The sequence below is a fragment of the Microbacterium alkaliflavum genome (assembly GCF_044325405.1).
GTDB classification, from domain to species: domain Bacteria; phylum Actinomycetota; class Actinomycetes; order Actinomycetales; family Microbacteriaceae; genus Microbacterium; species Microbacterium alkaliflavum.
Map to the genome: position 1 here is coordinate 1 of NZ_JBIQWL010000016.1, position 55955 is coordinate 55955.

General features: G+C 66.9%; 51 protein-coding genes and 1 tRNA gene. 12 read left to right on the plus strand and 40 right to left on the minus strand.

Annotated elements, in window-relative coordinates; all coding sequences use genetic code 11:
- On the plus strand, nt 1–598 hold a 598-nt coding region (locus ACH3VR_RS22205), incomplete at its 5' end, for a glycoside hydrolase family 68 protein (RefSeq protein WP_397558524.1).
- Between the two features lie 82 nt (nt 599–680).
- Here ACH3VR_RS22205 and ACH3VR_RS22210 read toward each other — a convergent pair.
- Both ACH3VR_RS22210 and ACH3VR_RS22215 read right to left on the minus strand, forming a co-directional pair.
- The gene (locus ACH3VR_RS22210; RefSeq protein WP_397558525.1) at nt 681–1730 is read right to left on the minus strand and encodes a LacI family DNA-binding transcriptional regulator; all 1050 of its coding nucleotides are present in this window, start codon (nt 1728–1730) and stop codon (nt 681–683) included.
- 88 nt (nt 1731–1818) lie between these two features.
- Complete coding sequence (locus ACH3VR_RS22215) at nt 1819–2814, minus strand: LacI family DNA-binding transcriptional regulator (RefSeq protein ID WP_397558526.1); 996 nt, start codon at nt 2812–2814, stop codon at nt 1819–1821.
- A 179-nt stretch (nt 2815–2993) separates the two neighbouring features.
- Between ACH3VR_RS22215 and ACH3VR_RS22220 the strand changes: the two genes are divergently transcribed.
- Nucleotides 2994–3530, plus strand: a complete 537-nt coding sequence (locus tag ACH3VR_RS22220; protein WP_397558527.1) for a putative quinol monooxygenase — start codon at nt 2994–2996, stop codon at nt 3528–3530.
- On the opposite strand, the gene ACH3VR_RS22225 is transcribed toward ACH3VR_RS22220, so the two are convergent.
- The 20 genes from ACH3VR_RS22225 to ACH3VR_RS22320 form a co-directional block, all read right to left on the minus strand.
- Nucleotides 3515–4477 (minus strand): carbohydrate kinase family protein, encoded by a 963-nt coding sequence (locus ACH3VR_RS22225; RefSeq protein WP_397558528.1) that lies wholly within the window; start codon nt 4475–4477, stop codon nt 3515–3517. The genes ACH3VR_RS22220 and ACH3VR_RS22225 overlap by 16 nt on opposite strands.
- A gap of 148 nt (nt 4478–4625) precedes the next feature.
- Nucleotides 4626–5672, minus strand: coding sequence for a LacI family DNA-binding transcriptional regulator (locus ACH3VR_RS22230; protein WP_397558529.1), 1047 nt, complete (start codon nt 5670–5672; stop codon nt 4626–4628).
- A gap of 2 nt (nt 5673–5674) precedes the next feature.
- On the minus strand, nt 5675–6592 hold the full coding sequence (locus ACH3VR_RS22235; protein ID WP_397558530.1) for a carbohydrate ABC transporter permease: 918 nt from the start codon (nt 6590–6592) through the stop codon (nt 5675–5677).
- Nucleotides 6589–7470: a carbohydrate ABC transporter permease gene (locus ACH3VR_RS22240; protein ID WP_397558531.1), complete on the minus strand. Its 882-nt coding sequence runs from the start codon at nt 7468–7470 to the stop codon at nt 6589–6591. The genes ACH3VR_RS22235 and ACH3VR_RS22240 overlap by 4 nt, the downstream gene beginning before the upstream one ends.
- Nucleotides 7471–7540: 70 nt before the next feature.
- Nucleotides 7541–8878: an ABC transporter substrate-binding protein gene (locus ACH3VR_RS22245; protein ID WP_397558532.1), complete on the minus strand. Its 1338-nt coding sequence runs from the start codon at nt 8876–8878 to the stop codon at nt 7541–7543.
- Between the two features lie 52 nt (nt 8879–8930).
- Nucleotides 8931–10406 carry a family 43 glycosylhydrolase gene (locus ACH3VR_RS22250; RefSeq protein ID WP_397558571.1) on the minus strand — a complete coding sequence of 492 codons (1476 nt, stop codon included), beginning with the start codon at nt 10404–10406 and terminating at the stop codon, nt 8931–8933.
- A 137-nt stretch (nt 10407–10543) separates the two neighbouring features.
- Entirely contained in the window at nt 10544–11794 is a 1251-nt protein-coding gene (locus tag ACH3VR_RS22255; RefSeq protein WP_397558533.1) for a glycoside hydrolase family 32 protein, read from the minus strand.
- 119 nt (nt 11795–11913) lie between these two features.
- A complete protein-coding gene (locus tag ACH3VR_RS22260; protein WP_397558534.1) occupies nt 11914–12972 on the minus strand; it encodes a LacI family DNA-binding transcriptional regulator in 1059 nt (352 codons plus the stop codon).
- 21 nt (nt 12973–12993) lie between these two features.
- On the minus strand, nt 12994–14394 hold the full coding sequence (locus tag ACH3VR_RS22265; protein WP_397558535.1) for a NosD domain-containing protein: 1401 nt from the start codon (nt 14392–14394) through the stop codon (nt 12994–12996).
- 26 nt (nt 14395–14420) lie between these two features.
- Nucleotides 14421–15257, minus strand: coding sequence for a carbohydrate ABC transporter permease (locus ACH3VR_RS22270; protein WP_397558536.1), 837 nt, complete (start codon nt 15255–15257; stop codon nt 14421–14423).
- The gene (locus tag ACH3VR_RS22275; protein ID WP_397558572.1) at nt 15254–16108 is read right to left on the minus strand and encodes a carbohydrate ABC transporter permease; all 855 of its coding nucleotides are present in this window, start codon (nt 16106–16108) and stop codon (nt 15254–15256) included. The genes ACH3VR_RS22270 and ACH3VR_RS22275 overlap by 4 nt, the downstream gene beginning before the upstream one ends.
- Before the next feature lie 156 nt (nt 16109–16264).
- Entirely contained in the window at nt 16265–17584 is a 1320-nt protein-coding gene (locus ACH3VR_RS22280; RefSeq protein WP_397558537.1) for an ABC transporter substrate-binding protein, read from the minus strand.
- Between the two features lie 127 nt (nt 17585–17711).
- The gene (locus ACH3VR_RS22285) at nt 17712–18719 is read right to left on the minus strand and encodes a glycoside hydrolase family protein (protein ID WP_397558538.1); all 1008 of its coding nucleotides are present in this window, start codon (nt 18717–18719) and stop codon (nt 17712–17714) included.
- A 1-nt stretch (nt 18720) separates the two neighbouring features.
- Nucleotides 18721–21012 carry a GH32 C-terminal domain-containing protein gene (locus ACH3VR_RS22290; protein ID WP_397558573.1) on the minus strand — a complete coding sequence of 764 codons (2292 nt, stop codon included), beginning with the start codon at nt 21010–21012 and terminating at the stop codon, nt 18721–18723.
- Entirely contained in the window at nt 20916–22538 is a 1623-nt protein-coding gene (locus ACH3VR_RS22295; RefSeq protein ID WP_397558539.1) for an ABC transporter substrate-binding protein, read from the minus strand. Before ACH3VR_RS22295 ends, ACH3VR_RS22290 begins: the two co-directional genes overlap by 97 nt.
- Nucleotides 22539–22676: 138 nt before the next feature.
- Entirely contained in the window at nt 22677–23618 is a 942-nt protein-coding gene (locus tag ACH3VR_RS22300; protein WP_397558540.1) for a carbohydrate ABC transporter permease, read from the minus strand.
- Nucleotides 23619–23626: 8 nt separating this feature from the next.
- A complete protein-coding gene (locus ACH3VR_RS22305) occupies nt 23627–24511 on the minus strand; it encodes an ABC transporter permease (RefSeq protein ID WP_397558541.1) in 885 nt (294 codons plus the stop codon).
- A 116-nt stretch (nt 24512–24627) separates the two neighbouring features.
- Nucleotides 24628–25671 (minus strand): LacI family DNA-binding transcriptional regulator, encoded by a 1044-nt coding sequence (locus tag ACH3VR_RS22310; RefSeq protein WP_397558542.1) that lies wholly within the window; start codon nt 25669–25671, stop codon nt 24628–24630.
- Between the two features lie 141 nt (nt 25672–25812).
- Complete coding sequence (locus ACH3VR_RS22315; RefSeq protein ID WP_397558543.1) at nt 25813–27060, minus strand: glycoside hydrolase family 32 protein; 1248 nt, start codon at nt 27058–27060, stop codon at nt 25813–25815.
- On the minus strand, nt 27060–28418 hold the full coding sequence (locus ACH3VR_RS22320; protein ID WP_397558544.1) for a glycoside hydrolase family 172 protein: 1359 nt from the start codon (nt 28416–28418) through the stop codon (nt 27060–27062). The genes ACH3VR_RS22315 and ACH3VR_RS22320 overlap by 1 nt, the downstream gene beginning before the upstream one ends.
- Before the next feature lie 185 nt (nt 28419–28603).
- Here ACH3VR_RS22320 and ACH3VR_RS22325 point away from each other — a divergent pair, with 185 nt between their 5' ends.
- The 5 genes from ACH3VR_RS22325 to ACH3VR_RS22345 all read left to right on the plus strand — a co-directional run bounded on the left by ACH3VR_RS22325 (nt 28604) and on the right by ACH3VR_RS22345 (nt 34572).
- A complete protein-coding gene (locus ACH3VR_RS22325; protein WP_397558545.1) occupies nt 28604–29620 on the plus strand; it encodes a LacI family DNA-binding transcriptional regulator in 1017 nt (338 codons plus the stop codon).
- 102 nt (nt 29621–29722) lie between these two features.
- On the plus strand, nt 29723–31042 hold the full coding sequence (locus ACH3VR_RS22330) for an ABC transporter substrate-binding protein (RefSeq protein ID WP_397558546.1): 1320 nt from the start codon (nt 29723–29725) through the stop codon (nt 31040–31042).
- 60 nt (nt 31043–31102) lie between these two features.
- On the plus strand, nt 31103–31975 hold the full coding sequence (locus ACH3VR_RS22335; RefSeq protein ID WP_397558547.1) for a carbohydrate ABC transporter permease: 873 nt from the start codon (nt 31103–31105) through the stop codon (nt 31973–31975).
- Nucleotides 31972–32883, plus strand: a complete 912-nt coding sequence (locus ACH3VR_RS22340; protein ID WP_397558548.1) for a carbohydrate ABC transporter permease — start codon at nt 31972–31974, stop codon at nt 32881–32883. The genes ACH3VR_RS22335 and ACH3VR_RS22340 overlap by 4 nt, the downstream gene beginning before the upstream one ends.
- 351 nt (nt 32884–33234) lie before the next feature.
- On the plus strand, nt 33235–34572 hold the full coding sequence (locus tag ACH3VR_RS22345; RefSeq protein WP_397558549.1) for a hypothetical protein: 1338 nt from the start codon (nt 33235–33237) through the stop codon (nt 34570–34572).
- Between the two features lie 24 nt (nt 34573–34596).
- Here the strand turns inward: ACH3VR_RS22345 and ACH3VR_RS22350 are convergent, their stop codons facing one another.
- From ACH3VR_RS22350 to ACH3VR_RS22370, 5 genes are all read right to left on the minus strand, one after another.
- Nucleotides 34597–35352 carry a class I SAM-dependent methyltransferase gene (locus ACH3VR_RS22350; protein ID WP_397558550.1) on the minus strand — a complete coding sequence of 252 codons (756 nt, stop codon included), beginning with the start codon at nt 35350–35352 and terminating at the stop codon, nt 34597–34599.
- A 242-nt stretch (nt 35353–35594) separates the two neighbouring features.
- Entirely contained in the window at nt 35595–36650 is a 1056-nt protein-coding gene (locus ACH3VR_RS22355) for an ABC transporter permease (protein WP_397558551.1), read from the minus strand.
- A complete protein-coding gene (locus ACH3VR_RS22360; RefSeq protein WP_397558552.1) occupies nt 36650–37390 on the minus strand; it encodes a CDP-alcohol phosphatidyltransferase family protein in 741 nt (246 codons plus the stop codon). Before ACH3VR_RS22360 ends, ACH3VR_RS22355 begins: the two co-directional genes overlap by 1 nt.
- A gap of 11 nt (nt 37391–37401) precedes the next feature.
- Nucleotides 37402–38004, minus strand: coding sequence for a phosphatidylserine decarboxylase (locus tag ACH3VR_RS22365; protein WP_397558553.1), 603 nt, complete (start codon nt 38002–38004; stop codon nt 37402–37404).
- On the minus strand, nt 38004–38669 hold the full coding sequence (locus ACH3VR_RS22370) for an ABC transporter ATP-binding protein (protein WP_397558554.1): 666 nt from the start codon (nt 38667–38669) through the stop codon (nt 38004–38006). Before ACH3VR_RS22370 ends, ACH3VR_RS22365 begins: the two co-directional genes overlap by 1 nt.
- A gap of 110 nt (nt 38670–38779) precedes the next feature.
- Between ACH3VR_RS22370 and ACH3VR_RS22375 the strand changes: the two genes are divergently transcribed.
- Together ACH3VR_RS22375 and ACH3VR_RS22380 are read left to right on the plus strand one after the other, a co-directional pair.
- On the plus strand, nt 38780–40090 hold the full coding sequence (locus ACH3VR_RS22375) for a cytochrome P450 (RefSeq protein WP_397558555.1): 1311 nt from the start codon (nt 38780–38782) through the stop codon (nt 40088–40090).
- On the plus strand, nt 40087–40749 hold the full coding sequence (locus ACH3VR_RS22380) for a GAP family protein (RefSeq protein WP_397558556.1): 663 nt from the start codon (nt 40087–40089) through the stop codon (nt 40747–40749). Before ACH3VR_RS22375 ends, ACH3VR_RS22380 begins: the two co-directional genes overlap by 4 nt.
- Nucleotides 40750–40883: 134 nt before the next feature.
- Here ACH3VR_RS22380 and ACH3VR_RS22385 read toward each other — a convergent pair.
- The 3 genes from ACH3VR_RS22385 to ACH3VR_RS22395 form a co-directional block, all read right to left on the minus strand.
- Nucleotides 40884–40977 (minus strand) — tRNA-Ser (locus tag ACH3VR_RS22385).
- A 184-nt stretch (nt 40978–41161) separates the two neighbouring features.
- The gene (locus ACH3VR_RS22390; RefSeq protein ID WP_397558574.1) at nt 41162–42019 is read right to left on the minus strand and encodes a cation diffusion facilitator family transporter; all 858 of its coding nucleotides are present in this window, start codon (nt 42017–42019) and stop codon (nt 41162–41164) included.
- Between the two features lie 194 nt (nt 42020–42213).
- Nucleotides 42214–42582 carry an ArsR/SmtB family transcription factor gene (locus ACH3VR_RS22395; protein ID WP_397558557.1) on the minus strand — a complete coding sequence of 123 codons (369 nt, stop codon included), beginning with the start codon at nt 42580–42582 and terminating at the stop codon, nt 42214–42216.
- 215 nt (nt 42583–42797) lie between these two features.
- Between ACH3VR_RS22395 and ACH3VR_RS22400 the strand changes: the two genes are divergently transcribed.
- Both ACH3VR_RS22400 and ACH3VR_RS22405 read left to right on the plus strand, forming a co-directional pair.
- The gene (locus tag ACH3VR_RS22400; protein WP_397558558.1) at nt 42798–43352 is read left to right on the plus strand and encodes a hypothetical protein; all 555 of its coding nucleotides are present in this window, start codon (nt 42798–42800) and stop codon (nt 43350–43352) included.
- 158 nt (nt 43353–43510) lie between these two features.
- Nucleotides 43511–44059, plus strand: a complete 549-nt coding sequence (locus ACH3VR_RS22405; protein ID WP_397558559.1) for an SRPBCC family protein — start codon at nt 43511–43513, stop codon at nt 44057–44059.
- Between the two features lie 7 nt (nt 44060–44066).
- Here the strand turns inward: ACH3VR_RS22405 and ACH3VR_RS22410 are convergent, their stop codons facing one another.
- The 9 genes from ACH3VR_RS22410 to ACH3VR_RS22450 all read right to left on the minus strand — a co-directional run bounded on the left by ACH3VR_RS22410 (nt 44067) and on the right by ACH3VR_RS22450 (nt 52883).
- Nucleotides 44067–44759, minus strand: a complete 693-nt coding sequence (locus tag ACH3VR_RS22410; protein WP_397558560.1) for a hypothetical protein — start codon at nt 44757–44759, stop codon at nt 44067–44069.
- Nucleotides 44756–45322, minus strand: a complete 567-nt coding sequence (locus ACH3VR_RS22415) for an RNA polymerase sigma factor (protein ID WP_397558561.1) — start codon at nt 45320–45322, stop codon at nt 44756–44758. The genes ACH3VR_RS22410 and ACH3VR_RS22415 overlap by 4 nt, the downstream gene beginning before the upstream one ends.
- Before the next feature lie 195 nt (nt 45323–45517).
- Nucleotides 45518–48247: a heavy metal translocating P-type ATPase gene (locus ACH3VR_RS22420; protein WP_397558562.1), complete on the minus strand. Its 2730-nt coding sequence runs from the start codon at nt 48245–48247 to the stop codon at nt 45518–45520.
- A gap of 178 nt (nt 48248–48425) precedes the next feature.
- Nucleotides 48426–49025, minus strand: a complete 600-nt coding sequence (locus ACH3VR_RS22425; RefSeq protein ID WP_397558563.1) for a DUF305 domain-containing protein — start codon at nt 49023–49025, stop codon at nt 48426–48428.
- 95 nt (nt 49026–49120) lie between these two features.
- On the minus strand, nt 49121–49564 hold the full coding sequence (locus tag ACH3VR_RS22430) for a DUF6153 family protein (RefSeq protein ID WP_397558564.1): 444 nt from the start codon (nt 49562–49564) through the stop codon (nt 49121–49123).
- Between the two features lie 58 nt (nt 49565–49622).
- Complete coding sequence (locus tag ACH3VR_RS22435) at nt 49623–49937, minus strand: hypothetical protein (RefSeq protein ID WP_397558565.1); 315 nt, start codon at nt 49935–49937, stop codon at nt 49623–49625.
- Nucleotides 49938–49950: 13 nt separating this feature from the next.
- On the minus strand, nt 49951–52215 hold the full coding sequence (locus tag ACH3VR_RS22440; protein ID WP_397558566.1) for a heavy metal translocating P-type ATPase: 2265 nt from the start codon (nt 52213–52215) through the stop codon (nt 49951–49953).
- Complete coding sequence (locus ACH3VR_RS22445; protein ID WP_397558567.1) at nt 52212–52562, minus strand: heavy-metal-associated domain-containing protein; 351 nt, start codon at nt 52560–52562, stop codon at nt 52212–52214. The genes ACH3VR_RS22440 and ACH3VR_RS22445 overlap by 4 nt, the downstream gene beginning before the upstream one ends.
- A gap of 33 nt (nt 52563–52595) precedes the next feature.
- Nucleotides 52596–52883 (minus strand): metal-sensitive transcriptional regulator, encoded by a 288-nt coding sequence (locus tag ACH3VR_RS22450; RefSeq protein ID WP_397558568.1) that lies wholly within the window; start codon nt 52881–52883, stop codon nt 52596–52598.
- Between the two features lie 378 nt (nt 52884–53261).
- On the opposite strand from ACH3VR_RS22450, the gene ACH3VR_RS22455 reads away from it, so the two are divergent.
- Entirely contained in the window at nt 53262–54455 is a 1194-nt protein-coding gene (locus tag ACH3VR_RS22455; protein ID WP_397558569.1) for an alpha/beta fold hydrolase, read from the plus strand.
- A 52-nt stretch (nt 54456–54507) separates the two neighbouring features.
- On the opposite strand, the gene ACH3VR_RS22460 is transcribed toward ACH3VR_RS22455, so the two are convergent.
- Nucleotides 54508–55680 (minus strand): helix-turn-helix domain-containing protein, encoded by a 1173-nt coding sequence (locus ACH3VR_RS22460; protein WP_397558570.1) that lies wholly within the window; start codon nt 55678–55680, stop codon nt 54508–54510.
- Nucleotides 55681–55955: the final 275 nt, after the last annotated feature.

A 55955-nucleotide genomic window follows, 5' to 3' on the forward strand; every position in this document is an offset into this window, starting at 1 on the left:
CAAGGACGGCAAGTACTACCTGTTCACCATCAGCCACCGCAGCACCTTCGCGGCAGGCCTGGACGGACCCGAGGGCGTGTACGGCTTCGTCGGAAACGGCATCCGCAGCGACTTCCAACCGCTCAACAGCGGCTCCGGCCTGGCCCTGGGCAACCCCACGAACCTGAACTTCTGGGGCGGCCAGCCGTTCGCACCCGACTACAACCAGCACCCCGGGCACTTCCAGGCATACTCCCACTACGTCATGCCCGGCGGCCTCGTGCAGTCCTTCATCGACACCATCGGCACCCACGACAACTTCATCCGCGGCGGCACCCTCGCCCCCACCGTGAAGATGAACATCGGCGTGGGCGGCGACCCCGCCTCCACCGCCGTGGACTACACCTACGGCAACGGCGGCCTCGGCGGCTGGGCCGACATCCCCGCCAACCGCGCCCTGTTCACCACCGGCAAATACGGCGCGAGCGTGTCAAACGACGCAGCGCAGAAGGTCCGCGCGGCCGTCGGCACCAAACTCGACGACTACCTCGCCGGCAACCCCGTGCCGGCTGCCACCAAGGCACTCATCGAGAAACTGCTCGCCCAATACGGCGGCTGACCCTCACCAGGATGCCCCGGGCCCGTCAGGCCCGGGGCATCCTGTCGTTGGCGTGGGCGGCAGCACCGGGGCTCCGGTGGTGTCAGCGGGACGGCGGTGCGATCGATTCCCGCTCGACCAGCATTCCCGGCATGAGCTGCAACTTGCCGCTGGCGGCGAGCATCGTCTTGTCGATGCGGTCGAGCAGCCGCGTCATGCCCCAGCTGCCCATCTCGATATGGGGCAACGCGACGGTCGTCAGTCCAGGATCGAGCGCGTCGGCGACAGTGGGCAGATCATCGACGCCGATCACGGACAGATCGCGGGGGACGCTCATTCCGCGGCGAGACGCAGCCTGCATGACACCCATCGCGATCTGGTCGTTGAAGCAGATCACGGCGGTCGGCGGGTGAGGGTCGTCGAGGATCTGTGCGCCGGCTGCGCGACCGCCCAGCGCGTCGGACGTCACGAATGCCGTCCGATTCTTGGGCAGATTGAGGTCGGCCAGCCCGAGCGCGGCCCGCACCCCGATCAAGCGGGCGCGCGCGGCACGGGAGACGTCACTCGTGCCTACGTACGCGATTTCTCGATGCCCTTCCCAGAGCAGGCGTTCGCAGGCGATCCGGGTGATCTGTGCCTCATCGGGCACGACCCCGTCGACCCGCCAGCCCGACTCGGGCGCAGCGTTGACCAGGACGATGGGGAAGTCGTCCGGCACGTCGGGGCGCGCGACGCGCTGGTGGTACATCCGAGCGATCAGCAAACCGTCCACGCGTTGTGCGAGCAGCCGATCGATGAACCTCTGCTCGGCGGCTGCGTCTCCACCCGACTCGGCCACGAGGAGGAGCGCATCGCGCTCGAGACCGGCCTCACGGGCTCCCGCGATGAGCTTTCCCGCGAACGGAGTGGTCGCGACGAAGTCGCCGACGAATCCGACGAGCCCGGTGCGCTTTCGGCGCAGCCCGCTGGCAACCCGATCAGGCGCATATCCGAGTTCTGCGGCCACGTGAAGAATTCGGTCGCGAGTCTCGGCATTGACGGTTCTCGCCCCACTGAGGGCATGAGAGACGGTCGTGATCGAGACGCCTGCCGCGGCGGCGACATCGGTGATTCGAGCCCGGGTGGGGCGCGAGTTCCAGGCCGACTGCCGCATGTCTTCCAGTATGACGGTCCCGTCCAGTGGGACCCTCAAACGACGTGCGAAAGGGCTCGCTGGATCACGCTTCCCGTCGCACGAGATCCTACGAGGGACCGAGCTCGCCGCTGCCTCGCTCAATGAGCCGCGTCGGCACCAGAACCCGCTCGGGTTCCACGACTTCGCCGGACAACCGCCGGAAGATGCGCTCCGACGCCAGCCTGCCGATCCGATACGGGTCTTGGGCCACGACGGTCACCCCGGGATCGAGCAGCCCGGCGAGCGGGAAGTCATCGAATCCGACGACAGCGACGGAGCGCTCACGGCCGGCCGCACGCAGCGCCCTGAGAACCCCGATGGTGATGAGGTTCTGTGCGCTGAAGATGGCCGTCGGCGGCTCTGGCGATGCCAGGAGTCCGGCAAGCGCAGCCTCGGAACCGTCCGCATCGTAGAGATCGGTCACGACCTGCACCTCGGACGCGGGAATGCCGGCAGCGCCGAGAGCATCGAAGAAGCCTCGCTGACGTTCGGCGGCGGTCTGGATTCTGAGCCGATCCGTCAACAGCGCGATTCTGCGATGACCGTGACGGATGAGGTGGGCTGTCGCCGTTGCGGCGCCGGCCCGATTGTCGCTGACGACGGAATCGACTGCGGTCGACGCAGGTTCGCGGTCGACGAACACCACGGGCATCCCCCTGCCGGCCGTCGACGACAGGTAGTTCTGAGCCGGCGACGCCGTCGTCAGGATGAGCCCATCGACGCGTCGCCGGAGGAATGCGGCGACCGCCTTGTCCTCGCGCTCGGGGTCGTCGTCCAGGCTCGAGGCGAAGACGGCCACTCCGTGCTCCAGTGCCGAGTCTTCGACTGCCCTGTGGATCGTGCTCGCAAACGGGTTGTCCACGCTGCTCACGAGCAGCCCGAGCGTGTGGGTGCGGCCACCCGCCCTGCGGAGGCTGCCCGCCTGCATGTCGAGGTGATAGTCCAGTGCGCGGATCGCCTCCCAGACGCGTGCAGCCGTATCGGGTGCGACATTCGGCTCTTCGTTGATGACCCTCGACACGGTCTTGATCCCCACGCCCGCCAGCGCCGCAACGTGTTTCATCGTCACGTTCGTTCTTCGGCCTGTTGCCTGAACTGTCGTAGACATCGATGTCACATTCTCGTTCGGTTGGGACTTGATGGCTTGACTATACCTGCCGGAATCGGTTAGAACTCATTCTGACATCGTTGTCAAGCGAAGGGCAACGTGCACGGAAAGGGCTTCGATGACGAATCACATCCATGACCTCGTACGCTACGCGGTCCCGCCGGCCGCGCTCACCTGCACAGCATGACCGATGCGGTCGCGATCATGACCGGGGCCGCGACGGCCTGACCCGACGGGCGCCGCGCGGAACCGGGGTCACGGTCCGCGCGGCGCCGCTCCCCCATCCTCAGGAGCCAGCAATGACGCAAGAGATCCCCGTGGTGCTGTACGCCCGGTTCACCGCCCAGGACGGATGCGCCGACGAAGTCGAAAACCTGCTTCGCGACCTCGTCGCCAACGTTCGCAACGAGCCCGGGAACATCGTCTTCGACGCCTACCGCGAAAAGGACCACGATCACCGGTTCTTCGTCTTCGAGGTCTACCGAGACCTCGAATCGTTCGAAGCCCACCTGACCGCCCCCTACGGCGGACCCTTCAACCGAGCACTGCGCAACCTGATCGTCGAGCATGGCTCACGCCTGACGTTCCTCAATCGCACCGCGGACGGTGTGAGGAGGCGGCCTCGAGCCGGCATTCCGGGTCACGCACCCACGCTTCACGCCATGGGTTGAAGCTCCCGGGTCCAGGGCAGGTCTGCACCGGCGCGCCCCACCGTGATCGAGGCCGCATCGACTGCCCGCTCCCCCAACCGGCTGAGAACGATCTCCGACAGTTCGCCGGGGTGGAGCGCCGAGTAGCCGGCTATCAACGAGGCCATGAAGGTGTCGCCGGCACCGATCGTGTCCACCACGGGGACCGCTCGCCCGGGCACGTGGACGATGTGTTCGTCCGCGGAGAGCACGGCGCCTTTCGCCCCGCGCGTCACGGCGACGAGGCGTGGGCCGAGCCGGCTGATCGCATCCAGCACGACGGTAAGGTCGACCTGCGGATACAGGTACTCGGCGTCCTCGTCGGAGAGCTTCACCACCGTCGCCCGACGTGCGAAGTCTTCGAACCTCGAGCGAACCCGATCAGGCTCCCCGATGAGAGCAGGACGGATATTGGGGTCGAAGGTCACGATCTCGGGGTTCAGCCGGTCGAGATGAGCGAGCACGAGCGCGCTCCCGGGCCCCATGAATGCAGCGAGCGAGCCCGTGTGGACCGTCCGCGGCCGCACATGGAGGCTCCTCGAAGTGGCCGCCCACCGCACGTCGAACTCGTATGAGGCGGAGCCGTCGTCGGCGATCCTCGCCAGGGCGGTCGACGTCGGATCGGCCACGTAGGACTCGGCCAGCACCCAGACGCCGGAGTGCTCGAGGTGACGCGTGATCGTGCTTCCACGGGAATCACGGCCGAGATTCGTCAGGAGCGCGACATCGACGCCGCGACGCCCCAAGCCGAGCGCGACGTTCGCCGGCCCGCCCCCGGGCATCTCGCTCATCCCTCCGGCGTGGGAGGTGATGTCCATGAGCGCTTCGCCGATGACGAGCACATCGACGGGCGTCTGCGGTACGCGCGAAGCACCCGCCAGGACGGGAGCGCCCTCTTCGCCGTCAGGCTCGTGGATTGCTTCAAGCATTGTGGGTCCTCCGTTAGTCGCATGCACCTGCACGCTGCTGCGGGTTGACATCGATGTCAACGCACCGCCGATCGTAGAGGTACGGAGCCTGCCGAGCAAGCGCGACCTGGCCGGAAGAACCGCAGTCCGGTTCCCATCCCACGACCGGTCAGGATGGCTCGGCTGCCGACGCCTCGAGCGTGTGGACCGAATCGCGCCGAATGAGCGGGCACGCGACGGGGCGCACTCCCCCGGCGGGCACGGGTTCGAGACCGATCAGGACGCGCACAGCGACCGCCCCGAGCTCGTAGTGGGGCAGCGCGACCGTCGAGAGGGGCGGGCGCAGGTGTGCGGCGATCACGTCCTGGTTGTCGAATCCCATGACGGCGATGTCGTCCGGGACGCGAAGCCCGTTGTCACGGAGACCGTCGTAGAGGCCCATCGCGACGCGGTCGTTGTGGCAGAACACCGCGGTTGCGCCGGACGCGACGATCTCGGGGGTCGCGGCGTATCCGCCCTCCTGGTCTGGCGCGGCGGGGATCACCAGCGAGTGGTCGAAGGTGATGCCTGCAGCCTCGATCGCGGCTCGATAGCCGGCGAGGCGGCCGACCTGGGCGGGAGAGGGCGTCGTCGTGTTGACGAACGCGATACGTCGATGTCCCGCGGAGAGCAGCTCCTCGGTCGCGGTACGTCCCCCCTGCTCCTCGTCGGGAACGACCGTGGGCAGTCCGCTGCCCGGGGCGTAGCAGTCCACGAGCACCGTGTCGGTGTGGTCGAGCGCCTGGGGAACGACGATCTCGTGGTGGAACCAGCTCGAGTAGAGGACACCGTGCACTTGATGCTCGAGCATCATGGCGATGGCGTCGTCCTCGGCGGCACGGTTGCCATCCGCGTCGACCACGAGCAGGACGTAGCCGTGCTTCCACGCCTCGTCCTGCGCGCCGCGGATGATCTGACCTGCGAAGGGCGTCGTCGCGATGGCATCCGACACGAGCCCGATGAACCGCGAGCTTCCCTGCGAGAGCGTCTTCGCCAGCGCGTTGGGCCGATATCCGAGCTCGACGACGGCCTCCTGGACACGGCGGCGTGCATCGTCGCCGATCCGTGCGCCCTCCTTGTTGTTCACGACATGCGACACCGTGGCCACCGACACACCGGCGGCCTTGGCGACGTCGCGCATCGTGACGGCGGGCCCGTTCCTGCCGTGCTCGGACATCCTCATCCCTTCGTCGCCCCACTCTCCAGTCCGTAGATCATGGCCTTGTTCAGCACCAGGAACACGAGCAGCAGGGGTGTCACCGTCACGCAGACGGCCGCGAAGGTCGCCGTCCAGTCAGTGTTGCCCATGGCTCCGATGTAGTTCTGCAGGCCGAGCGGGATCGTCTTCAATCCGTCGGAGAGCACGAAGGTGTTCGCGAAGATGAAGTCGTTCCAGATGAAGATGCTGTTGACGAGCACGACGGTGACGATGGTGTTCACAGACAGCGGCAACGTGATGCGGGCGAAGATCCGGTACGGGCCGGCGCCGTCGAGGGACGCCGCTTCGTACGTCTCCCGCGGGATGTACTTGTAGAACGACGAGAACAGGTACACCGCCATGGGCAGCGAGAACGCGGCGAGCGGAATGATCATCGACAGGTGCGTGTCGAGGAGCCCGACCTGCGAGTAGTCGATGAAGAGGGGCACGAGAGCGATCTGCACGGGCACGATGATGCCGAGCAGCAGGATGGCCTTGACCGCGCCGCTGAACCGGAATCCGAGCACCTCGAGGGCGTACGCGGCCATCATCCCAGCGATGACGATGAGCGCGCTCGCGCCGAGCGTGACGATGAGGCTGTTGAGGATGTTGATCCAGAGGTTGCCCGTGCCGAACGCGCGCGCGTAGTTGTCCAGGGTGAACGATCCGGGCAGCGCGAACGGATTGCCGGCGGCGAAGTCCGCCGCCGTCCGGAAGCTCGTGAGGAAGAGCCAGACGAGGGGGTAGACCTGCACGATGACGATCAGCACGATCGTGACAGTCAGCAGGGTGCGCTGCGCGCGCAGTCGCGGGGATCGGGAGGGCAGGCGGCGCATCGCGGGCGGTGGCGGCGTCCCGCGGTCCGGCGGTGCCGGCGCCGTGAGCACGGAGGAGGTCATGAGTCGTCCCTTCTGCGAAGGAGCAGGAAGATGATGCCGACGGCGACGAGGCACTCGACGACGATGAACACCGAGATGGCGCTCGCGTATCCGTAGTCGGTGTGCACGAAGGCGGTCTTGTACATGTAGGTCGTGAGCAGCTCGGATGCCTGCCCCGGCCCGCCGTTGGTGAGCAGGTACGGGATGTCGAACCCGCGCAGTGCGAACGTCGTCGCCATGATCGTCGTCGTGATCCACACAGGCCGGATATACGGGAACCGGATCCGCCAGAACACCTGCCACCAATTGGCGCCGTCGAGGCGCGCCGCCTCTTCGAGCTCTTGAGGCACGGCGATGAGCGCCGCGTAGATGATGAGCATGTAGAGCCCCGTGAACCGCCAGCCTTCGGGAATCGAGACCGCCGCGAGCACCGTCTGCACGTCGGAGAGCCACGCGGTCTGCAGGTGCCCGAGGCCGACCCATTCCAGCACCTGGTTGAGCAGTCCGACCGGCTCGAGCGAGTAGATCCGCTGGAAGAGGAATGCGATCGCAACCGTCGAGATGATGGCCGGGAGCAGGTACGTCGTCTTGACGAGCTCACGCGCCTTGGGCAGGGCGGTCAGCAGGCTCGCGACGATGAGCGCGCCGCCGAGCTGAAGGATCAGACAGATCGCGAGGTAGCCCAGCGCGTTCCCGAACGCGATCCAGAAGACGTCGTCGCGCGTGAGCATTTTGACGTAGTTGTCGAGTCCGACGAACACCATGTCGGTGATCCCGTCCCACCGGAAGACGCTCAGGAACAGCGACTGGACGATGGGGAGCAGCACGGCGATGCCGTAGAGCACCAGCGGCGGGACGAGGAAGACGATCACCGACAACGCCGATCGTCGCGGGAGCATCGAAGCGCCGGCGGGACGCGGCCGCCGGGGCGGGCGCAACACTGTCGCGCCCACCCCGGTGGTGAGGGATTCAGCCATTGCCGTTCTCCGCGAGAGCGGCATCCATCGTCTGGATGAAGTCGTCGGGGGTGATGTCGCCCTGGACGAGCAGTGTGAGCTCCTGCTGGAGCCGCGTGTTCGTCGCCGGGTCGAGCTGCGTGTCCCACGGCATCGCGATCCGCGGGCCGACGCCGTCGGCCTGGGAGATCGCGCGCGCGTACAGCGGGGTGGCGTTGCCGGGGATGGTGGTCTGGGCCGTCGTGGTCGGCGACAGCGCGCCCGTGGCCGCGTAGACCTCGGGGTAGCGCTCGAGCGCGTACGCGAGGAAGTCGCGCACGAGCGGATCGTACGTCTTCGCATTGACGGCCATCCCGATACCCGACGGCGTGACGTACTCGTTGTCGTCGGTGACGGCATCCTTGATCGTCGGCAAGGTGAAGTAGTCGACCGAGTCACGCACGGCGGGGTCGAGCTTGTCGGTCGCGAGGTTGCTCAGCTCCCACGTGCCGATGTTGTAGACCGCGGCCTTGCCGGAGGTGAACAGCGCTTGAGCGTCGGCGTACCCCGTCGAGGAGAAGCCGTCCTGGAAGCAGCCGGCCTTGCCCAGCGACGAGAGCCACTCCGCCGCCGCTCGGCCTGCGGGATCGCTGAACTTCGCGTCGCCGTTCTTGAGTTTCTGCACGTACTCGGGCCCGGCCATACGGAACGGGTAGTAGGCCATGTAGCGCTCGAGCGGCCACTGGTCCTGCCCGTCGAGGGCGATGGGCGTGATGCCCTTCGCGCGGAGCGCCTCGCACATCGCCGGGAAGTCGTCGAGCGTCGCAGGCACCTCGACGCCGGCCTCCTTCAAGAGTGCCGAGTTGTACCAGAAGTACTCGAGCTGGAACTCGAACGGCACCATGTACAGCGATCCGTCATCGAAGCGCTGATAGTTGAGGGCGGCCTCGCGATAGTCGTCAGCGAGACCGAGGTCGTCGAGAAGCGCGCTGACATCGATCATCTGCCCCTTCTCGGCGAGCTTCTGGGCGAACGGTGTCGCGTCGGTGTCGAAGAGCTCGGGCAGCTTGTTCGCTGCGGCGAGGGTCTCGTACTTCTGGATGTAGGACGGCCGGTCCGGCGTCGTGACGAGATTGAGCGAGAACCCGGGATGCTTCTTCGCATACTCGTCGGCGATCTGCTTCATGGCCGTGATGACGCCGCCGTCTGCGGGCCGTGACAGGAGCCACGAGATCTCCCGGGGCACGACTTCGCCCTTCGGGTCGACGTCGGTCGGGCTCGTCCCGCCCGCGGCCCCGGTGCAGGCGGTGAGAGCGAGGGCCGTGACGGCGACAGCGGCGAGGAATGCCGTCCTGCGCGTGGAGGTGTTCATGGTCGGAATCTCCTTTGATCTGATTTTCGGGTGTGATGGTGCGGGATGGGTGTCACGTCAAGGCTGCGAGCAGGTCGTCTCCCGGAACGAGCTCGTCGGTGTCGGTGTCACCGCGTGAGAACACGGCGAAGTCGCTGATCGTGATCGCGCCCTCACCGACGAATGCCCCGATCCGCCCGTTCGGGCGGTCGTAGAGGCGCGTGCTGAGGACCGTCGCGTCGTCGACGGTCGCGATGCAGAGGTCGCCGTCGACGATGACATCGAGGATGTGCTCGCCCGGGGTCAGCAGACAGGGTCGCTCGAGCTCGATGGCGAAAGGCACGTCGCCGGAGATCTGCCACTGCTCGCTGCCGGTCTTCCGACGCGGCCATCGGTCGAAGACCAGGCGCCCCCGCTTCGGTTCGAGGCGGAGCACGTACCCCTCGTCGCCGTCCGCGCTTGCGCGAAGCAGCAGACCGAATTCGGTCGTTCCCTCGGCCATCTCGAAGCGAGCGATCAGCCGGAAGGAGGATCCCGCGTCCATCGGCGTGAGCATCGCCGCATAGCCGTCAGGGGCGTCGAGCCTTGTGCCGCATTCGATCGCCCCAGCCTGGCGCGCGAACGTGTCGCGAAGCTCGTGGGCGGGATGGAAGGCCAGTGTGCCGTCGCCACGCTGCTCGGCCTCGATCACCGACATCGTCCCTGCCCACTGCCAGGCCCCGTCGTCGACCGCCCCTTCGCGCGACGCGATCCAGCCGAAGAAGAATCGCCGGCCATCGCGCGCAGCGGACTTCGCCGCGTAGTACGCGCGCCCGTCGATCGTGTCGTGCTGGGGAGCGATCCACGGTCCCGCCAAGCTGCGGGCCATCCGGTACCTGGTCGTGAACGATTCGCTGAACTCGGAGTAGACGAGGTACCACCAATCGCCCCACTGGAACACCTCCGGACATTCGTGGGCGATGTAGCGCCGAGGATCCCAGAACGGTTCGGCGGGCTCCCACGTGACGAGATCGGTCGACGTGCACTGGGCGATCACTCCCCGACGCCGGACCGGCCCCTCGGCGTGGCGCGCGGTGATGAGCATGCGCCACAATCCGGCGTCCTCATCGCGGAAGACGAACGGGTCGCGCCAATCAGCGGTCTCATATCCGGCGGTCGCGCCGAAGGTGTGAGCCGGATGCCGCTGCCAGGTGCGCATGCCGTCATCGCTCGTGGCATGCATGACCAACTGGACCGGCAGTCCGTCGGCACCGACGGACGTGGGATTCTGCCCCGTGTAGAAGACGTGGTGGACGCCATCTGCGGCGCGGACGATGCTCCCGGTGTAGATGTTGAAGTCGTCGGCCGTCCGACCGCCCGACGCGATCGACTCACCCGCCTCGGAGAAGTCGACGAGATCATCGGTGACGACCCGATGCCACGGCATCCCATCCTTGGGCGTGCGTCGAGTCTCGTGCAGGTAGAACAGGTGGAACACCCCGTCCTGCTCCCACGGGATCACGTCTCCGACCCACGCGCCCTCCGGCTGGTAGAACCCACGCTGGCTCATCTTCACCCCATCTGGTTAATCGGTTACGCATCACGATAACTCAGATGTTGGGCGTTGGTCAATCGGTTAATCAAACTCTTCTCGACATGGCGAGCGCGATGGCCGTCAGCCGCGCACGACCGTTTGGTGCGGGCGGATCAGCTCAGCGCGTGGACCTGCAGCGCGCCTCGAGTGGCGCCGATGCGAAGCGGTGTCACGAATGGAGCGGTGGGTACGCCGAGCAGACCCGCGGCCGACGAAACCTCCAGGACCGGGCCGTCGACCACGACCCGCACCGCGCCCTCCACGGGCACACGCACGGCGGGAGCGTCCGGCGCGCTCGACGCGCACCGAACCACGAGTGCTCCGGCGTCCCACCGCAGGACGACCGTCTCGTCATCGGACGCGATGGTGAGTTCGCCGCCGAGTCCGTCGGACCAGGCGATGTCCGCGGCCTCACCGTCCACCTCCCCCTTCGGCGCTACTCCGGCGCGGTGGGCCTCCAGATCAGGATGCACACGCGCGACCAGCCGGTCGCCGTCGAGCGAGAGGAGGTACGGCACGCTGTGCGCCCCCGCCCATCCCGCTGCCTCGTCGCGGATGCCTCGCATCCAGAAGAGCAGACACGGGCGGTCGTCGGCGTCGAGGAACAGTGAAGGCGCATAGTAGCTGTCGCCGTAAGTGAGTCGACCCCACGCCTCCGCGTGGAAGACGCCGTCGGTGTAGCTTCCCAAGGCGTATCCGGCGTAATGCAGCACGTCGTCGTCCCAGACCGACGAGACCATGACGGCGCGGTCCCCGATCGCGAAGACCTGGGGGCACTCCCACAGCGCGCCCATCCAGACCGGGTCGGTCTCGGCAGTCGATCGTTGAAGCGCGACGCCGGCATAGTGCCAGCTGTCGAGGTCGTCGGAGGTGTAGGTCAGCGCCGCGGCGGTTCCATCCCGCATGGCGGTACCCACGAACATCCGCCAGCCGTCGCGCTCTTTTCTGATGAACGGGTCGCGATAGGCGATGAGGTCGAGGCCCTCGGGCGCATCGACGACGACGTCACCCTTGTTCCAGTCGAGCCAGTCGGGGCCGGTGGGAGTGGCCACCCGCACCCGACCCAGCCCGAAGTCAGGCGTCGTGATCGAGGTGTAGAAGATCCGGGCCCGACGGTCGTGGTCGGTCACGAGGCATCCCGTCCAGATGCCGTCGTCGCCGTCGCCTGGCGCGATCGCGACCGGCAGCTCCGTGAGGCTCAGCAGATCCGGCCCGACCGCGTGTCCCCAGTGGCAATTCGGGCCCCACCGGGTCTGCCCTGGGACGTACTGGAAGAACACGTGATATCGGCCGTCGCGGTAGGTGATCCCGTGCGGATCGTTGATCCACCCCTCACGCGGGGTGAAATGCAGGGCGGGTCGCATCGGATGCCTTCTTTCCGGATGGGGCGAAGGGGCCCGAGGCGCGGAGTCTGCGGCGCAGCCCGAGCCCCTTCGGTCGTTCGGCGCTGTCGCCGTCGGTGTCCTCTAAACGAGAGGAGTGGTCAGTGGGAGCGGGTCGACGGTGACGCGACCGAGTCCCGCTCGATGATGGGGCAGGACAGGACCGTCGGATGCCCGGCCAGCAGCCCGGCTTCCGCCCGCCCGTCGATGAGTGCCGACAGAGTGGCGACAGCCCACGCTCCCATTTCGTAATGAGGGAGGACGACGGTCGTCAAGGTGGGAAACAGACTGTCGGGGATGGGTGCCTGATCGTCGAATCCCACGACAGAGAGATCCGTCGGGATCGTGAGTCCGCGCTGGCCCGCAGCCCGGTAGGCGCCCATCGCCATGCGGTCGTTGTAGCAGAACACCGCCGTCGGAGCGTGATCGAGCAGGTCGAGCGTTGCGGCATAGCCGCCGCGCGCGTCTGCCGCGGCCGGCACGACGAGATTCTCCGTCGAAAGGCCCGCGGCCTGCATCCCGTCGAGATATCCCTGCAAGCGTCCGCGCGTCGCCGGCACGTCCTCGGCGCTCGCGGCGAACGCGATCCTTCGGTGGCCCATTCGGACCAGCATCTCGACGACGGATGCGGAACCCGCACGTTCGTCGGGGAGGACCGACGGAATGACCCCCGCCGCGTCGCGGGCACCGATCAGCACGGCGGGGCGGGTGCTGATGTTCTCGGGCGCGATGATCTCGTCGTGATAGACGGTCGCGTAGATGATCCCGTCGGCCTGACGATCCAGGAACGCCTGGATGGGGGCCGCGTCCACTTCGGGATCGAGGTGGAGTTCGGAGTTGATGATCGCGAGGGTGAGGTTGCGTCGGCTGGCCTCCTGCTGGGCTCCCAGGATGATGCGACCGGCGTGCGGCGTGGTGGCGATCTCTTCCGTGAGCAGGCCGATCATGTCCGACGCGTGCGTGCGAAGGCCTCGAGCCAGGCGGTTGGGTCGATAGCCGAGCTCCTCGGCGGCGGCTCGGACCCGCGCCGCCGTGTCTTCTTTGACCCGGGTGTGGGGGGTCGAATTGAGAACGTGGGACACGGTCGTCTGGGAGACGCCTGCGCGCGCAGCCACGTCTCGGATACCGACTGTCCTGTCTGCCATCCGTCCTCCGGTCATCCTCGAACCCTTACCTTCGTATCATTCCGCGCCCCGGAGTACGGAGAGCACCAGCGGGCTGTCGGACGAGGCGTCTGCCCGCATGGAGGGGATCGCGGGCGTCGCGCGGACCGCGTTGTCCCGCCTGTCGGCCACGACTTGGTCCTCGCTTCCCGAATCGAGGATCGTGGTGCGAAGCGCTCCGGCGTCGACCTGGACCGTGGTGATGACGAGATCGTGGGAGTCGTCGGTCGCCAGCAGCGCGTCCACCTGCCCTTCGAAGCACGAGTCGTTCGACCGGGAGGCGACGTCCATCGCGACGACATGGTTGGTCGCGATGTAGTTGTCCCGACCGGAATCCACCCTGATGACCACGGGGGTGGCGCCTGCGGGACGGATACCGGCCGAGTCGACCACCTCGGAGAAGTGGTTGCCGATGACCGAGTTGTGGCTGCCGCTGATGCGAACGAGACCGTGCAGGTCGTCCAGACCGTTGTCGACGGCGAGGAAGGGCGTCCAGGGCTCGTTGTCACGCAGGAAGTGGTTGGAGGCGAGCAGGTTCTCCGAGCTGTCGTCTGCGAGTACGACCATGCCCGGATAGAAGGAGTGCAGTCGGTTGTTGCTCACGCTCGAGCGAGTGACACCCGAGAGGAATACGCTGCTCGCACCTCGGGGGAACACGTTGTTGGCGGTGATCAGGAGGCCCCCGTGATTCTCCGCGTAGATCGAGTAGCCCCGGAAGCCGGCGCCGATCAGGTTGTCGGTGATCTTCGATGCCTGGCCCCAGCCCCGCAGCTCGAGGCAGCTGCCGCATTCCGCGATGAAGTTGTCGTGGATCGAGAGTGCATCGGCGTAGTAGATGGTCAACGCGTGCTCGAGGTACACGAACCCCATGCCGGTGATCCTCAGCGAGTCGTTCGCATCGGCGACGTAGATGCCCGTCTTTCCGTTCACATAGGAGTTCTCGGGGTTGCCCCCTGGGCCATCGCCGGTGAAGTGCAGCCCGTCGATGCAGAAGTCGGAGAACTCGACGGAGCTGATCCTCGGCATCCCGGATCGCGCAATGCGAAAAGCAGCGGTCGCGGACTCGGGCTGCGACTGCGTCGACGGAATGTCGACGAGGATGCGGCTGCCTCCGGGCCAGAGCTCGTGCAGGCCGGGTCGCTCTCCTTCGGGAACGTTGAACCGGATGCTCGACGATGTGAAGCCATGGCCGGATCCCTCGATCCTGAGGAAGCTGACATCGATCAACACCTGCGTTCGCAGGCGATAGTCGCCCGGCGGGATGTAGATGACAGCACCAGGCTTACCGCCGTCGTTGCGATCGGGTTCGGTCTGGCGGGCTTTGACGTCCGCGATGATGCTGTTGATCACCTCGCCGATGTCGTCATGGGGGTTGCCGAGCGGCCAGTCGGTGACGTCGTAGCGATTGCTGCCTGACAAGGGTTCTCCGTTCATGTCGCGGCGACTCAGCCCTTGACTGCGCCGAGGGTGAGGCCGGCGACGATGTGTCGCTGGAGGAAGAGGGTGAGGAGGATGACGGGAACGGAGTAGACGGCGGCGAGCGCCGTCATCCCTCCCCAGTCCAGACCGAACTGACTCTGGAAGTTCGCGATCATGACCGGAGTGGTCTGCGCGCGCACCGAGGTCAGCAGGAGGGCGAAGAGGAACTCGTTCCACGAGGCCAGGAAGGCGAAGATGGCGGTCACGGCCAGGCCGCCCGAGACGACGGGCAGCACGACCCGCCACATCGCCTGGAGCCGGTTGCAGCCGTCCATCTCGGCCGCCTCTCCGAGTTCATCGGGCACGGCTTCGAAGAAGCTCGCCATGAGCCAGATCGACAGGGGCAGCGAGATCGTCGTGTGGGCGAGCGCCAGCCCGAACGAGGTGTCGGTGAGGCCGATGCTGCGCATGACCTGGACGAGCGGCGCACCGACAGCGATGGTCGGCACCATCCGCGTGACGAGGGCCGCGACGATGAACACGCGCCCACTCGGCGTACGGAACCGCGTGATCGCATAGGCCGCGGGAACCGCGAGCACCAGCGAGAGCACGGTCGAGATCGATGCGGTGACGACGCTGTTGATCAGGGCGGCCGGGACCCCTTCACGGGTGAGCGCTGATACGTAGTTGGCGAGCGTCCACGTCTTGGGCCACACACTGGGCGGCACAGCGATGGCCTCGAGCGGAGGCTTGAACGACGTGAGCAGCAGGTAGAAGAACGGGAAGCCGTACAGCACGATCGCGGCGACGAGCAGCGACCAGAGCAGGATGCGGCTGCGCCCGCGAGTCTCGAGAGGATTCATCGTGCACTGCTCCCTGGACGCCAGATCAGCATGATCGCCGTGATCGCGACGGCGAGCATGACGACGAGGTAGACGGTGCCCATCGCGCTGGCGAGCCCCGGGTCTCCGAAGCGCGTCATGGTGCGATAGATGAGAAGGCTGAGCGTCGTGGTGCTGCCCTGCGGGCCGCCATCGGTCTGGATGATGATGACGTCGAACGCTCGCGCCGCGTCGATGCCGCGCACGATGAGGGCGACGGCGATGACGGGCCGGAGGAGGGGGATGATGATGCTGAACAGGATGCGGGGGTAGCGCGCGCCGTCGATGCGCGCGGCTTCGATCACATCGCCGGGGATGTTCTGCAGACCCGCGAAGAGCACGAGTGTGATGAACGACGTGGTCAGCCAGATGTCGGGGAGGGCGACGGAGAACAGCGCGATGTCCGGGTTGCTCAGCCACTGGATCTGATCAGGGCTCGACAGGATGTGCGCCTCGTAGAGGAGCTGGTTGACGATGCCGAAGTTGTCGATGAGCAGGAATCGCCACAGGAGGCCCGCCACCACCGGTGCGATCATGAGCGGGTACATGAAGACGGTGCGGAACACCGCCGACCGAGCGCCGAGCGCCGTGAAGAGGAGGGCGACGGCGAGTCCCAGGGCGAACTCCATCGCCACGACGAAGACCGTGTAGACCACCGTGCGGACGGACGCCGCCTGGAACGCGTCCGACGTGAACGCCGTCACGTAATTGGCGAAGCCGACGAAAGTCTGCGGGGCACCCGCAAAGGGCGAGATCTCGAAGAAGCTGTCGTACACGAAGCGGACGAGCGGCCAGAGGACGAATCCCCCGAGGAAGAGCGCGGCCGGCGCCATCAGCAGGAGCGCGAACCGGCGGTCGCCTTGTTCCTTGCTGCGCCGGCGTCGGCGTGGGCGGCGGGGCTCGGCCGGAGCCGGGACGACGGCTGTCGTCCCGACCCCGGTCTGTGGAGAGAGGGTTACCACGTGTGATGCCTTGTCTTCCGGATCGTCCTACTTGACGATCTCTTCGATCTGGGACTTGGCGTCGGACAGCAGGGCCGCCGTGTCTGCACCCGGCTCCACGGCCTTCTGCAGCATCGGCACGAGCACGGAGTCGACGATCTCCTGCCAGTTCGCGGTGGCCGGGCGCGGCAGGGACTGTGGCGCTTCCAGCGTGTCGACGAGCGCCGGGTAGTTCTCGTAACCGGCTTCGCCGTCCTTGCTCTCGAAGGCGCTCTTGCGAGCGACGAGGCCGAGAGACGTGTCGGCCGAAAGGTCGTTGTGCTTGTAGGCGAACTCGATGAACTTCTTGGCGGCGTCCTGGTTCTTCCCCGTCGAAGGGACCGACAGGTACCAGGCCCCGGGAACGCCCGCGACACCGCCGGGGCCTCCGATCATGGGGGCGACGCCGATCTTGCCCTTGATGGGCGAGTCATCCGGAGTCTGGCGGTACGCGTGGCCCCAGAACCGCATCATCGCGAGCTGCCCCTGATAGAAGAGGTTCTGCGCTCCGGCCCAGTCCAGCTGCGGGGCGCCGGAAGGCGCGTAGGGAAGCAGGCTGATGTAGTAGTCGAGCGCCTCCTTGTGAGCGGCGTCATCGATGGTGACCTTGTTCGTCGAGGGGTTGAGGACCATGTTCTTCTCGCCCGCCTGCGACACCGTCGCCAGCCACTCGGTCTCGACCGCGCCCTTGACGTCTGTGCCGTACAGGTCGATCTTGCCGTCGCCGTCGGTGTCGCGAGTGAAGAATTCCGCGACGTCCTTGTACTGTTCCCACGTGGTCGGCGTCGCGAGCGGGTAGCCGTACTTCGCCTCGAAATCGGACTTGTTCTTCTGATCCTCGAACAGGTCTGTGCGGTAGAAGAGGATCTCCGAGTTGGTCCAGACGGGCATGCCCACGAAGTGGCCATCGACCTGCGCTTCCGTGACAAGGCCGCCGAAGAGGTCGGACTTCACGTCATCGGTGAAGAGGTCGTCGATGGGTGCAAGCCCGGGGGCGAACGCCGTCAACCAGATCGCGTCGAGCGCAGCGACATCGAATGACGGGCTCCCGGCCTTGAGCTCGGAGGAGATGCGGTCGTAAAGGCCGGCGTACGGGAGCTCGACGAGGGAGACTTCGGTTCCGGTCTCCTTCTTGTAGAGGTCGGCGATCGGCTGCAGCTCCGCCTTCCCCCCGCCCTCCACGACGACGGTGAGGGTGTTGCTCCCCGACGCGCCTGCGTCACCTCCGCCGGCGCCGCAGCCGCTGAGCGCGAGGGCAGCCGCTGCTGCCGCGGAGATTGCGATCAGGGTCCGCCGACGGCGGCCCGATCCCTGCTTGCGAAGCTTCATCACTTCGACTCCATTCGTTGATGTGTGTGAGGTGCAGACTCAGGTGCCAAGACGATTTGCCAAATCGTCTTGGCATGAGAATACCGCCGTTCTCACGCAACGTCAAACGGAATCGAGGATGTCCGTGCTATCCGCTCCGCGTTGCCGCGAGCTCGTCCGGAACGGTGGCGCGCCACGACGGATCAGGCTCGATCGTGAGTCGGCCGCGGTCATCCACGTGAATCGGGAAAGGGTCGCTGAGGCCGCCGACAAACGGCCCTCCGTCGACGAACTGAAGGAAAGCGAGGAAGACGGGGTCCCCGCTCGCCGCTCGGGCGATGCGGCCGGCGTACAGCTCCCCGCGTGGGTCACCCGCGAAGAATTCCGCGGAATCGAGCCGGAATGGCCCCGTCGACGCGTCCCCTACCAAGTAGTGCGTGCCGCTGACCGCGAGGCCCCGCTGGGTGCGATCGGCGCTGTGCGCCCACTCGTACGCGGAGAAGATGAGATACCAGCGATCGCCGATCTGCTCCAGCTGCGGCACCTCCATGTGCCCGAACTCGCCGGGGCTCGCAATGGGGGGCAGCACTTCCCACGACTCGAGGTCGGCGGATCGTGCGAGTCCGATCACCCCCCGCGCGTCGGCGGCGCCGGCGTTCGCGCGTGCCGTGATCAGCATCCGGTATTCACCCACGGAGTCGTCGTAGTAGACCCACGGGTCGCGCCATGTGAGATCGAACCACACGCTCACATCGAGTTCCTCGTACCAGCGCGGATCCATCTCGACCATGAACGCGTCATCCTTCGTCCAGGTGTGCAGATCCCGGCTTCTGGCGCGTCCGATTCGCTGAACCAGGCCGTCCTCCTTCGTGCTCGCACCCGTGTAGTACATGTGCCAGCCGTCCTCAGTGGGGATGACGCTCCCCGTCCAGGTTGCGAAGTCGTCCCAGGCACCCGGCTCTCCTGGGCGCAGCACCTCCCCGAGGAACTCCCACTCCCGGAGGTCGGTCGATGTCGCGTGACCGATGCGAGCATTCTGGTGACGCAGATCGGGATCGCCGAGGGCGGTGGGTGCCATGAGGAAGAAGAGGTGGTGAACTCCGCGGGCTTCTGTCGTCCAGAAGTCCCAGGTCCAGAGGTCGGGGAGGATGAGCACGTCAGTCGGCTCCTTTCGGTCGGTAGGCGGCGTGGAGTTCGTATGCCTCGAAGCGAAGAAGTGTCGCGTCCGCGGCTGGCGTCAATCGGATGCACTGAGGGTCATCGGTCGTGGGGTACGCGCGCGACGTGACTGAGATTCGGTCGTCGATGTACATCTCGACCATGGATCCGTCGATGACGACGCGAGCGCGGATGTGCGGGGAATCAGGGCGGTGGATGCCGCGCACTGCTTCGCTGTGCGAGAGATCGAGGCTGCTCCGGCTCCGGTCGATCCAGGCCCACTGCCGATCGACCCCGAGTCGGGTGACCTCAGTACCGTCGCGCGAGTGCAGCAGTTCGAGCACGAAGCCTGTGCCGTTGATCTCGAATTGGAGTTCGAGGTTGTTCCCGCGGACAGCCGAAAGGTCGGGCGGACCGGCGGATGGCGCATCCCACCGCGCGAGCAGGCATTCGCGAAGAGCACGGATCTCATCAACGGGCCGCACGCGCAGCTCCCCGTCGGGATGAAGGCCGATCTCGAGCGGCAGTCCGGCGTTGTGCGCCCAGCCGCTCTCCTCGAACTCGGCAAGGCTGCGCTTGTCCTGAGCGATCGTCCAGAGGATCGAGCGACCATCGGAGGTGACGGTGCCGCTCGGCCCCGTCAGGTGTCCGCCGCCGTCGAACTCCCGAGGACGCTCCGTATCGGGAGTGAAGCGCCGGGTTGCGGCATCCCATACTCCGATCCAGTGCCAGACGTGTTGAAGATGGTGCATGCTCTCGTCCGCCCACCACGGGGCGACGAAGAGCGCATGACGGCGGCGCCCGTCGGCGCCGAGGCCGAGCGGCAACAGGACAGGAAGTTCCCACATGACTCCGGTGGCGGGATGCGCAGCGACATCGCCCACGTGCAGTGGCGCCTCCTGTTGCCAGGCCCTCCCGTCGCGAGAGTGGAAGAGAAGCGCCGCGCCTCCTGCGCCTGCCAGCCCGGCGCCGACGAGGAGGAACCACTCGCCACCCTCTCGCCACACGAAAGGATCCCGGAACTGTCCAGGGATCAGCGCTTCGGCTCGCCCGGGGACCGTCATGGGCATCTCGAGGACGGGTCGCTCGTCGAGGATCCACCGATCGCCGCGTGGACGGGCGACGGCAATGGATTGGTCGGGCACGTGACTCATGTCACCGGCCGTGACGTACAGCAGGTGTTCGCCTTGCGATCCGAGGACAGAGCTCCCGCTCCAGATGCCGTCCGGTGCAAGACCCCCGTCCGACGGGGCGATGGCGATCGGCGCATCGGTCCAGTGGACGAGATCCTGGCTCACCGCGTGGCCCCAGGCGATGCGTCCCCAATAGGGGCCACCCGGGTTGTGCTGATAGAAGAGGTGGTGCTCACCGGCGATGTCGAGAGGAGCATGGGGTTCGTTCATCCACCCCTGCGGTGCAGAAACGTGCGCGATCGGACGATGACGGTCTGCCACGTACCGTGCGCGGTCCGGCAGTGCGTCACGCACATCCGGATCCGAAGGCACACGGTGCTCGCTGGGCTCGTCGTCGAGGCGAATCTTCACCGGGCCCAGGAGCCCGACGGCCAGGGTTTGTAAGAACAGCCCCTCCAATCGATGCCCGTTGTTCAGCCCTCCCAAGGTGATCCGGTCGGAAAGCGGTATCGCCCCCGCCCCGACCGGCCACTCACCGATCACCCGACCGTCGACGGCCACACTGGCGAGCCCGCCATGGATGGTGAGCGTGAGCTGCTGCCACCGGTCGCGTTCGAGGCGGTGATCGAAGACGGATGTGCGGTCCGAGACCCGAGCCGCGACGCGTCCATCCCGGTCATGGCCGAGAGCGATTCCTGTCGCCCGGCCCGTCGCGTCCACCAGGGCGGTGAATCCGGCACCGTCTCCGCAGGGGAACGCACGCGGGGCGAACCAGACCTCGACGGTGATCGATTCGACGGCCCGGGGCGCGACACTCACTTCGGCCCACGTCGTCCATCCGTCGAGGAAGAGCGCATCTCGCCGGCCGAACGGACCTGGGCGTGCTCTCAGCAGTGCGGCGCCCTGGGCGGCGCCGGCTGTGCTGACTACGCGGGCATGGCTTCCCGCTCCCCCGCACGACAAGCAGGGAAGTTCGGAGAATTGGACATCGACCAGTGTGCGGGCGCGGCCTCGAAAGGGCCCGGGCGCCGCCGCGTCGGCGGCACCCGAGCGTGTCGTCGTCACTTGGCGGCTGCGAAGCGGTCGTACCCCGACTGGTAGATGTCGAGGAGCTTGGGAAGGCCCATCGAGTCGAGCTGCTTCACGTAGGCATCCCACTCCTCGTCGACGGAGCCGTCGACGATCCACTGCGCGCGCTTCTGTTCGACGAGCGCCTTGATGTCGGGTTCGATCGATCCGAGTTCCTCAAGGTCGCTGTTCGAGAAGAAGACGGCGGGATAGCTCTCCGGTTCGGCGTAGGGGAGGTAGTGATCCTCGAGGTCTTGAAGGCGCTTGAGCGCGCGCGGCTCAGGCAGGACGACGTTCGTGAAGTCGTCCCTCGTGAGCACATGAGGAGCACCGGCGCCGGGGGCGACCTTCTGGCGCTGCTCGCCGGCGTTGACTCCCTCGGGAAGCGGCGCCTGAACGAGGACGCCGTCCTCGTTCTTGACGAGGGTCTCGCCGATGGGGCCGTAGGACACCTGCGCGGACTCGACGGGCTCGTAGAGGCGGTCCACCCATCGCATCGTCGCTGCGGGGTACTTGTCGGCGCGAGTGATGGCGAAAGCGCTCCGCCCGAAGTCATTGAGGTTCGAGCGGCCGACGAGCTTGCCGTCCACGCCATCGAGAACGGGAAGCAGCACGTAGTCATCGGCGCGATCGCTGCCTACGACCTCTTCGGTCTCCCACCAGACATACGATCCGAGCACCTCGCTGTCCGATTTGCCCTTGGCGAGGTAGGTCTTGTCGTCCTGCGTGAACGATTCGGGATCGATGAGGCCCTCCTCGTACCACGTGTGGAGCGTTTCGATGGCGGTTCGGTAGCGGTCGTCGGCCGGGGTGTAGATCACCTTGCCGCCACGGACGATGCGGTGGTCGGCATTGTCGGCGATTCCACCGAGCGCCGCGAAGAGATCACCGATGTCAGCACACCACCAGTTGTTGATGAAGCTGAGCGGGATCTCGTCGGCCTTCCCGTTCCCATTCGGGTCGCGTGTCTTGAACGCCACGAGCGCGTCGTGATACTCCTCGACGGTCGTCGGGACGGGGAGGCCGAGCTTGTCGAGCCACGACTTGTTGATCGACCAGAAGAACGGCACGGTCGCCAAGCCGAGCTCCTCCGCGTTCGGAAGCGCATAGATATGCCCGTCGGACGCAGTCACCGCGGCTTTCAGTTCAGGACGCGCCTTGAAGACAGCCTGGAGGTTCGGCGCGTACTTCTCGATGAGCCCTTCGAGGGGGATGAGGGTGCCGTCTGTGCCGTACTTCGCCAATTCCTGGTCGGTGAACTTCGAGTTGAAGAACGCGTCCGGAAGCTCGTTGGAGGCGAGGAGCAGGTTCCGCTTGTCGGTGTACACCTCCGGGGCGAGCATGTTCCAGTCGACGGTGATGTTGGTGTCCTTCTGCCATTGCTGGACGAGGGCCATGTCGTTGTAGTCGGGGGCGAGCGAAGCCTTCTCGCCGGCGATCTTGAGGGTCAGCGGCTTGTCCACGACGGGGAGACCCGTCTCGTTGAAGCCGTATCGACTCGACTGGTCTTCCTGAGCCGCATCGCCTCCCGAAGTGCAGGCGCACAGGGCGACGACGAGGGTCGCACCGAGTGCGAAGGCGGCGCCTGCGCGGATGCGAGAGGTTGAGTGGGTCATGTGACGCTTCCTTTTCTGCTTTCCCGATTCGCTCCGCTGCGGTCGGGCCGGGTGTATGACGGTCAGCTGGTTTCGTGTCGAGTGCGGATGTGTCGGCGGGATGGGGTGATGAGTGGGCCAGCGGGGATGAGAAGTCGGTCAGTTCTTCACCGCGCCGATGAGCGCCCCCTGCGTGAAGAAGCGCTGGAGGAACGGCACCATGAGCAGAAGCGGCACGCTCGCGAACACGATCGCCGCATACTTGAGCAGTTCCGCCAAGCGCTGGGCGGCTTCGTAGCTGCCGAGATCGCCGCTCATGTTCGCGCTGCCGGAGAGGTCGGACTGGACCAGCAGATTGCGCAGCACGAGTTGAAGCGGGTACAGGTCGGGGTTGTTGAGATAGATCAGGGCGTCGAAGAAGCCGTTCCAGTTCCACACGAGGTGGATCACGATCATCAGCGCAATGAGCGGCTTCGACAGCGGCACCGCGATCCGGAAGAAGAAGCGGAAGTCGCTCGCCCCGTCCATCTGTGCCGCCTCCCGCAGCTCGTCGGGCAGATTCGTCTCGAAGAACGCCCGTGCGATGATCACGTTCCAGACGGCGACAGCGCCCGGCAGGATCATGGCACCGACCGTGTCGAGCAATCCCAGGTCACGGACGACGAGGAATTTCGGGATGAAGCCCCCATCGAAGAAGAGCGTGACGACGAGCAGGAAGGTGATCGTCCGCCGCCCGGGCAGGTCCTTGCGCGAGAGCACGTAGCCCGACGAGATGACGAGGAAGACGCTGAGCGCCGTCGCCAGACCTGTGTAGAGGATGGAGTTCGCGAGACCCCGCCAGACAGTGGGGTCACCGAGCAGCCGAGCATAGCCGTCGAGCGTGAATCCGACGGGCCACAGCCAGACCTGCCCGTCGTAGACGCGCGACGGCTCGGAGACTGAGGCGATCACGATGAAGTAGATCGGATAGATCACCGCCACGATGGCGGTCAGGAGAATCGCCATGGTGAGGGCATTGAAGAGGGGATCTGCGAGTCGGCGCCGGACCGAGCGCGCGGTCGTTCCGACGGGCAGGCGCGTGCTCGCGAATTGGGTGGTCATGAGGGCTCCTACCAGAGGCTCGATTGACGTGCCCGCCGCGCGACCCAGTTGAACGTGAGGAGCAAGGCGAGGTTGAGGAGCGAGTTGAACAGGCCGATGGCGGCCGCGTAGCTGAAGTCCGCATGTTGGAGGCCGACGTCGTAGACATAGGTCTGGACGATCTGAGACGTCGCGACATTGAGGTCCGTCTGCATGAGGAGTGCCTTCTCGAACCCCAGGTTGAGCAGGTTGCCGACGGCGAGGACGAACAGCACCGAGATGACGGGGGCGATCCCCGGGATGTCGATATGCCAGATGCGCCGGAGGCGGCTCGCGCCATCCATCTTCGCGGCGTCGTGGAGCGCGGGGTCGATGCCGGCGAGGGCTGCGAGGTAGACGACCATATTGAAGCCGGCCTCCTGCCAGACGGAGCTGGCGACGTAGATCGGCCGGAACCACTCTGCCGACCCCATGAAGAAGATCGGGTGCCCGCCCAGCATCACGATGGCGTTGTTGACGAGTCCTGCACGCGGTGAGAGAAGGATGAAGACGATTCCGACGACGACGACGGTGGAGATGAACGTCGGGGCGTACAGGACGTTCTGAACGAATCGGCGGAACCGCCCTTGAGCGAGCTGGTGGACGAGGAGCGCGAGAACGATCGGGATCGGGAACACGAACGCGAGGTTGACCAGGGCGAGCAGGAGCGTGTTCGTGACGACGGTTCCGAACTGGTACGACGCGAAGAAGCGGGTGAACTGCTCGAACCCGACCCACGGGCTGTTCGTGAACCCTCCCGCCGGCGTGTAGTCGCGGAACGCGATCTGCACGCCGTACATGGGCCAGTACTTGAAGACGAGGAAGTAGAGGAGCGTCGGAGCCAGTAGTACGTATAACTGCCAAGCGCGAAGCACGCGACGCAGACGTGACCGGCGAGCGGCCCGCTTGACCGCACCTACGCTCGACCGCTGTCGCCTCACCGGTTCTGAGGGCATCCGAGTGGAGACCGGCCTCCGCACTTCGGTGGCAGTCATCCGGCAGTCCGGTTCGGGCGCGCGACGGACTCTCTCACGACGAGGGGGCACGACACCTGCTCGGGCCCGTCGGGCTGCGCACTGTCGTTCAGCAAGGTGTCGACGGCGCGCCACCCCATGGTCACGAAAGGCAGTTCAAGGGTGGTCAGGCCTGGACGCAGGAAGGGCGCGAGGGTCTCCTGATTGTCGAAGCCGATGATCGAGACATCCTCAGGAACCGCCAGACCAAGAGTCTCCAGCGCCTGATACGCGCCCCAGGCCGTACGGTCGTTGGCGCAGAAGATGGCGGTGGGCGGGGCTTCCAGGGCCATGAGTGCGAGGGTGCCGTCGAATCCCGCCTGGGGGTTTCCGTCACCGTCCCAGACGAGGCGAGGGTCGACGTCGAGGCCTGCCGCATCGAGTGCCTCGCGATACCCCTGCGCCCTCCCGACGGCCGCGGGCAGGCCCGATGACGGCGACTCGATGTTGATCAATCCGATGCGCCGGTGCCCAGCGTCCAGCAGGGCCTGGGTGGCCGCGAGCCCGCCGCCGACCTCATCGGGCACGATAGACCGCGCGAGACCGGCAGCATCCTCGGAATTGAGCACCACCGTGGGCACGTCGATGAGCGAATCGGGGATGGTCAGCTTTCGGTGGTACATCGAGGCGTACACGATTCCCGCAACCTGGTGGGAGAGCAGCGCCTCGATCGCGGCATCCTCGATTCCAGCGTCGCCGCCCGTGTTGACCGTGAGGAGCAGGAGTCCGTCCTCCCACGCGCGCGCCTGTGCGCCTTCCACGATGCGACCCGCGAACGGCGAGCTCGCGACGACGTCACCTACGAATCCGATCAGCCCCGCCGTGCCGTCTCGGAGGGTACGAGCGGCGGCGTTGGGGCGGTAGCCCAACGTGCGGGCAGCATCCAAGACACGGAGCCTCGTCGACTCCGCGACCCGAGAACCTCCCGTGTTGTTCAGGACGAGCGAAACCGTCGCCTGCGACACGCCCGCGGCTGCGGCAACCTGGTGCATGGTTGCCGTGCTCGACCGTCGTCCAGTCATTTACTCTCCATCGAGCTAGTTATACGTATAACGCGAACCCAGATCCAGAATATCCGGGGCCCGCTGGGCGCGCAACCATCGGTCGATCTCACACCGAAGAGGCAGGTGGGTGAGAAGTGGCCATGCGGTTCGCCCCCACCGTCATTCGATGACAGGTAGAAGGGGAAAGATCTCAACCCCGCCGGCCGAGGTCGAGACCTGGATGCCGTCGTGTCGAGGTGCGATCGGCGCCCCGAAGAGGCCGCCGGCAGAGCTCACCTCGAGAACCGGCCCGTCGACGATCACGCGGATATCTCCGAGCACGGGCACGTCGTGCACCTGCCCGTCCGCCTCGATGCTCAGTCGGCCTCCTTCGAGATGCAGCACCGCCGTCGACGTTTCCCCGGAGTCGATGGTCAGCGTCGCGTCCGCGCGCGGGCTCCACTGGATTTCGGCCGCCAGTCCTCGGACGATGCCGTCGGCCGATGGCTCATCACGATGAGCGGCGATGTCGGTGTGCGGCTCCGCGATCAGCTGCTCGCCATCCAACCGGAGAATGTAGGGGAGGCTGTGCGCGCTCCCCCACCCCTCGTCCACATCCGCGATGCCCCGCATCCAGAACGACAGGCAGGCGCGGCCCTCCGCATCGCGGAAGAGCGATGGAGCATAGAGGCTGTCGCCGAAGGTGAGCCGCCCCCACGATGTCGCGGTGAACACGCCGCCGGCGTAGTCCCCGACCGCGTAGCCGGCATAGTGGAGCACATCGTCGTCCCACACCGAGGACACCATCACGGCACGCCCGTCGAGATCAAAGATCTGCGGGCACTCCCAAAGGGCGCCCATCCAGACCGGATCCCGTTCGTCGGTCGAGCGCCGCAGAGCGACGCCCTCGTACGTCCAGGTCTCCAGATCGTCCGAGACGTAGGACAGCGCCATGGCCGTGCCGTCGCGCAGGCCCGCGCCGACGAACATCCGCCATCCGTCGCTCTCGCGGCGGATGAAGGGGTCCCGGTAGGCGATGATGTCGAGTCCTGGCGGGGCATCGGCGACGAACGCACCCTTCACCCACGTCACCCAACCCGGGTCGGCGGGAGTCGCGATGCGAATCCGGCCGATGCCGATGTTCGGCTCGGACGTCGAGGTATAGAGAATGCGAGTGTCCTCGCCGTTCTGCACGAGTGACCCCGTCCAGATCCCCCCATCTCCATCCCCAGGAGCGATCGCGACGGGAAGCTCCGTCAGCGAGAGGAGGTCGGGCCCCACGGCGTGACCCCAGTGACAGTTCGGCGCCCAGGCCGTGGTCCCGGGCACGTACTGGAAGAACGCGTGGTAGACACCGTCGCGGAACGTGATCCCGTGCGGATCGTTGATCCAGCCGTTCTTCGCGGTGAAATGCAGCAGCGGACGCATCAGCGATCTCCTTCGGCATCGAAGCGACGGCGGACATCGGCAGCGATCGCGATATTGCCGCGCTCCCACTCATCGACCTGCGCCGCTCGTTCAGCCCTCATGCGATCACGGCGTTCGACGAAGTCGTCCATGCGTGCTGCCGCCGCGTCGCGTGCCGCGCGCTGATCAGCGTTGAGCTCCGGCAGATCGACTTCGATCACGCGTTCTACCGGGCGCAACGGCAGGCGCTGCTCGACAGCGGGGATGGTCAGCTCGGGCGACGGGAGGGTCTGGTACCAGTAGGCGGTCGAGGCCCACTCGTCCGACAGGTGATTGCCGTGGCCGTGCTCGAAGCTGACCCTGATGCGCTTCTCGAATCGGATCGGGTCGACGATGTGGAATCGGTAGCTGTGGTGGAAGCCCGGGACGTCCTCTTCGTGGACGATCGTTCCGTTGAACAGGTAGGCGTTGTGCTGCATGCCCCACGCGTGCCCGAAGTAGTCCTCCATGCCGGTGCCATGGAGGCTGGGCGGCCAGGTGTCGTCGTCGATGAAGATCATGTCGTCGCCTTCGCCCCACCAGGACCCCTGGAAGTGGCGCACAGCGAGGGTGCAGCCGACGTAGTGCCCGCGGCCCTCGGTCTCGAGCGCGACGTAGTTGTCGTTCCCGTCGAGATTGGGCACGGTCGTCTCGATGCTGTTCGACTGGAGATCAGGCCCCCATCCCCGGTTGGGCAGCGCACGTCGCCAGTGCGCATGGAAGTAGACCGTGTCGACAGGGAGCGGCTCATGGACGAGTTCGTAATCGACGTAGAAGTACTGCAGGTAGGGGATGTCGTTCTGGTTCTCCACGACGATCCGAGCGCGCCGGGCGAAAGGCATCCGGAAGTAGCTGTTGAAGGCGGCGCTGCCGCCGAAGCTGTGCAGTTCCGGCTCCTTGGCTGAGACGGACAGCGGAAGCGATTCGTAGGACCCCGACAGCGAGTTCATGAGCCCGAAGAAGTCACCCAGGGGTGCGATGACACTGGGGGTCTCCTGGTCATCCCAGTACATCTTGAGCACGATCTTGCGGTAGTAGTCCGGGTCGACGACCTCCCAGCTGACCCCGAGCGCGTTGTGAATCTCGAGCATCGGGACGCCGACCACCTCGGGGTCGATCTGGCCGGGACCGGGCTGGATTCGGCACGACTGCGTCATCCAGATGTGCGTGATGAATCCAGGCCCCTGGATATCGGCGAGTGTGCGCTCCTCCCCCGGCATGATGATCCAGTTGTCGCGGTTGCGCCCCGTCTGGTCGAAACTCGACACTCGCGCCGTGCGCGCCTCGCGTGCACGAGTGAGGTCGCCGAGAAGCCCCATCGGCTGGTTTCCGTCGGTCATCGCCGTCCTCCCATCCGCCGGCGTGGCGGTACTCAGATGGCCGCAATGCCATCGAAACGTTTGTCTGTCGAGTGACAGTAGCTGATACCGGGAGCGGCCCGCAACCAATCCCATCTCCACCGGAATTCCCTGAGGAACGGGCGATGAGGTAAGTTTGCGCAAACGCAGCAGAGAGGCTCCCGGCTATGGCAACCATGGTGGACGTCGCACGAATCGCGGGCGTATCGATCTCAACGGTGTCGCATGTACTCAACGGCACCCGAAACGTCGAGCGTTCGACGAGGGAGCGCGTTCTCGCTGCCATCGAGGAGACCGGGTACCGCCAGGACACGCTCGCGCGGGCCATGCGCCGCTCGAAGACGGACAGCATCGGCCTCGTCGTGTCGGATGCGGGTGAGCCCGCGTTCGCCGAGATGGCGCATGGGGTCGAGAACGCCGCCGCGGCGCATGGGCTCACTCTGCTCCTCGCGAACTCGGCGGAAGACGCCGAGCGCGAGAAGCGCGCCATCCGGACGCTCCTCGACCGGCGGGTGGACGGACTGATTCTGGCGAGGGCGGCCAACACCGCCCCGGACCTGCTGCCTTCGCTCCAGAACGAGAAGGCGCCACTCGTTCTTCTCGACAGGCTGTACCGGGATCTCCCCCTCGATCAGGTCGGAGTCGAGAATCGCGAATCTATGCGGATGCTGATGAGCCATCTACACAGCCTCGGGCACACTCGGTTCGCCGTCGTGGCAGGCGATACACGCGTTCCCGCCCTCACCGAGCGACTCGACGGATTCTTCGACGGGATGCGAGACGCTCACCTCGATGCCGCGGACCAACTCGTGCTCACCGGCACGGGCGACGATCAGATTCGCGCGGTCCTCGCCCGGGATCTCTCCGACTTTTCGCGCACCGCGGTCATCGCATGCAGCACCCCGCTCGCGGTCACAGCGCTCACGGCGATCGAGGATGCCGGCCGCGCCACGCCCGAATCCGTCGCTTTCGCGACATTCGACGGATTCTCCTATCCCGATCTGTTCCGCCCTCGGCTCACGACCGTGCGCCAGCCGGCGTTCGACATGGGGGTGGCCGCCGTCAGTCTGCTGCTCGAGCGCATCGAAGCTCCCGAGGGGAGCCCCAGGACCGTGCGCCTTCGCCAGACCCTCGAGCTCCGCGAGTCCACGGAGGCTTTCGCGGCATCCGAAATCCATTCTTGACAGCGGCAGATGGCGGTCCTAACTTGAGACAAACGTTTTTCGCAAACGTTTCGATCAACTCGACCTTCTGCAATCAGCAGACATCCATCAAAGGAGATGACCATGCGCCGCACAGCACCTCGCTCCGCGCCCGCGCGTCTCACGTTCGCGGTAGCCGCGATCGCCGCATCCGTCCTCGCGCTCACCGCATGCGGTTCGACCGGATCGACAACAGCGGACGGCAAGACGGAGATCACTCTGTCCATGCAGAACCCCGACGTGAAGACGGCTGATCCGGCGACGTGGGCGATCATCCAGGCGTTCGAGAAGGAGAACCCGGCTATCACCGTTACCGTGTCCGGAGAGGCCGTGGCCGAGCACCTCCAGAAGCTCTCCATCGCAGCGCAGAGCGATACGCTTCCCGACATCTTCTGGGTCTACAAGTCGACCGCCGAGGAGATGGAGAAGGCGGGCCTCCTTCTCGACCTCGCACCGGTCCTCGACGAACTGAAGCTCCGCGACTCGTTTCCGACGAGCACGATCTCCAACTTCTCCGCCGGAGACGTGATCTACGGCGTGCCCTATCAGGGACTGCTGACCGGGCTGTGGGTCAACAAGAAGATCCTCGCCGACAACGGCGTCGAGATGCCCACGACATTCGACGAGCTGCTCAGCGCGGCGAAGCAGCTCGAAAGCAACGGGATCACGACGATCTCGAACGGCGCCAATCAGTCGTCGTTCAGCGTCTGGAGCTTCCTCACCGACCTCGACCGCTATGGCTTCGACGCCAAGGTCGACGGTCTGCTGGACGGCTCGGAGAAGTACAGCAACGCCGACTTCCTCCGCCTGTACCAGCACATCGACGAGCTCCGGAAGGCGGGAGCGTTCCCCGCCAACGTCTCGACGCAGACGTATCAGCAGGCTGTGGAGCAGTTCACGAGCGGAAAGGCCGCCATGCTTGACGCGGGCGTCTGGGCATCGAGCGCCATACAGGATTCGAGCGTGGCACCCGACATCGCGTTCTGGCAGGGGCCGCAGTTCGACGACGGCGTGGGTGAGCAGAACATCATCATGAACGTCGCTTCGGCACCCTTCGCCATCGACCACAAGGTGGCCGACGACAAGAAGAAGTTCGACGCGGTGAAGAAGTTCCTCGCGTTCTATTACAGCGACGACGCGCAGCAGATCCTCGTCGACAACGGCCAGCCGCCGGTCACGACGTACGCTCCGCAGGTGGATGCCGAAAAGCAGAGCGCGTTGAAGGCCGCACTCGACGCCGCCACCGCGGCCGGCGTCACGAGCCCGGAGTCGCAGCCCGACCTTCTTGTTCCGACGCCCGTCGCGAACGCCATGTACGACAGCATCTACGGCGTCATCCAGGGACAGCTCACCCCTGAGACCGCGCTGGATCTGGTCCAGAAGGCGCTCGACAGCAACAAGTAGGCCCGAACCTCAGCGTGGGCGGGGCCAGAGTGGCCCCGCCCATCAGATTGGAGCGAATCGATGATCTGGGTCAGCACACGCTGGAGGATCCTCGCCATGATCGCGCCGGCGCTCATCGTCTTCACGATGTTCGTCGTCTACCCGGTCGCCTACTCGGGCGTCTTCAGCTTCACGCGATTTCAAGGGTTCGGCGCCCCGACATGGATCGGATTCGACAACTACACCGCGCTGCTCCAGGATCCGTTCTTCTGGCAGTCGCTTCAGAACACGATCGTCATCCTGATCGTCAGTCTGTTCATCCTGATCCCCTCGTCGTTCGCGCTCGCCCTGCTGCTTCAGCGCGCGATCCGGGGCGCCGGGGTTCTGCGAGCCCTGGTCTTCGGTCCTGCGATCATCGCGCCCATCCTCGTCGGCCTCATCTGGGTGTTCCTCCTCGATCCGAAGATCGGACTCCTCAACCGGGCGCTCGCAGTGATCGGCATCCCGCCCGTCCAGTGGATCGGAGGGGATTACCTCACCCCGATCTCAGTGTCGATGGTGTTCATCTGGAGCAGCGTCGGATTCGCGATGACCATCTTCTACGCCGGCCTCCAGATCCTCCCCGACGACGTCCTCGAGGCCAGCGGCCTCGACGGTGCAACCGGATGGCAGCAGGTCTGGCACATCAAGATCCCCATGATGCGCGAGACGTTCGCGATCGTCACGATCCTCATGATCACGAACGTCTTCAAGATCTTCGAGCTCGTCTACATGCTCACCGGCGGCGGACCCGTCCACCGCTCAGAGACCCTGGTCAGCTACATGTACTTCGTCACGTTCACCAATCAGCAATACGGCTACGGAATGGCCCTCGCGGTCATCATCACGATTCTCGGCGCCGTCGTCTCCGTCGGCTACCTGGTCGCAATGCGCCGGAAGGAGAAGGCCGCATGACCAGCACCATCAGCGAACCCCGCGATCGCCCACGGGCAGCACGCGACACTCCGCAGAAGGAGAGTCCGTCGAGGCGCCGGCCCCGGCGCAAACGCGTCTTCATCATGGGCGGAATCGCCTATCTCGTGACCTTCCTCATCGTGCTGCCGATCCTCTGGATCGCGCTGCTGTCGATCCAGCCGAGCGACAACATTCTCGGCAACCCCCTCTCACTGGCCGAGCTGACTTTCGACAACTACCTCAACGCGATCCAAGCGCTGCCCCTGTTGCGTATGTACGGGAACACCATCGTCATCGCGGTGGCATCCGTGACCGTCGGGACGGCGATCTCGTTCATGTCGGCCTTCGCCCTCACGCGGATGATCTTCCGTCGCCGTTCCGTGCAGTCATCGACGCGGTTCTACCTGCTCGCGGGCCTGGCGATACCCGTCTACATCCTGCTGTTCCCGGTGTATCGTCTCGATCTGGCGCTCGGCATCTTCGGCACCTATTGGGCGCTGATCCTGCCGTATGTCGCGGTGTCGATCCCCTTCAACACCCTCCTCATGACGGGATTCCTCCGTGAGTTCCCCGGCGAGATCGAGGAAGCCGCGATCATCGACGGCGTCGGCCTCTGGCGTCTGTGCTGGACCGTCGTGCTGCCCCTGATGAAACCCGTCGTGGCGACGATCCTGATCTTCAACGTCGTGTACGTCTTCAACGAGTTCCCCTTCGCCTCGATCCTCATCAACGACCCCGACATGGTGACCGTCTCGCTCGCGGTATCGCGATTTCAGGGGCAGTACACGGTCGACTACGGCGGAATGATGGCCGCTGCGACGCTCGTCCTGCTCCCGCAGCTCATCATTTATGCACTGTTCCAGAAGCAGGTGATCGCGGGGATGACGGTCGGGGCGGTCAAGGGCTGACCGCAGCATGAGTATCCGTCCCAGGGCTTGTCATCAAGGGCGAGCACCTGGCCGGCGGTAGCACGTCACCGGGCCGAGCTCGACAACACCGGCCAACCGGACAGACTCGAAGGACCGATGGGCAGGGACGCGTGGCATCGATCCGTAATACGGGTGACATCAACCGGTCAACCGGGGACGATAGCGTCCAGGTAAGGTCGCGCCCGGATGCGGGTGCGGTCTCCTTTGCTCCGTCCGGTCGGTGAGACTCGAGCCCATCTGAGCACTTCCTTCATCCTGATCGGTGAGGAGCGCCACATGGTTCATGACGGATCGAAGCTGACAAGACGATCGCTTGTACGTGGGATCGCCGTGGGGGCCGCCGCGGGCGCAGCCGGCCTCCTCGCAACCCCCGGGTCGGCGGTGGCGGCATCCACCGCATCCCGCTTCCACACGGCCCCCCGGTACGCCGGTACAGTGCCGGGGTTCCCTGCGACCCTGTCGCTGACGCCGGGAGCCTCGTACAAGGGCACCGTTGCACTCACGGCGCAGTTCGACCCGGGCGTCACCCCGTCGTCGGTGACGATGACCCTGGGGCGGTACACCCGAACGCTGACCCGCGTGGGGACCACCGCGCTGTGGTCGGCGCCGGCGTGGGACACCACGAAACGTCTCGCAGATCTGACGCTCGACTCCCCGAGCAACTACTGCGCCTGGGTGCGCGTACAAGCCGTCATCGGCGGGGTCGTGCAGTCGACGCAGCCGTTCCAGGTCTATACCGCCAACTACTCGTACGGCGCGCTCGCCGATCGCGGATGGGTCGACTCGTCCGCGTGGGCGGCGGATTACACATCATGGGATGCGTGGCTGGCGTCGTTCACGGCGACGGTCTTCGGGGTCAAGTACGCCTCCCTCGTCACGGATCCCGTGCGCGCCGCCCGGAAGGCGATCAAGGTCACCGTGCCCGACAGTGCGCGCTTCGACCTGGACCAGCCGACCAACTCGCCGCGTTTCCAAGCGCAGCAGCCCACCCTCAACTCAGGCTGCGGGTTCTATGAGGGCCAGGAGTTCTACGTCGGCTTCTCCATCTACGTTCCCAAGACGAACTCCAGCGCGGCCGGCTCCGGTGGGTTCCCGAGCGTGAGCCTCTCCAACCCCGGCGAGACGAACAAGCACATCTCGATCTTCCAGATGTACGGACCCCAGGCGACCAATCCCACCCAGTACCCCACCGGCCGCGGCGCGATCACCATCATCGACGCGAACCGCACCAGCAGCACTGACGCCAAGGACCGCTTCCACATCGACGCGAACCAGCTCAACGGCGGCGACCCCGGATACCTGGTGGACTTCGGCTACAACCGCGGCGCATGGACCGACATCGTCCTCGGATTCAGAATGTCCGCGGACATCAGGAAGGGCTGGATCGAGGCGTACCTCAACCAAGGCGGCTACAAGTCGGTCCAACCGGTCACGCTCTTCGGCGGTCTCACAAGGCTGCCCCGGGTGACCGCGTGGCCGGAGACATCCAATCCGGCCGTCCCGGACAGCTACGACACCGGAGTACTCGTCACGGGCGGCTCCAAGCGACACCGCACCGACATGCAGATCTACCGTTCCCCGACCGCCTACCAAGAGGTGACGCTCCTTCACACCGCGCACAAGGTCGGCCCGTCACCGGAAGCCGTCGACCCTCGGTCCTATGCATAGCGACCGCGGTGAAGCAACGGTCTGTCAGGCGGGGGAGGAATCTGCGCGCTTCATCAGGATCAGCCAGCTGAGGTAGTGCTCGGTCACCTGTCCGCCGAGCTCGTCCACAGCCTTTGCGGCGGCGTCCGCCTCGGCGGCGGACCATTCGCTGAACGTGAGGAAGAGATCCCTGACCTGATCGGAGGAGAAGTCCACCGACCAGCGATACAGCTCGGTGAATTCTTCGGTGAAGAGGTCCCCGACGCTGAGGCGGCGAGCCCAAGCCGCTGTGTCGAGCTCGCCCGGTCCCGAGCGTCGCGGCGGATCTTCCCGACGTGCGACGATGCGTTCGACCTGGTCGCGGAACGCGGTTCGAGCCGTAGGATCACCGAACACCGTCCGCCAGACCGCGAATCTTCCGCCGGGAACAAGCGCGCGATGCAGCTTGGGCAGGACAACGTCGAGATCCAGCCAATGCACGGCGGTCGCGACCACGGCCGCGTCGAACGCCGCGTCCGAGAGGGCGACCGCTTCAGCGGTTTCAACCAGCACCCGCACACTCGGGAGGCGAGCGCGAAGGCGCGCTGCCAGGGCGGGGCCGGGCTCGACCGCCGTGACTTCGGCCCCCGCTTCAACCAGCGGCGCTGTCGCCTGCCCGCTGCCGGCGCCGAACTCGACGATCCGGACACCAGGGGCAAGCAGGCCGACGGCGCACAGACGCCGCCACAGCGCCTCCGGGTACGGTGGCCTGGCGCGCTCGTAGATCTCCGCCCGCGCATCGAAATGCATCGGGTCCACCATCTGCCGACTGTACTGCAGTGCCCCGCTACCCGGTGCGAGGTGCAACGGGACGCGATCGAGGGAGGGCGTCGCAGTACAGCGGGGCTGTGGTCCGGGGTGGGAGGGCGTTACGCGGTGCCGCCGCGGAACGCTCTCCGTGTGGGTGTCGGGGTCAGCTCTTGCGCGCGAAGCCGGCGTGACCTCAAGCAGTTGCGCGGCGCGTGCCGAGAGTATCGTGCCGGGCCTGGCATCGGGCGCGCGCTTCAGTCGAGCGCTGCGAAGGCGCGGGCGGGGTCGGCGCGGAGCACGCGGCGGATGCCGAGCGACCCCGCGAGCATCCCCACAACGACGGCCAGGGCGAGCAGGACCACCGCCTGGGTCGCGCTCACGGCGACGTCGATGGGGAACAGGGGCACGAGCACGACCCCGAGCACGAGTCCGACGCCGGCGCCGAGCACAGCGGTCACGACTCCCTCCGCCAGGACGACCACGACCAGTCGGCTGCTCGAGACGCCGAGCGCCTTGAAGACCGTGACATCGCGCTGCCGGTCGAGGCTCGACAGATACGCGAGCAGGCCGACGATCGCAGCGGCCACGATCCACAGCACCAGCTCCAGCACGCCGAGTGCCCCTGTCACGACGGCGAGCGGTCGTCGCAGGTCGCCCCCGATCTGGTCCGGATCCTGCGCGATCAGACCCTCCGGCAGGTCGTCGGGCGACCCGCTGACGACGGCGGCGCTCGCGAGCGCCGCGCCCCCGTAGGCGATGCGCTGAGCGTCTTCCAGCGTGAGCAGGATGCCGGGAGTCCCGCCGTACATCGTGAAGCCCTGCATGATCCCCACGACGGTGAACGCGTCGCCGGCAAGCGTGATCCGGTCGCCCATCCGCGCACCCGTGCGCTCGTCGACCGCCGTCTCGCCTGTTGCGGCCGGTGCGCGCCCGTCGAAAAGGACGGGCTCGACGACACCGCCGGGCTGGTACGCGATGACGCTCACATCGGTGAAGCCCTCGCCGATGCCTTCGATCGCGTGGCGGAAGATCGCCACGGGGGTCGCCTCGTCCACGCCCTCCTGTGCGCGCAGGTCGTCCGCGACAGACGCCTCGATCGGCGAGTTCGAGGTGAACGGGCCGGCGGTGTCATCCGGAACGACCCACACATCCCCGCCGAAGAAGGCGACCGTGCGCTCCGTCTCCGCAAGGAAGGTCTCGCGCAGCGCACCGAGCAGCAGCGTCACCGCCAAGACGAGCGCCGTCGCGAGCACGCCCGCCACGAGGCGCCGCCAGCGCCACTGCATGTCGCGCGCGAGGAGCAGGAGCATCAGGGTTCGAGCCGTTCGACCGGGATATCCACCGGCTCGGCACGTCTCCGCCGCCGCGTCACCAGCGCGAAGGTCAGTGGAGCGACGACGACGCACCCCAGGATCGTGAGGCTCGCGGGGATGCGCACGTCGATGAGGCCGACGATGCCGGCCACTGCGATGGCGAGTCCCGCGGCTTCGGCCATCAGCCCGACGCCGCGACTGCGCGGGTAGCGGATGCCGCTCACCATGAGCCACGCGACGACGGTGATCCCCACCGCCGTGAGCCAGGCAGGCAATGCCAGCAGCCCGACACTCAGCGCCGTGACGGCGGCCAGCGGCGACGGCATCCCAAGGAAGGACGGATCACGGTTGCGACCCGCGTCGAAGTCGGCGAGGCGCACGAGCATCGCCGTGACGTAGGCGAGCACCGAGACGCCGAGGGCGACCGCTTCCCAGCCGGCCGCGTGGCGCGCCGCGAGGCCCCCGACCGCGAGCGCGGTGGCCACGCCGAAGGTGGCGACGTCGGCGAGCGAGTCCAGGTGCTGTCCGAGCGGTGTTCCGCCCCGCGCGCGGGCGACCGCCCCGTCGCAGACGTCGAACACGACGCCCATCAGCACGAGCAGCGCGACGATGCGCAGCGTTGCCGTCTCGCCCGCAGCATCCTCGGCCCACGGCATGAGGATGACGACACCGAGCGCTGCGGCGCCCGACAGTGCGTTGCCGATCGTGATGGCGTCGGCGAGGCCGGGCCGCGGCATCCCGAACAGCTTCATGATCGTGGGACCGCGGCGATGGCGGTCCTCCCGGCGCGCACCCTGACGCCGACCGTGACGAGCGGGACGGCGCCCGCCGGGAGAGTGAGGTCGACGCGTGAGCCGAAGCGGATCAGGCCGATGCGCGCGCCTCGCTCCACCCGGGCGCCCACTCTCTCGTAGGGGACGATCCGGCGCGCGACGGCGCCGGAGTACTGCACGAGCTCGAGTGGTCCGTGTTCGGTCTCGAGGCGCCACGCAAGGCGCTCGTTGCGGTGCGCCTCGCTGGCGAACGCCGCGCGATGTGCGCCGCGCCGGTAGTCCTGCGCGACGACGTCGGCATCGACGGGAGCGCGTGTGACGTGGACGTCGCGCAGGCTCAGGTACGTCGAGACGAGCCAGCGCCCGTCGTCCTGCTGCGCGACATCGCGGATGAGTCCGTCGGCCGCGGCGAGGAATCCGGCTCCCTCCGGCTCGCGCTCGGGGTCGCGGAAGAACGAGAGCGCCGCGGCCGCCGGGATCGCCGCGACGAGCCGGAGCCAGACGGCCGGCATGACGAGCGGGACGATCCACAGCGCGAGCACCCAGGCAGGGGTTCCTCGTGCGGGAAGGACCGACATCACGCGGCCCGCGCGGGTGAGGGGTCTATGAGGCGATCGGCGACCTCGAGGAACCGGTCGTCGTGCGTCGCGACCACGACGAGCCGGCCGGGGCGCACGAACTCCCGCAGCAGCGTGACTGCCGTGCGGGCGTTCGGAGAGTCGAGGTGAGCGGTCGGTTCGTCGGCGAGCAGGAGGGCCGGCTCGCGGACGAGGGCGCGCGCGAATGCCACACGCTGCTGCTGACCGCCGGACAGGCGCCCCGGACGGAACGACGCGCGATCGGCGAGCCCCACCTGTTCGAGCGCCGCGAGCGCGCGGGACTTGGCCGTTCGGGCGGGCGTCCCGGTGAGCACGAGCGGCGCCGAGACGTTCTCGACCGCAGACAGGCTCGCGATGAGGTTGAACGACTGGAACACCATGCCGGCCGTGCGACGGCGATGCTCGAGCAGTTCACGGCCAGAGAGTCCCGTGATGACCGTCGAGCCGAACGAGACCGAGCCTTTCGCGGGCGACAGGAGTCCCGCCAGTACGCAGAGCAGAGTCGTCTTCCCGCCGCCGCTCGGCGCCTTCACGACGACGAGCTCGCCGTCGCGAGCGGAGAAGGTCAGGCCGTCGAACGGCCGCACGGGCTGACCGGCATCGTGATATTCGACGGTCAGGTCGTCCACGACGAGTTCGGCCATAGGCTTCACGCCCCCCAGTAGGCGATTCCCCCAGCAGGCTCGGGCACCTACTCTGGTGCCAGTCAAGCTAGCACCGCGCTATGGCGCCGACAATGGGCGAGGGGCGACGGATGACGAGCGGATCCGCACCGCTTTCGAAGGCCTTCCGAGCCGCTCAGCGCACGGTTCTCGGGTGGGCGATGCGGCTCACGCGCAGCTCGGGCGCGGACTCGCTCCTCGATCGGCTACCGCCTGTCTCGCGTGTGCCACTCCTCCGTGACCGCCTCGACCCCGTCGCCGAGCTGGGCGGGCTGCGCGAGCGATCGCCGATCAGTCCGCTCGCTCTGCCCCTGGGTCTGCGCGGCTGGCTCGTGACGGGGTACCGGGAGGCGCGTGCCGTGCTCGCCGACGCGGACTCCTTCAGCAGCGACTTTCGCAATCTCGTCGGCCGCGGCGGCTTGCGCGCCGACCAGGATCCGGGCGGGCTCGGAATGCTCGATCCCCCCGATCACACCCGGCTGCGGCACCTCGTCGGACCCGAGTTCACGGTGCGCCGGCTCGCGCGGCTGACGCCATTCGTCCAGCAGATCACCGAGGAACGCATCGATGCGATGGATGCCGCGGCGCACGGGGTGACGGCAGCCATCGACCTCGTGTCCTCCTTCGCCGTGCCGATCCCCGCGCTCACGATCAGTGCTCTGCTCGGGATCGCGCCCGAGGACCGCGACGAGTTCATGGCCCACTGCGGAGTGCGATTCGACATCGCCGGCGGGATCGGGGGGTCGCTCGGCGCCGTCACGGCGTCGCTCGACTACCTGCGCGGGATCGTGGCCGCCCAGCGCCAGTCGCCGGGTGACGGCCTGCTGGGGCGCATCATCGCCGAGCACGGTGACGAGGTGACGGATGCCGAGCTCGCCGGACTCGCGGACGGTGTGCTGACCGGCGGGTTCGAGTCCACGGCGAGCACCCTCGCGCTGAGTGCCATCGTCCTCTCGCGAGACGAGGCTGCCCGCCGCGTCATGCAGGAAGGGGATGCTGTGGCCGTGGACGATCTCGTCGACGAGCTGCTGCGCTACCTCAGCGTCGTCCAGGTCGCGTTCCCGCGATTCGCTCGCGCCGAGATGGAGGTCGGGGGTGTCACGATCGAGAAGGGCGATGTCGTTGTGTGCTCCCTGAGCGCCGCCAACCGCGACCCGCGGCTCGGGTCAGGCCTGGAGCAGCTCAGGCTCACGAAGGCCGAGGCCAGCCATCTCGCGTTCGGCCATGGCGTCCACCGCGGCGTCGGCGCCGAGCTCGCCCGGCTCGAGCTGCGGATCGGGCTCCCCGCGCTGTTCCGGCGATTCCCCGATCTGGAAGTCGCCGTCGAGGAACCCGCGTTCCGAGAGCTGTCGATCGTGTTCGGCGTCGACGAGCTGCCCGTGACACTGAGGCCGTCCGGGTGAGTCCGGCCGCACTCGGTCAGGCGATCGGCGCAGCGCTCGGCATCGCGATCAGCCCCGTGTCGATCGCGACGGTCATCCTGCTCCTCTTGTCCGCTCGGGGCAGGGGCGCGAGTGTCGGGTTCCTGGTCGGGTGGGCTTCCGGCATCGCGGCGGTGGCGACTGCCGGCGCGGTCGTTTCGGGCGTGGAAGTGTCGGGCCGGCACGTCGTCGTCGGCATCTTCGAGGTCGTCGTCGGCGTCCTGCTGCTGGTGCTGGCAGGGGTCTCGTGGGTGCGCGGACGGCGCGCGGCGAGTCGTCGACCGGTGCTGCTCCGGCTCATCGACCGGTCGAGATTCCCCGCCGCGCTCGTCGTGGGGGTCCTCATGTCGCTCAACCCGCCGAACCTTCTGCTCTCACTCGCGGGCGGCAGTGCGATCGGCACCGTCGGGCTCGACCCCGCTGGGATCGTCGTCGCGATCGCGGGGTTCACGCTGGTGGCGGCATCCACTGTGCTCATCCCCGTGGCCGCCTACCTCGTCGCGGCCGACAGCATGCGGCGGCCGCTCGATGCGCTTCGGGGTTGGCTGACGCGGCACGATTCGATCATCGTGACGACGGTGCTGCTCGTGTTCGGGATGCTGTTGGTCGCTCACGGAGTCGCCACACTGTCGGCGAGGTGATGGGTGGCCGGCCGACCTTGCGTCGGGGTGGCTTCGGGCGAGCCCGCGGTGGCCACCATCCGCTCGCTCGGACCCGACGTCGGAAGCGCTGCCGCCGCAACGAGAAAACCCCCGCTCTACCGGGGGTTTTTCGGCGGAGACGGAGGGATTTGAACCCTCGGTCCCCGTAAGGGGACTCCACCTTAGCAGGGTCGCTCTTCGGCCATCACAGCCGAAAACACGCACTCCTGCGGCTCATCCGCACTCAGGACACTGCATTCTCGCAGAGGTCGGTACACACTGAGTACACAAGGAGGCCCGGGGACCTACTCCTCGCACCGCCTCGAAGCACTCGACGGACGCAGTGCACGCCGCTGAACTTCTCCGTCGCTCGACACTGCCCTCTCGGCTGACGTCGGCGCCAGGGCCAGGATCAACATTGCAGTCCGGATGACGAGCGGACACTGATGAGGAAGTCGTCAACGTTCGGCAGGTGATCCCGGACGCTGCGTTCCGCGGCTTGAGCTACATCGTTCCCCGCACGGTTGGTCGTCACGATGGCGTCGCCCTCGAGCCGGTGCCCCAGCCAGCGCAGCCGCACTCGGTCAACGCTCTGTACCGCGTCCACATGCATGATCGCGTGCTCGACTCGGTCGACGAGGTCCGGCTCGACACCGTCGAGGAGCCTGCGGCCGACGCTGCGAATGGTTCCGATCAGTAGGACGAAGATGGCCGCAGAGATCACCAGCCCGACGATGGGGTCGGCGAGCGGGAATCCTGCGAGAACTCCCAGTCCGCCGAGGACGACCGCCAGGGAGGTGAATCCGTCTGTGCGCGCGTGCACTCCGTCGGCCACCAGGGCAGCCGAGCCGATGCGCCGCCCCACTCTGATCCGGTAGATCGCGACGGCTTCGTTTCCGAGGAAACCGATCACGCCGGCTGCGATGACCCAGCCGATGTTCTGGAGCGGTTGCGGATGAAGGATGCGATCGATGGACTGCCACGCGGCGACCACAGCTGAGAGCGCGACGACGAAGACGATGAACAGGCCCGCCAGATCTTCTGCGCGACCGAAGCCGTACGTGTAGCGGCGGGTCGCCGCCCGCCGGCCGAGGACGAACGCGATCCACAGCGGGACCGCGGTCAGCGCATCGGCGAAGTTGTGGACCGTGTCGGCCAGCAGGGCGACCGAGCCGCTGAAGAGCACGACAGCGGCCTGCAGAACCGTGGTGACAAGCAGGATCAGGAGGCTGATCTTCAGTGCTCGGATGCCGGCGCCGTGGGCCTCCATCGCGTCGTCGATGGAGTCCGCGGCATCGTGTGAGTGCGGCACGAACAGCCCGAACAGGAAGCCTTTGAGGCCCGTGGGATGGTCATGCCCGTGTTCGCGCCCTTCCCCGTTGTGCGCATGCCGCGCGTGGTCATGGGCGTGGCCGTGGTCGTGGCGGTGGCCGTGGTCGTAATCCGCGCGCCCGCGTGTAGGGGTCACGACACCACCGCCTGGTCCGCATGATGATGCCGAGGCGTGCCGCCCAGCGAATGCTCCGCCTGGAAGATCGCATCCGCCACCAGACGCGACGCATGCTCGTTCTCGAGCCGGTAGAACACCTTCTGACCTTCCTGGCGAGTTGCGACGATTCGCGCCAGCCGCAGCTTCGCGAGATGCTGCGACACTGCCGCGGGCGACTTGTCGACGACGTCAGCGAGATGATTCACCGATAGCTCCCCGGCGTCCTGCAAGGCCATCACGATCCGCACCCGCGTCGCGTCGGCGAGCATGGCGAACACTTCGACGGCCAGCTCCACAAAGGGACTGTCCGGAGCGTAGCCGCATCCCCGCCTATCTGCGTTCATATGCAGATAATACATTGGCGAGCGATGGCCGGGACCGCGAGGGCCGCGTCCGCTCGGCGGCGAGCGGCTTCGGCCGTGCGGGTTCACACGGACGGCGGATCCCGTCGGCGCTCACACGAAGACGAGATCCCAGCGTCAATACCATTCGCCGACGCCATTCGACCTGTCGCGGCTGCCCGCGAGGTGGTTAGCCTGTCGAGCACCGGAGGTGTGGCATGCTCTTCGCGCAACAGAGTGGGACGGCGATGGTTGCCGAAGCGGTCGTGCCCGTCGTGGTCGCGCTGGTCGCCGCCGCAGCCGCGATCATCGCGCCGAGACTCGCTGCCCGCGGCGACGATCTCAAGCGCGCCGAGCGCCTCACCGAGCTGCTGCACGACCTCACCCCGTCGCCGCAGCGTGAGCTCCTTGAACAGCTGCGTGACGACTCTGCAACCGTCTGGGCGTTGCGACAGGCCGCCCCCGCCCTCCCCCGCCTCCGCACCGCGAGCCGGGCAGCCTACTACGGCGGTGTGCTGGTCCTGATCATCGGCCCGATCTCGCTGTTGCTCACACCAGGCATGCAGTGGTGGTATTGGGCGTACTACCTGGCCGGCGGGGTGCTGCTGGGAATCGGTGTCGCTCTTCACCGGCAGCGAGTGGCGCGGCAGGGGCGATGGATGGCAGGCGAACTGCGAAGGCGTGGACTTCGTGCTCCCCTGGACGGCAGCCTCGACGATCGCGCACGTTCGAGCAGTTCCGCTCGCACCGCATCGACGGACAGCGGCTCCTGAGGCCCCAACCGGGGCTTCGATCAGCTCACTCGCTCGGAAGGGACCTTCGGCCCACGTGACATCGGCTGCCCGTGCAATTGTGGGGATAAGGCAAGCGCTCAACGCTCGGTGGACGATCGACCCCTGGCCGGAACAACCGCCTGCCGGAGGAGGCACCCGTGAGCAGCGAAGTGAACCGCGACTACCGCTACTCCGAACAGGCATCAGCACTCCTGACCGCGACCGCCGAGGAAGTGTTCACATATCTCGATGATCACCGATCGATCGCGAGCCATATGGCAGCGGACAGCTCCCCAATGATGGGCGGCGGCGAGATGGGCCTCGAGCTGGACGCGGGCGGTGGCCGAGCAGTCGGCCCGCACATCCGGATGACGGGCACGGCCTTCGGCCTGAAGCTCGCCCTCGACCAGGTCGTCGTTGAGCGAACCCCGCCGACAACCAAGAGCTGGCAGACCGTCACGCAGCGGCTCATCGTCATTGGTGCTTATGCAATGGGATTCCGGATCGAGCCCCGCAAAGACGGGACGATGCTCACGGTATGGATCCACTACGACCCCGCGCCGAACCGCCTGCTCGGCCTGCTGGGTGGGAGGAGGTACGCGCGCTGGTGCGTCAGGCAGATGAGAGATGCCGCCGCGGCGCGCTTCCGGGCCAAACCGGTCGCCGGGGGTCCAACCCGCTCACGACGACTGGAGCGGGAGACCTGATGGTCAACTACTCGATGTCGCTCTCGCGAAGTTCCGCGGGAAGATCGTCGCCGTCGTTTGCGACTCGCAGGAAGTGATCGCCCGAAGATTCATAAACGCCGGCGACGACGCCTGTGATGAAGAACTCGTCCTCGCCGGCGGAACCCAAACCCGTCGGAGTAAGGAAGAGCAGGTAATGGCCGCCGACTGTCAACGCCGCCGATGGGAGGGAGGTTGTCGTCCCGCCAAACGTGCGCACTCGGACCGCGCTGCCCTCGTGCACCGGAACCACGGGCTCGGGTGACGTCGATCCGAGCGCTTCCGGGGTGAATGATCGCTCGACATCCAGCGTGAAGACTGTCGTGCCGTCTTCACCAACCTGTTCGGTGACCACCGTTCCGGTGACCACGGCGCCGCTGTCGCTGATCAGCTCCTGCAACGATGCGTACAGCTTCACCCGCGAGCCCATGCCGGTCGATGGACCGGCAACCGAGTCCCCGCCAGGGTCGGTCGGGGTCGGAACGGCGTCGGGCGTGCGGCCTGGTGCGCTTTGCAACGCGACGACGAGCACGACAGCTCCGACGGAGACAGCCGCCGCAGCAAGCGCGGCTCGCTTTCCGACGACACTGGCGTCTCGCCGCGGACCGGGGCCCGTGGTGGCCGTCTCGACGAGCAGACTTCGAAGCGCGGCCGCGCGGTCGGGATCGGGTTCACTCGTCATGGCAACACTCCTCCTGGTGAAGACTTCGACGCGAGTTCCTGATACTTCACCCGCAGTGCTCGATTGGCTCTGGAGAGGCGGGACTTCACCGTCCCCGAAGGAACTCCGAGCGCCTGCGCGGCCTCTGCTTCGCTGAGGCCGTTGAGGACGCAGAGCGCGACCACCTCGCGGTGTGGGCGGGATAGCTGCGCGAGCGCCGCTTGTGCCGGCCCAGCGTCGAAGGCATCGGCATGGTCAGGCTGAGGTATCGGCGGCGGCAGTCGTTGAAGAAGCGCGCGATGACGCCGAGCACCGCGCGTGATGTTGAGTGACGTGTTGGTTGCAACAACGAGCAGCCACGGCAGCATCGACCCGTTCAGGAAGCGAATGTGGTCGCGTTTTCGCCACGCTTCCAGCCACACCACCGCCACCACGTCCTCCGCGTCGACAGCGTGGGGGACGAGCCGGAGGCTATGGCGGTAGACGCGCGAGTGATGAAGGTCGAACAACTCTCCCACCGCGTCACCGTCGCCTCGCAGGGCGCGGCGCCAGCGCTCCTCATCGGTGACCGAGAGAGTGGTCATACTCTGTAGTGTCCACCAAGCCGCGTTCGGTTCCGTTTCCTGCCGGGGCCATTCGGCTAGTCGTAGTCGGCATCTCCCGAAGGCATCCTTCGTGGCGCCTCTACCGGCGAGCCAGAGATCGCGAGTCGCCGCGACATCAACTGGCAGGAGTGCTCACTAGTCCCGCTACCTGGTTACGCGCACATTCGCGCTTCCTCACTCGTGCCCGACCGGCGCGACACCTTGACGTTGGGAGACGGTGCCGGTCGAAGTCGGGGCGGGGAGGCGGAGGCGCTTGAGTAGTAGCGCGTTGACGGCGACGATCACGCTCGATCCCGACATACTGATCGCCGCTATCTCCGGCGAGAGCATGATCCCGAACGCCGGATAGAACAGGCCGGCGGCGATGGGCAGCGCGATCGCGTTGTAGCCGATCGCCCAGCCGAGGTTCTGCCGCATCTTGCGCAGCGTCCCCCGCCCGATGCGGATCGCGACCGCGACGTCCATCGGGTCCGATCGCATCAGCACAACGTCGGCCGTTTCGATGGCGACGTCTGTGCCCGCGCCGATCGCGATTCCCACGTCGGCCTGCGCGAGCGCGGGCGCGTCGTTGACACCGTCTCCGACCATCGCGACCGTCTTGCCAGCCTTTTGGAGTTCGGCGATCTTGGCGCTCTTGTCTTCGGGGAGCACCTCGGCGATGACCGTGTCGATGCCCAGGAGCGCGGCGATGCGGCGGGCGGTCGGTTCGTTGTCACCGGTGAGCATCGCCACCTCCACGCCCTGCTCATGCAGCGCATCGATGGCGGCTTTAGCGCTTTCCCTGGGCGCGTCGGCGAGGGCGATGGTGCCGGCGATGCTGCCGTCGACCGCGAACAGGATCGCGGTGCGGCCGCCTTCGGCGAGCGCTTCCTGCGCTGCCCGCACCGGGCTGACGTCGATGCCTTCCGCAGCCATCAGCCGCGCGTTGCCGAGCACCACCTGGTGCCCGTCCACGGTGGCGATGGCACCCTGACCGGTGACGTTGCGGAACGCGGTCGCAGTCAGGCGCGGGATGTGACGTTCGTCCGCATAGGACACGATCGCGCGGGCGAGCGGATGCTCCGACTCGCGTTCGGCGGCGGCGACCAGGGACAGCAGCCTGATGTCGTCGCTGCCGAGCGGGAGGTAGTCGGTGACCTCCGGTTCGCCTTTGGTCAATGTGCCCGTCTTGTCGAATACGACGGTGTCGATCTTCGCAGCGGACTCGATGCCGGCGGCGTTCTTGAACAGCACACCCCGCTTGGCGCCCAGCCCGGTGCCGACCATGATCGCGGTCGGGGTCGCCAAGCCGAGGGCGTCGGGGCAGGTGATCACGACCACGGTGATCGCGAACAGCATCGCGGTCGGGACGTCTGCGCCGGCGAGCAGCCAGCCGACGAAGGTGAGGGTGCCGCCGACGAGCGCCACCAGCACCAGCCAGAACGCGGCCCGGTCGGCCAGGCGCTGCCCGGGCGCCTTCGAGTTCTGTGCCTCTTGCACCAGTTGCACGATCTGCGCGAGCGCGGTGTCGGCGCCGACCTTCGTCGCCCGCACCCGAAGGGTGCCGACCGTGTTCACGGTGGCTCCGATCACATCCGATCCAGCGGCTTTGGACACCGGCATGGACTCGCCGGTGACCATCGACTCGTCGACCTCCGATTCACCGGCTTCCACCACACCGTCGGTGGGGATCTTCGCGCCGGGGCGAACGAGCATCACATCACCCGGCACCACGTCAGCCGTGGCGACCTCCACCTCCTCGCCGTTCCGGATGACGACCGCGCGCGCCGGCGCCAGCTCCAGCAGGGTGCGGATCGCGTCGTTGGCGCCGCCTCGCGCGCGCATCTCAACCCAGTGGCCGAGCAACACGAAGGTGGCCAGCACGCTGGCAGCCTCGAAGAAGACCTCCCCTCCGCCGGTCAGGGTGACGACCACGCTGTACAGCCAGCCGGTGCCGACACCGACCGCTACGAGCACCATCATGTCCAACGTGCGAGCGCGGAGCGCGCGCCAGGCGCCGTCAAAGAAGATCCACGCCGAGTAGAAGATGACCGGCAGCGAGAGGATCAGCGAGAACATGGCGTCGCTCAATCCGAACGGGGCCGGGACGGTGAACCCGAACACCTCCCGCCCGATCGGAGACCACAGGGTGATCGGCACCGAAAGCACCGCGGCGACCAGGAAGCGGTTGCGCATGTCGCGGATCATGTCCTGCATCGACATTCCCGCGTGGTGTCCCCCGTGGCCCATCACATCCTGGGCCGTGCGCGGCGCGGCCCCGTGGGCGTGCCCCCCAGCCGCGGGGGCGTGCGCCGCGTGCGCGGCCGCCCCATGGTCCATGGTGGGATGCGCCGCCGCCGGATGGTGCGCGTGGGCATCTATGGCGGACGCCTCTCGGTCGGTGTGCGAGTGCGCGGCCGCGGCAGGAGCGTGCCCCGTGGGCTGTGAGTCTGGCGTGTGGCCGGTGTGCTGATGCTCGGTGGGGACAGGGGCGGGGTGCTCGTGGACACCGGCCCCGTGTGACGCATTGGGCTCGGACTCGGGGTCGCGGGCGGGTGCCGTTGTCCCGTCCAGCATGTGGTGTGCCGGGTGGTCGTCTGCATGATGTGGGGCGCTCGCGTGGTCCGCGTGATGGTGGCTGTGATCGGCGCCGTCGGCGAGGCGGGGTTCGGCGTCCGAGTCGCAGATGTGATCGGGCACGGATTGGCCGGCGCAGTGGTAGCCGCACTCGATGACCCAGCGGCGCAACTTGTCAACGGACGTGGCCGTCGGGTCGTAGGTGACGTTCGCTGTCTGCGATACCGGGTTCGCCTCGACGGCGAGCACGCCGGGCCGCCGGGACAGGCGGGCCTCGACGACGTTCTTCGAGGAGGCGCGGATAATGCCCGACACCTCGAGGACGACGGTATGGGTGTTCTCGGTCATTTGATTCCCTCACGCTTCTATGTCGCAGGGTGGATGGCCGCGGGTCTACGGCCGAAATGGAGTGAAGCTGCGGAGGGGGTTAGGCGAGGTTACGCTGTCGCCCCGGACCGCTTCCGATGGTGTGCTGGGCATGGCCACTGGTGTGGGGCGGAGCGGGCGACCCGCCCGCCCCACACGGTCAGAGCTGCTCGAGCAAGTCCTGCATCGTGGCGATCTCGGTGGTCTGGTCCTCGACGATCTTGTTCGCAAGGGCCACCGCGTCGGGGTTCTGCCCCGACTCGACCTCGGTCTGCGCCATCTCAATGGCGCCCTCATGGTGCATGATCATCTGCTCCAGGAACAGGCGGCTGGCCTCGGGTCCGGTGGCGGCATCCAGCGCCGCCATGTCGTCCTCCGACATCATCCCGTCGCCGTGGTCCATGCCACCCATGGAGTCGCTGTCGTCAGCGACGCCCCAGTCCTCGAGCCAGCCCTGCATCGTCTTGATCTCCGGGCCCTGCGCCTCCTTGATGTCGGTCGCAAGATCAGTGACGCGAGCGTCGACACCCTCCTTGGCCAGAACCATGTCGGCCATCTCGATCGCCTGCTCGTGGTGCGGGATCATCATCGTCGCGAACATCGCGTCGGCCTCGTTGTAGTCCGCCGACTCGGAGCTGCTCATCATGCCGGACTCGTGGTTCATGCCGGGCATGGTGGACTGCTGCGGGGCGCACCCCGCGAGCACAAGGGCGGCGGCCAGAGCGGTGGAGGCCACCGCGACAGTGCGGATTCTGTTCATTTGGATTGTCCTTTTCGTCTCAGTGGGAAGCGTGACTTCGTGCGCGTGGCACGTCGAAGCAGCTCCGGATGCTGGCCGGAGCGCTCCGCGGGGAATCACGTTCGACTGATGGAAAGGACGTACAAGGAAGGCGGTCGGGCGCGCGCCAAGGCGCGGCCGGCGCGTTCTATCGCAAACCCGAGAAGTGAATCGCGTGCGTCCACGCGCCCCAAGGCGACCGGGATCGCCAGAACCAGCAGAGTGATGAGCAATCCGAGTACACACGCCATCGCCAGCATCGACTGCCCGTGCGCGGGGTCACTCGTTCCGCAGTCGCAGGACTCGAGGTCGGCCATGCCGGAGTGCTCAGACACCCCTGCCGAGTGCATATCGGCGCCTGCCGCGACAGCGGCGGGCGTGGACCCGTGGCCCTGTTCGCCGCCGCCGCTCAAGGTGTGCATCGCGAGCAGGCCGACGATGACCCCAAGGGCGAATGCAACACCGATCAGTGCGCGCGTGAAGGAGGACCGTGACTGCAACATCGAGCGGATCGTCCGCATCTGCTGGTCCTCCTTCTTGTCTCAGCCTAGGCGCACTCTGTGACCGCTCAGTGGCGGATCAGCTCGCCGCGGCGTATCGGGCAGGATCGGCATCCCAAAGCGGCGGACAGTCGGCGCAGCAGAACCAGAACCGCTTTCCCTGGTAGTCGCGATAGAGGCCCTTGGCCTCGGCGCGCTCCGGGTTCACCATGTTGCCCAGCATCACGGGGCATTCCACCAGCTGCGCCGCCCCTGGCTCGGGGTCGTGGTGGTGATGGTCTTGGTGCGCGGCCGAGTGGTCGTGTGGATGCTCATGGACGTGACCGCCACCATGTGCGGGCACATGCTCGCGCTCGTGCTCGTGCTCGTGGGGATCGTGGTCGTGGTGGATCATGTCGGTTCCTGTCTCAGGCTGCGACGGTCTGCCGGATCACCGGAGTTGCGGCGGGGATGCCGGGGAGCGGGCGAAATCGCCGCAGGCGAAGGCTGTTCGTCACGACGAACACCGAGGAGAACGCCATCGCCGCCGCTGCGACGATCGGGTTGAGCAGAGCGGCCATTGCGATCGGGATCGCGGCGACGTTGTACGCGAAGGCCCAGAAGAGATTTCCCTTGATCGTGCCGAGGGTGCGCCGTGCGAGCCGGATCGCGTCGGGCACGACAAGAAGATCCCCCGAGACGATCGTCAGATCGCTCGCGGTGATCGCCGCATCCGTGCCGGTGCCCATCGCGATGCCCAAGTCCGCGGCTGCCAGCGCGGCAGCGTCGTTGACGCCATCCCCGACCATCGCCACGACCTGACCGCGCTCCTGGAGGTCACGGATCGCATCGAGCTTGCCCGCCGGGGTCATGCCCGACCGCACGTCGTCGATTCCGACCGCGGCGGCAACCGCGTACGCGGCACCCGCGTTGTCGCCGGTCAGCAGAATGGGGGTCAGGCCGAGCTTGCGGAGCCGGGTGATCGCCTCGGCACTGTGCGGCTTCACGGTGTCGGCGACGCTGATGGCGCCACGCGGCTCCCCGTCCCAGGCCACCACGATGACCGTGGCACCGGCAGCCTCGTCGGCGGCGATGCGTGCGGTCAGGTCGGCGGGGACCCGCATCGCCCATTGCTCGGCAAGCCATCCGGCACGTCCCGCAACCACCAGGCGTCCCTCGACGATGGCCTGAACACCCTGCCCGGCATGCGCGAGGAAGTCCTCCGCAGCTGGCGGTGCAGGCACAGCATCGACGATCGCTCGGGCGATGGGGTGCTCCGACCCGTGCTCGGCAGACGCGGCGATGCGGAGCAGTTCCTGCTCGCTGACCCCTTCCGTGGGGTGAACGGCGCTGATGCTCATCGCGCCTTCGGTGACGGTGCCAGTCTTGTCCAGAACGATGGTGTCGACCCGGCGGGTGTGCTCGAGCACCTGCGGGCCGCGAATGAGGATCCCTAGCTGGGAACCGCGCCCCGTGCCTACCAGAAGAGCGGTGGGCGTGGCGAGTCCCAAGGCGCACGGGCATGCGATGATCAGCGTCGTGACCGCCGCGGTGAATGCGATCTCCAGCGGAGCCCCGCTCAAGGCCCACCCAATAAAGGCCAGGATGGCCAGGCCGATCACGATCGGAACGAAGATGGCTGAGACCCGATCGGCGAGCCGCTGCACCTCCGCCTTGCCGGTCTGGGCGTCCTCCACCAGCTTCGCGATGCGCGCGAGCTCGGTGTCAGCACCGACGCGGGTGACCCGCACTAGTAGCCGACCCCCGGCGTTCACGGTGGCACCGACGACAGAAGCCCCGGGCCCGACTTCCACCGGGACGGACTCGCCCGTCAGCATGCTCTCGTCGACCGCGGATGCACCCTCGACCACGACACCGTCGGAAGGGATCTTCTCGCCAGGCCGCACGACTACCGTGTCACCCACCGCGAGCTGGTCTACCGGGATTCGCCGTTCCACGCCATCGCGGACCACCGCGGCATCCTTGGCTCCCAGCTCCAGGAGAGCCCGCAAAGCCTCGCCGGACTGTCGTTTGGCGCGCGTCTCCATGTATCGGCCGGCCAGGATGAACACCGTCACCAACGCGGCGACCTCGAGATAGAGCTCGTGACCACCGGCCTGCGGCGGGCCGAACAGCTGGAAGCTCATCGTCATCCCGGGCATGCCGGCACCGCCGAAGAACAGCGCGTACAGCGACCAGCCGAAGGCCGCGATCACCCCCACACTGATCAGCGTGTCCATCGTGGCGGCACCGTGCCGGGCGTTGATGGCCGCGGCGCGGTGGAACGGCCATGCGCCCCAGGCGACGACGGGTGCGGTCAGCGTCAATGCAAGCCACTGCCAGTTCGTGAACTGCAGCGCCGGGATCATCGACATCAGCGCGACAGGCGCGGAAAGCGCAGCCGAGATGATCAGCCGCTGTCGCCAGGAGGTCAGCTCCGGGTCCGTCGTGGTCGGCTGATCCTCGTGCATAGAGGCTGGAGGAGCGGGGACCGCGGCGGCATACCCGGCCGCCTCCACTGCTGCCACCAGCTGTTCGACCGGCACGCCCTCGGAGCGCACGTGCGCCCGCTCGGTCGCGAAGTTGACCGTCGCTTCAACACCCGGAAGCTTGTTCAGCTTCCGTTCAATCCGAGCGGCGCACGAGGCGCACGTCATCCCGGTGATGTCGAGTTCGACGTCGGCGGTGCTCATGAGCTGGGCGCGAGCGCGTACCCGGCCTCTTCGACGGCGGCACGCACCTGCTCTTCGTCCAGGGCGGCGTCGCTGGCGACGCGAACACGGGAGAGGCCGCCCGAGTTGAGGTCAACGTCCACTTCGGCGACCCCGGGAAGCTCCGAGAGCTCCTCCGTCACGCTGCGCACGCAGTGCCCGCAGGTCATGCCCTCGACCAGGTAGTCGGTGACAACCGTGCTCGACTCGACCGGCTCGGGGGCGGTCTGCGCCGACGTCGTGGCGCTAGTGTGGCCGGTCGGGGAGCAGCAGGCGCAGCTCGAGTTCTTGTCGGTCAGGCCGAGGTCGCGGGTCTCAAAAGCAGTCATAGTTCTTTCCTCGATGTAGTGGGTGTTGTGAACTCAGGAGCGGACGAGGCGCGCGATAGCGTCGCTGGCTTCGCGCAGCTTCTCCTCAGCGACGGGGCCGCCGCTTGCGGTGGCCTCGGCCACGCAATGAGTGAGATGGTCTTCCAGCAGAGCGAGCGCGACAGATTCCAGGGCACTCTTGGCCGCGGAAACCTGCGTGAGCACGTCGATGCAGTACGCGTCTTCCTCGATCATCCGAGCGATGCCGCGCACCTGCCCCTCTGCCCGACGTAGCCGCTTCAGCAGCGCATCCTTGTCGTCGACATAGCCATGAACATGCATCGCTCGTACCTCCTACTCTCCATAGTACCCCATGGGGGTATGGGGTAGGGCGGGACTTTGGCAATCGGCGCTGATTCGTGCAACGACCTGCTGGCAAAGTCCCCGTCCTGTGTCGCGGAGTACCTGCGAGGCATGGCCGAGATCGTCAAGACCGTGTCCTAGGTGACGCCGCGAGCGGCTCATAGCGTGAAGTCATCACGAACACGCCGCCGGAATCGTCCGGCGCCAGTTGCGAAGGGAATCCATGTGTCTAGTAAGTCGGCCCTCATCGAAGCTCCGACCCGGGAGGCTGGGGGACATCGCGAAGAGACCGTTTCGGGGCCGGCGCGGCGGGGAGGCATCGGAACCATCGTCTTCGGTTCGCTGACCTTCGGATTGGTGACTGCGGTTCTCCTCGTGCTCGTCCCGTTCGGACCAGCGACCCAGAGCGCAGTCATCGGATCCGTGCTGTGCGGGTTCGCGGTGGGTTGGGCGATGCTCGCCCTGCTCACAGCGCGGTTCACCGATCAGCCGCAGCGATGGGCGTTCGCCCCCGCCGCGCTGATGGGGCTGAGCGGACTCCTCCTGGTGGCGTTCGGACCGGCGGTGCAACCGGCGGTCAACTGGGCCCTTCCCGCCGCAATGCTTGCCGTGTCGATCTACATGATCGTGCGCGTCCGGCAGAACCTCCGCGGCTCGCGCGCTCGGTGGGTGCTCTATCCCGTGATCGCGGCACTGGGCCTGGCGTCGGTCGGAGCCGGCTATCAGGCGATCGGCGAGGCGGTGGATGCCCAGTCGGCCTCGATGCCCGGACAGATGGTCGATGTCGGAGGGCACCGTCTGCACCTGTACTGCGCAGGCTCCGGCAGCCCCACCGTGGTGCTGGAAGCCGGCGGCGGTGCAGCGGCCGCCGAGCTCGAACTGCTCCGCTCGGCAGTGGAACGGGACACCCGCGTGTGCGTCTACGACCGCGCGGGCCGCGGCTGGAGCGACTCCACCTCCACGCCCGCCCACGGCATCCAGATCGCCACCGACCTGCACACGCTGCTCGAGCGCGCACACGTTCCTGGACCGTACGTCGTCGCCGGCCACTCCTTCGGCGGGCTGTACGTGCAGATGTTCGCCACGCAGTATCCGAGCGATGTCGCAGGGATGGTCCTGATCGACTCGACTGCGCCCGACGCGACCTCCCCCGGCTACCAGCCCCACCCGTTCATCCTGGACCGCGTCATCGCGCTGCTCTCCTCACCCGCACAGCTCGGACTGGGCCACCTGTTCGGAGGCACCGCACGCGACCTGCTGAGCACGATCAACGAGTACGCCGACGCGGGAGACGCCGTCCAGCACGCGGCATCCCTCACCGACTTCGGCGACAAGCCCCTGTTCGTGCTGACCGCCGGCATCGGGGGCGATGCCGCCAAGTTCGCAGCCCAGGACCGGATGGCCGCACTGTCGACCGACAGCCTTCACCGCATCGTTGAGAATGCCAGCCACCAGATGCTGGTCTCGGACGAAGAATCCGCCGCCGTGACGGCTCACGCGATTCTCGACGTGGTCGCCGCAGTCCGGAGCGGCGAGCCCCTCACAAAGTGAGACGAGTGCCGGGGCGCTCAGGTCGCGCGCCGGCACTCCCGCGGTCCGGCCCTCAGGCTGGCCCGAAATGGTGCCGATGGTCCCCGGGCGTCGTGTTGAGCCGCCGGCGGAAGGCGCGGTTCATGGTCTCGGGGGTTCCGAAGCCGCACTTTCGGGCGATCTCCTCCATCCCGAGGAGCGTTGTCTCGAGGAGGCGGCACGCCGCCTCCATCCGCACCGCCTCGACGTGTTCGGCAGGTGTGATGCCGACCTCGGCTTTGAACACGCNGTTCATGGTCTCGGGGGTTCCGAAGCCGCACTTTCGGGCGATCTCCTCCATCCCGAGGAGCGTTGTCTCGAGGAGGCGGCACGCCGCCTCCATCCGCACCGCCTCGACGTGTTCGGCAGGTGTGATGCCGACCTCGGCTTTGAACACGCGACTGAACTGCCGTTCCGAATGGTGGGTGCGCTGTGCCAGCGCTGGGATCGAGAGGTCGGCCGTGAGGTTGTCGGGGATCCAAGTCAGCAGGTCGCGGATGGGTTCGTCGTTCGCGGACTGGGCAGCCAGAACGGCGGAGAACTGGCCCTGCCCACCAGAACGTCGGAGATACACGACCAGGCGGCGGGCGACGGTCGCAGCCGCTTTGCGCCCGTGGTCGTCCGCGACGAGGGCGAGCGCGAGGTCGATGCCCGCGGTGACCCCCGCCGAGGTCCAGACGTTGCCGTCCTGCACATAGATCGCGTCCGGTTCCACCTCGACGGCCGGGTAGTCGCGCGCGAGGTCCGCGCATTCCGCCCAGTGCGTCGTGGCGCGCCTACCATCGAGGAGCCCCGCCGCCGCCAGGAGGAAGGCACCCGAGCAGACCGACGTCACCCGACGCGACCCAGCCGCCAGCCGACGAATGTTTTCGACCAGCGTCGTGTCATCGGCCGCGACATCCATGTCTCTGCCCCCGGAGACCACGAGCGTGTCGATGTCTCCCGTGACCTGCTCGATCGGGTCGGTCGCAAACGCGAGGCCGCTCGTTGAGAGGACGGAGCCGCCGTCGACGCTGACCAGCTGGGTCGCGTATCGCTTGATCGGCAGGAACCGCGACGCGGTTGAGAACACCTCCAGTGGTCCCGTCACGTCGAGGATCTGCGCGGATGGGAACCCCACGATCACGATCCGCGGCTCGGTCTGGGGCGGTCTCCGTTGGCCGAGATCGTCAAGAGAGTGTCCTAGGTGGGTCGCCGGCTCAGTCATACCGTGAGATCACTCCCCCACAGAAACAGGAATCGAGGCCTCGTGTATTCGCCATACTGCACCGGTTTCCGGTGGATGTCGCTTGTTATCGCGGTCGCGATCACTGCGACGCTCATCGCATTCCGCCGTTGCGCGAGCAACGAGCGAATCGCCTACGCCATCGCGGCCGGCGCCGCGCGCCGACGGTCAAGTCCCGTGGCGTGGTGTCATTCCGTTGCTTCCTGAGGGTGGGTGGTGGTCAGGCGGTGAGGTAGAGCTCGGGACGTGCGGGCTCG

Bases quoted from the DNA above. Each gene is read 5' to 3' on its own strand.
- ACH3VR_RS22270 (WP_397558536.1), bottom strand. From the start codon at position 15,257: ATGAATCCTCTCGAGACTCGCGGGCGCAGCCGCATCCTGCTCTGGTCG.
- ACH3VR_RS22300 (WP_397558540.1), bottom strand. From the start codon at position 23,618: ATGACCACCCAATTCGCGAGCACGCGCCTGCCCGTCGGAACGACCGCG.
- ACH3VR_RS22415 (WP_397558561.1), bottom strand. From the start codon at position 45,322: ATGACCACTCTCTCGGTCACCGATGAGGAGCGCTGGCGCCGCGCCCTG.
- ACH3VR_RS22220 (WP_397558527.1), top strand. From the start codon at position 2,994: ATGACCTCGTACGCTACGCGGTCCCGCCGGCCGCGCTCACCTGCACAG.
- ACH3VR_RS22375 (WP_397558555.1), top strand. From the start codon at position 38,780: ATGACGAGCGGATCCGCACCGCTTTCGAAGGCCTTCCGAGCCGCTCAG.
- ACH3VR_RS22235 (WP_397558530.1), bottom strand. From the start codon at position 6,592: ATGACCTCCTCCGTGCTCACGGCGCCGGCACCGCCGGACCGCGGGACG.
- ACH3VR_RS22365 (WP_397558553.1), bottom strand. From the start codon at position 38,004: ATGTCGGTCCTTCCCGCACGAGGAACCCCTGCCTGGGTGCTCGCGCTG.
- ACH3VR_RS22360 (WP_397558552.1), bottom strand. From the start codon at position 37,390: ATGCCGCGGCCCGGCCTCGCCGACGCCATCACGATCGGCAACGCACTG.
- ACH3VR_RS22310 (WP_397558542.1), bottom strand. From the start codon at position 25,671: ATGACTGGACGACGGTCGAGCACGGCAACCATGCACCAGGTTGCCGCA.
- ACH3VR_RS22435 (WP_397558565.1), bottom strand. From the start codon at position 49,937: ATGATCCACCACGACCACGATCCCCACGAGCACGAGCACGAGCGCGAG.
- ACH3VR_RS22250 (WP_397558571.1), bottom strand. From the start codon at position 10,406: ATGAGCCAGCGTGGGTTCTACCAGCCGGAGGGCGCGTGGGTCGGAGAC.
- ACH3VR_RS22395 (WP_397558557.1), bottom strand. From the start codon at position 42,582: ATGAACGCAGATAGGCGGGGATGCGGCTACGCTCCGGACAGTCCCTTT.
- ACH3VR_RS22410 (WP_397558560.1), bottom strand. From the start codon at position 44,759: ATGACGAGTGAACCCGATCCCGACCGCGCGGCCGCGCTTCGAAGTCTG.
- ACH3VR_RS22320 (WP_397558544.1), bottom strand. From the start codon at position 28,418: ATGACCGACGGAAACCAGCCGATGGGGCTTCTCGGCGACCTCACTCGT.
- ACH3VR_RS22295 (WP_397558539.1), bottom strand. From the start codon at position 22,538: ATGACCCACTCAACCTCTCGCATCCGCGCAGGCGCCGCCTTCGCACTC.
- ACH3VR_RS22450 (WP_397558568.1), bottom strand. From the start codon at position 52,883: ATGCATGTTCATGGCTATGTCGACGACAAGGATGCGCTGCTGAAGCGG.
- ACH3VR_RS22420 (WP_397558562.1), bottom strand. From the start codon at position 48,247: ATGACCGAGAACACCCATACCGTCGTCCTCGAGGTGTCGGGCATTATC.
- ACH3VR_RS22225 (WP_397558528.1), bottom strand. From the start codon at position 4,477: ATGCTTGAAGCAATCCACGAGCCTGACGGCGAAGAGGGCGCTCCCGTC.
- ACH3VR_RS22215 (WP_397558526.1), bottom strand. From the start codon at position 2,814: ATGAAACACGTTGCGGCGCTGGCGGGCGTGGGGATCAAGACCGTGTCG.
- ACH3VR_RS22425 (WP_397558563.1), bottom strand. From the start codon at position 49,025: ATGAACAGAATCCGCACTGTCGCGGTGGCCTCCACCGCTCTGGCCGCC.
- ACH3VR_RS22350 (WP_397558550.1), bottom strand. From the start codon at position 35,352: ATGGTGGACCCGATGCATTTCGATGCGCGGGCGGAGATCTACGAGCGC.
- ACH3VR_RS22330 (WP_397558546.1), top strand. From the start codon at position 29,723: ATGCGCCGCACAGCACCTCGCTCCGCGCCCGCGCGTCTCACGTTCGCG.
- ACH3VR_RS22390 (WP_397558574.1), bottom strand. From the start codon at position 42,019: ATGGAGGCCCACGGCGCCGGCATCCGAGCACTGAAGATCAGCCTCCTG.
- ACH3VR_RS22430 (WP_397558564.1), bottom strand. From the start codon at position 49,564: ATGCGGACGATCCGCTCGATGTTGCAGTCACGGTCCTCCTTCACGCGC.
- ACH3VR_RS22275 (WP_397558572.1), bottom strand. From the start codon at position 16,108: ATGGCGCCGGCCGCGCTCTTCCTCGGGGGATTCGTCCTCTGGCCGCTC.
- ACH3VR_RS22315 (WP_397558543.1), bottom strand. From the start codon at position 27,060: ATGCGTCCGCTGCTGCATTTCACCGCGAAGAACGGCTGGATCAACGAT.
- ACH3VR_RS22255 (WP_397558533.1), bottom strand. From the start codon at position 11,794: ATGCGACCCGCCCTGCATTTCACCCCGCGTGAGGGGTGGATCAACGAT.
- ACH3VR_RS22335 (WP_397558547.1), top strand. From the start codon at position 31,103: ATGATCTGGGTCAGCACACGCTGGAGGATCCTCGCCATGATCGCGCCG.
- ACH3VR_RS22340 (WP_397558548.1), top strand. From the start codon at position 31,972: ATGACCAGCACCATCAGCGAACCCCGCGATCGCCCACGGGCAGCACGC.
- ACH3VR_RS22240 (WP_397558531.1), bottom strand. From the start codon at position 7,470: ATGCTCCCGCGACGATCGGCGTTGTCGGTGATCGTCTTCCTCGTCCCG.
- ACH3VR_RS22325 (WP_397558545.1), top strand. From the start codon at position 28,604: ATGGCAACCATGGTGGACGTCGCACGAATCGCGGGCGTATCGATCTCA.
- ACH3VR_RS22230 (WP_397558529.1), bottom strand. From the start codon at position 5,672: ATGTCCGAGCACGGCAGGAACGGGCCCGCCGTCACGATGCGCGACGTC.
- ACH3VR_RS22245 (WP_397558532.1), bottom strand. From the start codon at position 8,878: ATGAACACCTCCACGCGCAGGACGGCATTCCTCGCCGCTGTCGCCGTC.
- ACH3VR_RS22440 (WP_397558566.1), bottom strand. From the start codon at position 52,215: ATGAGCACCGCCGACGTCGAACTCGACATCACCGGGATGACGTGCGCC.
- ACH3VR_RS22355 (WP_397558551.1), bottom strand. From the start codon at position 36,650: ATGCTCCTGCTCCTCGCGCGCGACATGCAGTGGCGCTGGCGGCGCCTC.
- ACH3VR_RS22210 (WP_397558525.1), bottom strand. From the start codon at position 1,730: ATGCGGCAGTCGGCCTGGAACTCGCGCCCCACCCGGGCTCGAATCACC.
- ACH3VR_RS22445 (WP_397558567.1), bottom strand. From the start codon at position 52,562: ATGACTGCTTTTGAGACCCGCGACCTCGGCCTGACCGACAAGAACTCG.
- ACH3VR_RS22280 (WP_397558537.1), bottom strand. From the start codon at position 17,584: ATGAAGCTTCGCAAGCAGGGATCGGGCCGCCGTCGGCGGACCCTGATC.
- ACH3VR_RS22400 (WP_397558558.1), top strand. From the start codon at position 42,798: ATGCTCTTCGCGCAACAGAGTGGGACGGCGATGGTTGCCGAAGCGGTC.
- ACH3VR_RS22370 (WP_397558554.1), bottom strand. From the start codon at position 38,669: ATGGCCGAACTCGTCGTGGACGACCTGACCGTCGAATATCACGATGCC.
- ACH3VR_RS22260 (WP_397558534.1), bottom strand. From the start codon at position 12,972: ATGACCGGAGGACGGATGGCAGACAGGACAGTCGGTATCCGAGACGTG.